The following is a 56284-nucleotide window of genomic DNA, read 5'->3' as shown; positions in this document are numbered from 1 at the left end:
GCCGGCAAACGCATCGTGGCCATCGGTGAACGAAAACTGCCCACTGCGTCCGCCGCCGATCTGTTCGATGCGGATCGGCGCAGCCTCTGCAAGCGAAGCGGGCTGGACCATCTGGGCCGCGGCACAGCCGCCAAGGACAAGAGCAAATAAGGCAGGCACATAGGGCTTCATCGCGATCGACTCCTGCAAATAGTCGCCGCGACCCAACGACGGCGGCGATCTGTGCGCGCTGCGCCAGTCGGGCTGAACCGATGATTTACGAACGATACGTTATCGAAACGAAGTCCGCCTATTAATCTGGAGCAGGAACCCATTGGTTGGCGCGGCGTTTAAGCCGCAACCAAAGGAATTGATTATGCGACATGTTTTGATGCTTTCAGGTGCGATCGCTATGGCCATTGCAGCCCCCGCGCTGGCGCAGGGCAAGGGCCATGGCGGTGACAAGGATCACGGCGAAAAAGGTCACGGCGCGAGCATGCGCGCCCAGGCCCACGGTCCCGCCGGCAAAGGAGCGCGCAAGTCGGTCGAGAAGGCCGTCAAGGTCGACGCCAAGGCCTATCGCAAGGACGCCAAGGATTACCGCAAGGCGGTTGAAAAGCGCGCCAAGGACTATCGCAAGCGCGAGGACGTCCGCTCGTCACGCGATGACGATGCGGGCCGCTATGCCGCGCGGCGGATGGACGCGCCGCACCGTGACGACGCCCGCCGCTTCATGGCCAGCCACATGATCATCGAGGGCTGCCCTCCGGGCCTAGCCAAGAAGCACAATGGCTGCATGGCGCCGGGCCAGGCGAAGAAGATGTACCAGCGCCAGGATCGCTATGCGCCGTTGTTCGCATCGATCCCGACCCGCTATCGCGACTATCGCGACGGCTATAGCTATAATGACGGCTATCTCTATCGCACTCAGGGCAACTCGATCGTCTCGTGGTTGCCGGTTCTCGGCGGGGCGCTCGGCGTCGGGCAGGTCTTCCCGAGCAATTACGCGGCGCAGTCGATGCCGACCTATTACAACGCCTATTACGGCCAGAACGAGAACTACGACTATCGCTACGCCGACCGTGCGATTTTCGCAGTCGATCCCAAGACGCAGGCGATCCAGTCGATCGCGGCTCTGCTGACGGGTGACGACTGGACCGTTGGCCAGCAGGCGCCGTCGGGTTATGGCGTCTACAATGTCCCGCTCGCCTATCGCGATCGCTATTACGATACGCCCGATGCCAGCTATCGCTATGCCGATGGCCAGGTCTATCGAATCGATCCGACGACGCAGCTCATCAAGGCCGCGATTTCGCTGCTGATCTGACGCTGCGCAGTCGCCGCATCGGCCGCCGAACATTAGCATAACAGGGATAATGACCATGACGAAGACACGTCGCGCCTTGGCGCTTCCGATCCTGGGACTGGCCGCCGTCGCGCTGTCGCTCGGCGGCTGCAAGAAGGTCCCGAACGAGCCGGGCAGCACGACCGCTGCCGCGGGCAGCGAGGCGAGTGCCGATACGCTGACCACGGTGCTGGCTGATGACAGCAGCCTGTCGGGTACCAAGGCGTTGTTCGCGTCGGCCGATCTTGCAGCGACGCTCGACGGGCGTGGGCCATACACCGTGTTCGCGCCGTCGAACGCCGCGCTCGATGGCGTCCCCGACGACGTCCTGGCAACGCTCAAGTCGGCCGAGGCCAAGCCACAGCTGACCAGCCTGCTGACCGGCCATATCGTTCCCGGCACGGTGACCACCGCCGACATCGCCAAGGCGATCGAGGCGGGCGGCGGCAGTGCCGAACTCAAGACGATGGCGGGCGACGTGCTGACCTTTGCCAAACAGGGCGACGCGATCACGGTCACCGCGCCCGGCGGCGCGAGCGCGACGATCGGCAGCGCATCGCACCAGGCATCGAACGGCGTCGTGCATGTCATCGACGGTGTTCTGATCCGTAGCTAATCCCGGTCGCGCCGGTCGTTCGGCGCGGCTTAGCCGTTTCTTCCGAGCGATCGCGCGCCGACTGGCGTGCGGTCGCTCGTTGGCGTAACCAGCGCCAAATTCGACAGGCCCTTCGCATGACCAAATCCTCGCACTCATCATCGACCGCCGCCACCAGGGCGCCTGATTTCCCGATGGGATTTCGCGAATTCCTCGCGCTGATGGCGTCGTTGATGGCGTTGAACGCGCTCGCCATCGACGCGATGCTGCCCGCCTTTCCCGCGATCGGCAACGCGCTCGGCGTCGCCGCGGCAAACGATCGCCAGTACATCCTGTCGGCCTATCTGTTCGGTTCGGCGATCGGCGCATTGTTCTACGGATCGCTCGCCGATCGCTTCGGTCGCAAGCCGGTGCTGCTGTCGGCGATTTGCGCTTATGCAATTTTCGCCGCGCTGGGCGGATTTTCGACGAGCTTTACCGCGCTGCTCGGCTTTCGCTTTGCGCAGGGCCTCGCCGCCGCAGCGATGGGCGTGGTTGCGCTCGCGGTGATCCGCGATCGTTTTTCGGGCGACCGCATGGCGCGGCTCGTCAGCCTCGTCTTCATCGTCTTCATGGCAGTGCCGATCATCGCCCCGACGGTCGGGCAGATGATCCTCTATGTCGCCAGCTGGCGGTATATTTTCATCCTGTTCGTCGTCCTGTCGGGCGTCGTCGGCCTGTGGGCCTGGCTGCGATTGCCCGAGACGCTCGACCCCGCCAACGTCATTCCGATCCGCGTCGATGACGTCGCGGCGACGTGGCGCGAGGTCGTGACCAACCGCGGCGCATTGGGCTATGTCCTCGCCAGCGGCGTCGTCATGGGCGGACTGTTCGGCTATCTCAATTCGGCGCAGCAGATCTTTGCCGACATCTTCGACGCCGCCGATATCTTTCCCTACGCCTTTGCTGCGGTCGCCGCGTCGATCGCGATTTCGAACTGGTTCAATTCGCGCATCGTCGAACGCTTCGGCGCGCGCCGCGTCAGCCACACCGCGCTGATCGCCTTCATCCTGTTGTCGGGCGCGCAGATCGCCGCCGCCTCGTTGGCGCACGAGACGCTGCCGATCTTCCTCGTCCTGATTGCCGCCAACATGTCGATGATCGGCTTTACCGGATCCAATTTCGGCTCGATCGCGATGCAGCCGTTCGGTCGCATGGCGGGTGCGGCGTCGAGCTTCCAGCAGTTCGCCCGCACGCTGCTCGCGGCGGGCATCGGCGCGGTCATTGGCCAGCTGTTCGACGGCAGCGTGGTGCCGATGGCAACCGGGTTCCTGATCACCGGCCTGGTCGCGCTGGTCCTCGTCGCCTGGTCCGAGCGCTGGGAGCTGTTCAAGCGCCGGATGCCGCCGGGCACCCCGGCGATGCCCGAATAGCGAGGACACAAAAAAGGGGACCCGCGCGGGTCCCCTTTTCCGTCTATGAAGGCGTTCGATCAGGCGTCGTGCGTGCCCGGGATCGGCGGTTCCAGATCGGCATAATCGTCCTCGTGCACCTCGACGATACCGCGGCCGAGAAGGCTGTTGCGGCGGCTGTAGAGGAAATAGACGAACAGCCCGAGGACGCCCCAGATCGGCAGGAACAGCATCGCGTTGGTCGGCAGGTTGACGAACAGGAAGATGCAGCCTGCGATCGTCAGCGGTCCGATCAGCCAGAGCGCTGGGACGCGGAAAGAGCGTTTGCGCGCGGGATCGGTCCGGCGCAGCATCATCACCGCCACCGCGACCATCAGGAAGGCATAGAGCGTCCCCGCGTTCGAGATGTCGGCAAGCTGCCCGACGGGGAAGAACGCCGCCCCTATAGCCACCAGCGAACCGGTAATCGCGGTCACCACGTGCGGCGTCTTGAAGCGCGGGTGGACCCGGCTGAGCAGCGGCGGCAGCAGGCCGTCGCGGCTCATGACGAAGAAGATGCGCGTCTGGCCGAACAGCAGGACAAGGATCACCGACGGCAGCGCCAGGAAGGCGGCGACGCCGAGCATGTTGCCGACGCCCGAGAAGCCGATCTCCCTGAGGACGTGGGCCAGTGCCTCGTCCGAGCAGACCAGCGCCTGGGAATATTGCGGCAGCGCGCACTGGCGGGCGAGTTCGACCGAGCCAGCCTCGACCGGCAGGCCGCCCGACATGATCGGCTGTCCGCCGATCGTGCCGATCGCGCCGGCGGCAACGAGGATGTAGAACACGGTGCAGAACAAAAGCGAACCGATCAGGCCGATCGGGACGTTGCGCTGCGGATCCTTGGTCTCTTCGGCCGCAGTCGAGACCGCGTCGAAGCCGACATAGGCGAAGAACATCGTCGCCGCCGCGCCGACCGCGCCGGTGCCGGTGCCCCAGACGCCGAACAGTCCGGCGGGGAGGAAGGGATTGAAGCGATCGGCGCTGAATTCGGGGCTGGTCAGCGTCAGCGCGATGAACGCGGTAAGCGCGGTGACCTTGATCGCGACGAGCACCGCGTTGACCTTGGCGCTCTCGCTGGTGCCGAGGATGAGCAGGCCGGTGACGAGCAGCGCGATCAGCGCGGCGGGCAGGTTGATCACCCCGCCCTCTTCGCCGCCGAGAATGAGCGGCCCGTGCGCCAGCGCCTGCGGCAGGTGTACGCCGAGGAACTCGTTGAGAATGGTGCCGGCAAAATAACCCGACCAGCCGACCGAAACCGCAGCGGCAGCGATCGCGTACTCCATGATCAACGCCCAGCCGACGGTCCAGGCGAGGAATTCGCCGACGGTCGCGTAGCTGTAGGTATAGGCGCTGCCCGCGACGGGGATCATCGCGGCGATCTCGGCATAGCAAAGCGCGGCGACGATGCAGACCGCGCCGGCAATCGCGAAGGCGAGCATCAGGCCAGGGCCGGCCTTCTGCGCGCCGACCGAGGTCAGCACGAAAATGCCCGTGCCGATGATACAGCCGATGCCGAACAGCATCAGCTGGATCGGTCCGAGCGTGCGCTTGAGCGATTTCTTTTCGGCGACGGCCAGGATGGCGTCGAGCGGTTTGACGCGGTCGAATATCATGTCTGGAAATCCCACAATAGGCGGACGGCTGGATCGCGTCCCATGCTGAAAACGAGTGGCAAGGCTTATGCGGTTTTACGCGCCGCGCAAGGGGGTTTTCTTCGCGCCTTGCCGAAAGCTCAGGCGAGCAGGGCGGGAAACAGCCCGAACACGAGAATCAGCCCGACTGCAATCGGGCACAGCCACGCGACGAGGAAGCGCCACAGCGTGAACATCCCGCCCGAAAGACCGGTTTCGGCCATGACGAGCTGGCGATCGGCGCGCCAGCCGACAAAGATCGATGTCAGCAACGCGGTCACCGGCAACAGGACCTGGCCGGTAAAGCCGTCGATCGTGTCCATCAGGTTGTTGTCGGCAAAGTTCGGGATGAAGGGCAGCAGGCGGAACTCGCTCCAGACATTGAGCGACAGCGCACAGCCGATGCCGATAACGAACATCAGCCCGCCGACACCCCATGCCGCGGTCGCGCGCGCCATGCCGAACTTGTTGATGCACCACGACACGACGCCTTCGAGCAGCGAGATCGAACTGGTCAACGCGGCAAAGAAGATCAGGATGAAGAACAGGAAGCCGACCAGCGCACCGCCCGGCATCGTATGAAAAGCGATCGGCAGCGACTGGAACACCAGCGTCGGCCCCGCAGCGGCATCGAGCCCGGCGGCGAACACGATCGGGAAGATCATCAGGCCGGCGATGATCGCGACGCCGGTATCGGCGGCGGCGATCATCACCGCGGTCGGCGCAAGCTTGGTCTCGCGTGAGACATAGGCGCCGTAGGTGATCAGCGCCGCCGAGGCGAGGCTCATCGAAAACAGCGCCTGGCCGAGCGCCTGGTTCATCGCCGACGCGGTCAGCTTGCTGAAGTCGGGGTTGAACATGAAGGCGACCGCCTCGGCGAAATTGCCGGTAAAGGCGCCGTAGATCGTGATCAGGATGAGCAGCACGAAAAACGCGGGCATGAGATAGGTCGCCGCCTTTTCGATGCCCGACTGCACACCGCGCGCAACGATCCAGATCGTCGCCACCATGAACATCGCGTGGAGCACCAGCAGCAGCGGCCAGTTGGCGAACAGGTCGGTCATGCGCGACGATATCTGGTCGGGATTTTCGGCAGCGAGCGCACCGGCGAAGGGCGCGCCGGAGAAAAATGCGGCGACGAAATCCCAGCCCATCACGCCGATATAATAGATCACCCAGCCAGCGACGACGCTGTAGAAGGTCATGATCAGGAATGCGGCGAGGATGCCGGTGCCGCCGAACAGGCCCCAGCCCCGGCTGACGCCGGAATCGGACGCGACCTTTTCCACGCTGTGCATCGCATCGCTGCGACCGTGACGGCCGATCAGGATTTCGGACAGGACCAGCGGCAGGCCGATCAGGATAACGCACCCGATATAGAAGACAACAAACGCGCCGCCGCCGTTTTCTCCGGCGAGCGTCGGAAAGCGCCAGACATTGCCGAGACCGACCGCCGCGCCGATCGCCGCGAGGATGAATGCGGTGCGCGACGTCCAGCCGTCAGCGCCTGCCTGCGTTGCTGTTGCCATATCGGGATCCCCTCTGCCGCGCGTGCCGTTACGGCTTCTGCGCTGTTCCAGTGGCCATCCCTAGCGGCTTGCCAGCATCGGGCCAAGGGACTTGCCCGCGAACAGGTGGACGTGGAGGTGCGGCACCTCTTGTCCGGCGTCGATCCCGCTGTTGGCGAGCAGGCGATAGCCCGGCGCGACAAGCCCGGCGTTGCGCGCGACGGTGCCGACGGCGCGGACGAAGCCGGCGATCTCCGCCTCGCTCGCGCGCGCCGAGAAATCGTCCCAGCCGACATAGGCGCCGCGCGGGATAACGAGGATATGCGTCGGCGCCTGTTTGGCGATGTCGTGAAAGGCGAGCGCGTAATCGTCCTCGTAAACCCGGTCGCACGGAATCTCGCCGCGCAGGATCTTGGCGAAGATATTGTCGGGATCGTATGGCTGGGTCGCGTCAACGGGCATTGTATTCCTTCCTCTGGCCTCTCGCTGGTGGGCGCAAGGCTAGGCCGCCACGGCGCGTCGCGCAACGCACCGGTGGCGCGTCCCCCCTTGACCCGTAGGACGCCCGCGTTCACCTAGCGGGCATGAGCGACGAGCAACCAGACAGCCTGATTCCCTATGACGAGATCGTCCAGGAAGCCCTGCGTGCCGTGGTCGGCCGCGTCCTCGGCCAGGTCGTCGCACACGGCCTGCCGGGCGAGCACCATTTCTACATCACCTTCAAGACGCATGCGCCGGGTGTCGACATTCCCGCCGCGCTGACCGCGCGCTTCCCCGACGAGATGACGATCGTCCTGCAGAACAAATACTGGGACCTCGTCGTCGAGGATGACGGCTTTTCGGTCGGCCTCAGCTTCAACCACGTCCCCTCGCACCTGCACATCCCCTATGCTGCGATCACCGCCTTCGTCGATCCCGCGGTCGATTTCGGGCTGCAGTTCCAGGTCGGCGACGGCGGCGCCGGGCCCGAACCGCACGAAGACGCCGAGAACGATCACCCGGCGGCGAGCGACCGCATCATCGAGAGCGACGACGGATCGAACGTCGTCACGGTAGATTTCGGGAAGAAATAATGAGCGATACACGGACTGAAAGCGATTCGATCGGCAAGATCGAAGTGCCTGCGAGCGCCTATTGGGGCGCGCAGACGCAGCGCAGCATAGAAAATTTCCCGTTCGGCGCGCGCGAGACGATGCCGATCGACATCGTCCATGGCCTCGCCCACGTCAAACGCGCCGCGGCGCTGACCTACAAGGCATCGGGCGCGCTCGACGCGAAGATCGCCGATGGCATCGTCGCCGCCGCCGACGCGATCCTGGCGGGCAAGCACGACGACCAGTTCCCGCTGGTCATCTGGCAGACCGGCTCGGGCACCCAGTCGAACATGAACGTCAACGAGGTGATCGCCGGCCTCGCCAACGAGGCGCTCAGCGGCACGCGCGGCGGCAAGGATCCCGTCCACCCCAATGATCACGTCAACAAGGGCCAGTCGTCGAACGACAGCTTCCCGACCGCGCTCCACGTCGCGACCGCGGTGGCGACAAAAGAGCGCCTGCTGCCCGCACTGATCGAGCTGACCGACGCACTCGCCGCCAAGGCAAAAGCGTGGGACGACATTGTCAAAATCGGCCGGACGCACCTGCAGGACGCGACGCCGCTGACACTGGGCCAGGAATTTTCGGGCTATGTCGCGCAGCTGATCGCGTGCCGCGCGCGGATCGAAGGCGCGGTGAGCGGCAACATCCACAAGCTCGCACAGGGCGGCACCGCGGTCGGCACCGGGCTCAACGCGCCCAAGGGCTTTGCCGAAGATATCGCGCGCGAAATTTCGGCCGCGACGGGAATCGCCTTCGAACCCGCGCGCAACATGTTCGAGGCGCTGGCATCGAACGACGGACTGGTGTTCTTTTCGGGCGCGCTCGAAACGCTCGCTGTCGCGCTCAACAAGATCGCCAACGACATCCGCCTGCTCGGATCGGGACCGCGTTCGGGGCTCGGCGAACTCAGCCTGCCGGCCAACGAGCCGGGCAGCTCGATCATGCCGGGCAAGGTCAACCCGACGCAGTGCGAAATGCTGACGATGGTCGCCGCGCAGGTCATCGGCAACGCCGCAGCGGTGACGATCGGCGGGATGCAGGGCCATCTGGAACTCAACGTGTTCAAACCGATGATCGGCGCCAACGTGCTGCGCTCGATCGACCTGCTTGCCGTCGGCATGGAAAGCTTCTCGCGCCGCTGCGTCGAAGGCCTCGAGGCCGATACCAAGCGGATCAAGGAACTGGTCGACCGCTCGCTGATGCTGGTCACCGCGCTGGCGCCCGAAATCGGCTATGACAATGCCGCCAAGATCGCCAAGACCGCGCACGAGACCGGCCAGACGCTGCGCGAGGCGGCGCTCGCTTCAGGCCTCGTCGACGGCGACACCTATGACCGTGTCGTCCGCCCCGAAACGATGATCGGCCGCTAGCGCCAATCGACCGCCGCAGCGGAACCGCGCGCGGCGCATCGCGTTGTTGTTTCGAAAGGATAACAACCATGATCGGCAAGCTCTTCGCCGCAGCCACTGGCGCGGCCATCAACAAGGAACAACACGGCAGTCCCGTCGCCGGGGCCGCGGTCGGCTTCGCCACGATGGCGGTCGCCCGGCGGCTCCTGCCGGCACGCTTTGCCGTGATCGGCGCGACGCTTGCCGCAGGCTATCTCAGCAAGAAGCTCGCCGAGCGGGCCGAACGGCGCGACCAGACGCAAAAGGCGATCAAGCGCGCGGGGCCCGCAGGCATCGCCGACAGCTTCGCGCTGCTCGAAGAGGGCACGCAAGGCAAGGCGACCAAACCGCGCAAGACCGCCTCAACGGCCAAGCGCAAACCCGCCGCCAAGACCGCTAAGGCCAAGCCCGCGCCGCGCAAGCGTGCGACAAAGCAGACGGCACAGGCGATCAAGGTCCCCGAGCCGACCGCCTAAGACGAACCCGGCGCGTCCGCCTGCCAATCGCGGATGGCGTCGACCGGCGCGACGAGCATGAGGACATTGAGCGTCAGATTGTCGCGGATCCGCCACAGGGTGAATGTTTCAAAAGCCAGCGCCAGCGCGACCACCCACGGCCAGCGCAGGCGGCTGGCGAGCCAGAAGCCGGCGATCATCATCGCGATGTCGCTGACCGAATTGAGCACGCTGTCGCCACTATAGCCGAACGCCATCGTCGCCTCGCGATAGCGGTCGATGACCATCGGCGTATTCTCGAGAATCTCCCAGCCCGCCTCGATCAACGTCGCGACGAGCAGGCGCTGGCCGAAGCGCCGCGTCCGCAGCAACCACCAGCCCAGCCCGTAGAAGATGAAGCCGTGGGTGACATGGCTGAAGCTGTACCAGTCGCTGAGATGCTGGCTGTTGCCCGCCGACTGGACGCTGCCGTGCCACAGTTCGATCGTCCCGCAGGTACAGATCGGGTTGCGCCCCATCGCCAGCAGGATCACCGCCGCCGCGATGATCGTCGCAACGATTCCAGCAGCATAGGCCCAGGCCGGGCCACCACTGCCGCGCCGATCGCTCATCTCCATCTCGCCTCCCCCTTGACGCTCGCCCCGGCTTTCGCCCACTAGCGCGCATGGCCGACACCGATAGCGCCCCGGCGGGCGAACCCAAATCGCAAAAATTGCCCGTCGAACGACGCGGCGTGCTTTACGTCCTGTCGTCGCCCTCGGGCGCTGGCAAATCGACGATCGCGCGCACGCTGCTCGAGCATGACGACCAGCTGTCGCTGTCGGTTTCGGTGACGACGCGGCCGATCCGGCCCGGCGAGGTCGACGGGCGCGACTATCATTTCGTCGATGTCGATCGCTTCAAGGAAATGGCCGATGCGGGCGAGTTCCTCGAATGGGCGCGCGTCTTCGGTCACCGCTACGGCACGCCCAAGCAACCGGTCGAGGACATGCTCTGCGCCGGCCAGGACGTCCTGTTCGACATCGACTGGCAGGGCGCGCAGCAGCTTCACCAGAAAGAGGGCGGCGACGTCGTGCGCGTCTTCATCCTGCCGCCGAGCATGGCCGAACTCGAACGCCGCCTGCACACCCGCGCGACCGACAGCGAAGAGGTCATCGCCGGGCGCATGGAACGCGCCGCGAGCGAGATCGCCCACTGGGACGGCTATGACTTCGTCCTGGTCAACGACGACGTCGCGACCTGCTATGACCAGGTCCACACGATCCTCAAGGCCGAACGCCTGCGCCGCAGCCGCCAGACCGGCCTGATCGGCTTCGTCTACAATCTGACGCGCTGAAGCGGCGGCGACGGCGGGAGGGAGACCGCCGCCACACGCTTCAGGCGGCCCACTTCAGATCGGGCGGCTCAGCCTTTCGCCTTGCCGTCGCGATAGGTTTTGAGCGCGCTGCCCCAGCCGATCAGCTCGTCGAACATCGTGTCGAGCGCGGGGGTATGGACATCGCGCGGCTTGAAATCGGAGAAATTCTCGAAATCGTCGAACAGCGACAGCGCGACCTGACCGCGCACGTCGGCGATCTTGATCTCGGCCGCGATGGTACGCAGATGCTCGACCGCCCGCGTTCCGCCCGCGCTGCCGAAGCTGACGAACGACGCCGCCTTGTCATTCCATTCGGCATAGATGAAATCGATCGCGTTCTTCAGCGCGCCGGTGGTCGAATGATTGTATTCGGGGGTGACGAAGACGAACGCGTCGAGCGATGCGATCTTCGCCGCCCAGCGCTTGGTGTGGTCCTTGCTGTAGCGGCCCTGCGACGGTGGGACGGGCTCGTCGAGCAATGGCAGGTCGAAATCGACGAGGTCGACCAGCTCGTAATTGGCGTCGCCGCGCTGGGCAGCGTGATCGCGCACCCACTCGGCGACCTTGATCGTGTTGCGTCCCGGCCGCGTGCTGCCGACGATGATTCCGATATTGAGCATGGATATGTCCCTTGATGGCTAACTGGTTTTTGTTGGTTTCTGTTGGTTACCAGGCCTATGTTGGAAACCGGAACATCCATGCAAGAGGGCACGATGACGAAACCGGGTAACCTGCACGAAACCGGCGGCTGCCAGCGCGTCAACACCGTCCTGTCGCGGATCGGCGACAAATGGTCGGTCCAGGTGATCATGCGCCTGTCGGCCGGATCGCTGCGCTTCAACGAACTGAAGCGCGAGATCGGCAACGTGTCGCAGAAGATGCTGAGTGCGACGTTGCGCGGGCTCGAACGCGACGGGCTGGTGACGCGCAGCGTGACGCCGTCGGTACCGCCGCGCGTCGATTATGCGCTGACCGACCTGGGGCACCAGCTGCTGGTACCCGTCGGCGCTCTGGGCGACTGGGCGTTCGCCAATATCGACGCGGTCGAAAGCGCGCGCGCGGCATTCGACGCCGCGCACTCCGATGCCGCGCGCGCCTAGCCGCGGAAGGCGTATTCGCCGATTCGCTTGCGCTGATCCTCGCCGATCGCGACCGCGCCGTCGGCATCGGTCAGGACGATCGTGCAGTCGGCGGTGGCGATGCAGGTGTCGCCCTGGAAAACGCCCGCGAGGATATCCCAGCTCGAGCGTCCGACGCGGCCAAAGCCGTGGCCGATCGTGACGGGTTCGGGATAGTGCCCCTCGGCGACATAGTTGATCTCGAGCCGCGCGATCAGCCAGCGCTGCCCCGGCTTGCGGTCGCGGCCATCGACGCCGACCTGATGGTTGAACGCGATCCGGCCTGTTTCAATAATCGCCGCCATCGCGCCGTTGTTGATGTGGCCGAGCGGATCGAGATCCTGAAAGCGCGTCTGCACCTCGATTGCGACGGGATAGTTCGCCGGGTCGAGGCGCGCGGGGGAAGGCTTGGGCATGAAATGCTTTCGTTCGGGCGGCAGCGCACGGCCCCGCCCCGACCCCTCCCCGTTACGGGGAGGGGCCAAGAGGTTAGCGGGGACCCATGCGCAGCGCGCCGTCGAGGCGGACGTCTTCACCGTTCCAGTAATCGTTCTCGATCATCGCCAGCGCGAGCTGCGCATATTCGTCGGGGCGGCCGAGGCGCTTGGGGAACGGCACGGCGGCGGCGAGCGCGTCCTGGGCGGGTTGCGGCAGGCCGCGCAGCAGCGGGGTTTCGAAAATGCCCGGCAGGATCGTGTTGACGCGAACGCCTTCGTTCATCAGGTCGCGCGCGATCGGCAGCGTCATGCCGACGACGCCCGCCTTCGATGCCGAATAGGCGGCCTGGCCGATCTGGCCATCCTCGGCCGCGACGCTGGCGGTGTTGATGATCACGCCGCGCTGTTCGCAGCCCTTGGCGCTGCCGGGGAGCGGATCGGCGGAGAGCAGGCCCTCGGCGAAATAGGAGATGCAGCGGAAGCTGCCGACGAGGTTGATCTGGACGACCCAGTCGAACGCCTGGCTGGGGAAGCGGCGGATCGTGCCGTCTTCCTTCGAGCGGCTGACGGTCTTCATCGCGTTGCCGACGCCGGCGCAGTTGACGAGGATGCGTTCCTGGCCGTGCGCTTCGCGCGCCTTGGCAAAGCCCGCCTCGACGCTCTCGTCGCTGGTCACGTTGACCTCGCAGAAGATGCCGCCGATTTCCTCGGCGACCTTGAGGCCCTTTTCTTCCTGCAGGTCGAAGATCGCGACCTTGGCGCCCTTGGCGGCCAATGCGCGCGCGGTCGCTTCGCCGAGGCCCGATGCGCCGCCGGTGACGACGGCGGGGGTGTTTGCGGTGATTTCCATGATATTTTCTCCAATTTTGCGCTCAGGCTGAGCCTGTCGAAGTCTTATCTCGCGCCCTCGCCCTTCGACAAGCTCAGGGTGAGCGCGGGTGGGTTGGTTAGAGCCGTTCGGCGCCTAGAGCCGTTCAACAATGGTGACGTTGGCGATGCCGCCGCCTTCGCACATCGTCTGCAGTCCGTATTTCTTGCCGTGGCGGCCGAGCGCGTGGACCAAAGTCGCCATCAGCTTGGTGCCAGATGCGCCGAGCGGGTGGCCGAGCGCGATCGCGCCGCCATGGACGTTGAGCCGCTCGGGATCGCCGCCGGTATGCTGGAGCCAGGCGAGCGGCACGGGGGCGAACGCCTCGTTGACCTCGAACAGGTCGATGTCGGAAATTGTCATCCCCGCGCGCTGCAGCGCCCGGTCGGTCGCGAACAGCGGCTCTTCGAGCATGACGACGGGGTCGCCCGCGGTGACGGTCAGGTTGTGGATGCGCGCGATCGGCGTCAGCCCGTGTTCCTTCAACGCCCGTTCGCTGACGATCAGGACCGCCGAACTGCCATCGCAGATCTGGCTGGCGTTGGCGGCGGTGACGGTGCCGCCTTCCTGCAGCAGCTTGACCGCGCCGATGCTCTCGAGCGTCGCGTCAAAGCGGATGCCCTCGTCGATCGTGTGCATTTTCGTGCCGTCGGGAGTTTCGATCTCGAGCGGGATGATTTCGGCATCGAACGCGCCCGCTTCGGTCGCGGCGGCGGCACGCTGGTGGCTTTGCAGCGCATAGGCGTCGAGCATCGCGCGGTCGAAGCCGTATTTCTTGCTGATCATCTCGGCGCCGACGAACTGCGACCACAGGATGCCGGGATATTTGCGTTCGAGACCGGGCGATTTGTAGATCCCCATGCCTTCCTTGGCATGGAGCGCGCCGGTCGATCCCATCGGCACGCGGCTCATCGATTCGACGCCGTTGGCGACGACGATATCCTGCGTGCCCGACATGATCGCCTGCGCGGCGAACTGGATCGCCTGTTGCGAACTGCCGCACTGGCGATCGATCGTCACCGCCGGCACGCTCTCGGGCAGGATCGAGGCGAGGACGATATTGCGCCCGACCTGGAAACTCTGTTCGCCGCCCTGGCTGACGCAGCCGGTGATGACGTCCTCGATCGCGGCGGGATCGATGCCGGTGCGCGCGACGAGGCCATCAAGCACGGCCGCGCCGAGATCGACGGGGTGCCAGCCGGCGAGCGCGCCGCCGCGCTTGCCCCCGGCCGAACGGACGGCATCGACGATATAGGCGGTGGTCATGGGTGGTTCCTTACAAATTGCGCTCAGGCTGAGCTTGTCGAAGCCTTTTCACATCCCACCCTTCGACAGGCTCAGGGTGAGCGCGATCCGGGTTAAAGCGAACGACCGATCAGTTCTTTCATGATCTCGTTGGTGCCGCCGAAGATACGCGTAACGCGCGCGGCGCGCCATGCGCGGGCAATCGGATACTCGTTCATATAGCCTGCACCGCCGTGGAGTTGCAGGCATTTGTCCATCATGTCCCACTGGAACTCGGTATGCCACAGCTTTGCCGCGGCGCCTTCCTCGGGGGTCAGTTCGCCGCGCAGATGGCGCGCAAGCGCCCAGTCGAGATGCGCCCAGCCGACCTGGAGGCGGGTCTTCAGATCGGCGAGCGTGAAGCGCGTGTTCTGGAAATCGAACACCGGCTTGCCGAACGCCTTCCTGTCCTTGACGAACTCGACGGTGCGATCGAACGCGCCCTGGGCCGAGGCCTGTGCGCTGACCGCGATCGAGAGGCGTTCCTGCGGCAGCTCGCTCATCAAATAGATGAAACCCTTGCCCTCTTCGCCAAGGCAGTTGGTCATCGGCACGCGGACATCATCGAAGAACAGCTCGGACGTGTCGGCGCTGTCCATGCCGATCTTGTCGAGGTTGCGCCCCTTGCGATAGCCGTCGCGCGACGATTCGACGAGGATGATCGAAACGCCCTTCCAGCCGGGCGAGACATCGGGGTCGGTCTTGGCGCAGACGAGCGTCAGGTCGGCATTCTGGCCGTTGGTGATATAGGTCTTCTGCCCGTTGACGACATAATGGTTGCCGTCCTTCTTGGCGCTGGTGCGGATCGATTGCAGGTCGGAGCCGACGCCCGGTTCGGTCATCGCGATCGCGGTGATGACTTCGCCCGAAACCATCTTGGGCAGCCATTCGCGCTTCTGCTCTTCGGAGCCGTAGGCGATCAGGTAATTGACGACGATGTCCGAATGAAGCGAGAAGCCGAGCGTCGCGCCCGCGCCGTAAGCGAGCTCTTCATCGACGATCGCATTATAGCCGAAATCGAGGCCGAGGCCGCCATATTCTTCCGGCACCGTCGGGCACAACATGCCCAGCTCGCCCGCCTTGAGCCACAGTTCGCGCGGGACGATTTTGTCCTTTTCCCACTGGTCGGCGTGCGGCTGGACCTCTTTTGCCAGGAACTGGCGGACGGTCGCGCGGAACGCCTCGTGGTCGTCGCCATAGGCGGTGCGGTGCAGGCTATCGAGCGTCATGTCGGCGGCTCCCCGGAGCGGTTCAGGCGGCATCGTGCCGGCCCATGAAAGGTTGCGCCATGAAACCTAACGTTTACGTTCGCGTCAAGGGGCAAAGCCGAAATGTATGTCCGATCGAACAGCTTCGAGGCTGGACCCGGACCGTGTTATCCGGTTAAGCCAGACCTCAAGAAGCACGGCCAGACCGGGCCGTCAAAAATATTCCAAGAAGCAGATCAGGACAGGAACGCCGATGAAATATGCATTTACCCTCCTAGCGGGAAGCTCGATGCTTGCCGGATGCGCCACCACCATGAATGACCGTGACGATCCGGCCGCCATGGCCCAGACGGCGCTGGAAGCCGCCACCCAAGCGATCGATACGCAAAACGCTGCCAATGCGATGTCGGCCAATCCCGTGCTTGCCGAATGGACCGGCCCCTATGACGGCGTGCCGCAGTGGGACGCCTATACGCCCGACCAGCTGCCGCAGGCGTTCGACGCCGGCATGGCCGAGGTGAAGGCCGAGTATGAGACGATCCTGTCGAACCCGGCGACGCCGACCTTCGACAATTTCGTCGTCCCGCTCGAGAAGGCGGGCGAGATCCTCGGCCGCGTCTATCCCGTTTATGGCGTCTATACGAGCAACCTGTCGAACCCCGACGTGCGCGCGATCCAGGCCGAGTGGAGCCCGAAGCTGTCGGCCTTTTTCAGCGAGCTCAACCTCGATCCCCGGCTCGTCGAGAAATACAAATATCTCTACGACAATCGCGCGACGATGGGTCTCGACGCCAAGCAGCAGCGATTGATCGAACGCGCCTATGACGGGCTGAAGCGCGACGGCGCGTTGCTCGATGCCGCCAAGAAGCCGCAACTGATCGCGCTCAGCACCGAGCTGGCCGGACTTTACAGCGATTTCTCGAACAAGGTCCTCGCCGACGAGGAGACCTATATCTTCCTCGACAGCGCCGACGATCTCGCCGGCCTGCCCGCCAGCTTCGTCGCCTCGCTCAAGAAGGCGGCCGAGGAACAGGGCAAGAGCGGCTGGGCGCTCAAGAACACGCGTTCGGTGATGCAGCCGTTCATGGAAAACTCGACCCGCCGCGACCTGCGCGAAAAGGTCTACAAGGCGTACAGCAATCGCGGCGACAATGGTGACGCCAACGACACCAATGCGACGATCGCGCAGATCCTGAAGCTGCGCCAGCAGCGCGCCGAGCTGCTCGGGTTCAGGACGCACGCCGATTATCGCATGGCCGACACGATGGCCAAGACGCCCGATCGCGCGATGGACCTGATGATGAAGGTGTGGCCCGCCGCGGTCGCGCGCGTGAAGGAGGAAGTCGCCGACATGCAGGCGCTCGCCGATGCCGACGCAAAGGCCGGCAAGGGCGCCAAGATCACGATCGCGCCGTGGGATTACCGCTTCTACGCCGAAAAGGTCCGCAAGCAGAAATACGATCTCGATGCCGCGGCGATCAAACCGTATTTCCAGCTCGACAAGATGATCGCGGCGATGTTCGATTCGGCCAACCGCCTCTATGGCCTGAGCTTCACCGAGAACACCGGGACGGTCCCCGTCTTCCATCCCGACGTGCGGACCTTCGAAGTGCGCCGCGACGGCAAGGTGATCGGCCTGCACTATCTCGACAACTATGCCCGCTCGGGCAAACGGTCGGGCGCCTGGGCGACGACCTATCGCTCACGCGACAGGCTGAGCGGCGACGACATCGTGCTGGGGTCGAACAACAACAACTTCGTGCAAGGCGGCGAAGGCGAACCGACGCTGATCAGCATCGACGACGCGTCGACGCTGTTCCACGAATTCGGCCATGCGATCGATTATTACCTGACCGACGCGGCCTATCCCAGCCTCGCCGGGACGCCGCGCGACTTCGTCGAGTATCCCAGCCAGGTCAACGAGAACTGGCTGATGACGCCCTATGTGCTGCAGAATTACGCGCTGCATTATCAGACCGGCGAACCGATCCCGCAGGCGCTGATCGACAAGATCGAGAAATCATCGACCTTCAACCAGGGCTTCGAAACGGTCGAATATCTGTCGAGCGCGCTGATCGACATGAAGCTGCACAACCGCACGACGCCCGTGACCGATGTCGATGCGTTCGAACGCGACACGCTGACCGAACTCGGCATGCCGAAGGAGATCATGATGCGGCACCGCCTGCCGCAGTTCAATCACCTGTTCTCGTCCGACGCCTATTCGGCGGGCTATTACAGCTATCTGTGGTCGGAAACGATGGATGCCGACACCTGGGCGGCGTTCGAGGAAGCGGGCGGGCCGTGGGACACGACGATATCGCGCCGCTTCCGCGACCTGTTGCTCGTCACCGGCAACGAGACCGATCGCGCCGAGGCCTATCGCGCCTTTCGCGGGCGCGATCCCGACGTGAAGGCGCTGCTCGAACGGCGCGGTTTCCCGACCGGCAAATAAGCAAAGGCGACGCTGCGCCGCGCACGAAAAAGGGCGGCTCTCTGCGGGGGAGCCGCCCTTTTGCTATGCGATGGGCAGGATCAGGCGACGGCGAATTCGACCACGTCGGCGCTGCCGTCATGGCCGCGGCTCGAAAACAGGCCGACGCCTTCGCAACCCTGCTGCTGCTGGATCGGCAGCGCCGTCAGGCAATAGGCGCATTCGGCGGTGACGCGACCGACGTGCCAGCTCGATCCGCCGCAACCGGGGCAGACGTTCTGTGTGCCGCTGCGAAACATCACGTGATATCCGCGCGTTTCGGGATGCGCGAAGCCCATGCCGATCGAACGGCTGGTCTGCGCTGAATAGTCTCGTGCCTGAACGTGCATTGCCGTTCTCCTGTCAAATGTCTCGCATGGTAAACGCGCAATGCCGTCGGGGTTTCCCTCGTCGCGTTCGGGGAACTGTATCGAAACGGGATGGGCAGCGGATAAAGCCAAACAATTCCGCGGCTTGGGCAGCAATGTCACACCCCCGTCTTTTCCGTTGACTTTATCGGCAACCAATATAATTATGATATCATCTTTTAAGGAGGCTATCATGACCCAAACCGGTTCCAGGGCGATTCTCAACCCGACGCGCGAACACCCCGCGGCGAGCGCCAGCGGCTATCCGATGCTGCTGCTCGCGCTGCTCACCGTCCCTGCAGGCTTTGTCGCGATTACGCAGGTCCCCGCGATCGGCGGCTGGGCGGTAGCCGGCCTGATCCTCGCGATCGTCGTGCTGCTGTTCGTCATCGCCGGATTCTACCTGATCGCGCCCAACCAGGCCTATGCGATCCAGCTGTTCGGATCGTACAAGGGCACCGACCGCAAGACCGGCCTGCGCTGGGTCCTGCCGTGGCTGATGCGCAAGAAAATCTCGGTCCGCGTCCACAACATCACGTCGGACCGATTGAAGGTCAACGACCTGCGCGGCAACCCGGTCGAGATCGCCGCCAACGTCGTCTGGCGCGTCACCGACAGCGCGCAGGCCCTGTTCGACGTCGACGACTACAAGGAATTCATCCACATCCAGATCGAAAGCGCGGTGCGCGCGATCGGCAGCCGCTATCCCTATGACGATATCGAGCACAAGGAGGTCACGCTGCGCGGCGACGCCGACGTGATCAGCGAGGAACTGCGCATCGAACTGCAGGAACGCGTCGAACAGGCGGGCATCACGATCGACGAATGCCGCCTGACGCATCTCGCCTACGCCCAGGAGATCGCCCAGGCGATGCTCCGGCGGCAACAGGCCGACGCGATCATCGCGGCGCGTGCGCGGATCGTCGCGGGCGCGGTCGGGATGGTCGAGATGGCGCTCGCCGAACTGTCGAGCAAGGACATCGTCAACCTCGACGACGAGCGCAAGGCGGCGATGGTGTCGAACCTGATGGTCGTATTGTGTTCCGAACGCGACACCCAGCCGGTCGTCAATACCGGCACGCTCTACCAGTAAGCGGCAAGGCTGGTCGGACAGATCGTGGCCCAGCGCCCCAAGAAAGCCTTTCCGCTACGCCTCGACCAGGCGCTGTTCGACGCGGTCGAACGGCTCGCCGCGGCCGAGCTGCGCAGCGTCAACGCCGAGATCGAGTTCCTCCTGCGCCGCGGGCTCGAGCGGCGCGGGATCAAGCTCGACCCGCCGGTCAAGCGCAAGCGCGGGCGACCGCCTGCCGCAACGTTCGATCACGGCGACGCGAATGATGAATAATCTCCTCCGCGCCAACCTCGCCAGTTGAAGGATCGCACGATGCTCCATCACTTTCTCGACGATCGCTCCTGGTTCAAGCCCAAGCGCTTTGGCCTGGGGGCCTATCCTGTCGCCTGGCAGGGATGGGTGCTGACGATCGCCTATCTCGGGGTCATCCTGGGCATGACGCGCCTCGGGCCGCATGGTGGCCCGTCCGATCCGCTGTGGTGGACGATGATCGCCGCCGCGACGCTGGCGTTCGTCGGAATCGCCTGGCGAAAAACCGAGGGCGGCTGGCATTGGCACTGGGGCAAGGATGACGATGTCAAAGGTTCCGGCACAGGCCCCGGCGATGGTCGCCGCCAGCCGCGCGACAAGCATCGCAAAAGGCGCGGATAACGCTGCCACGCACCTTGCCCGGCCGCGTCGCAATCGGTAAGGGCAGCGCATGCCAAGCCCCGACGCATCGCCCGCCGCCGCCCCGCCCCATGTCCGCATCGCGCCATCGATCCTGAGCGCCGATTTCGCGCGGCTCGGCGAAGAAGTCCGCGCGATCGACGAAGCCGGCTGCGACTGGATCCACATCGATGTGATGGACGGCCATTTCGTGCCGAACCTGACGATCGGCCCGGCGGTGGTCAAGGCGCTGCGCCCGCACACCAGCCTGCCGTTCGACGTCCATCTGATGATCAGCCCGGTCGACGGCTTCCTCGACGCCTTTGCCGAGGCCGGCGCCGACATCATCACCGTCCATCCCGAGGCGGGGCCGCACATCCATCGCAGCATCCAGCACATCAAGTCGCTCGGGAAACAGGCGGGGGTCTCGCTCAATCCGGCAACCCCGGCCAAGCTGCTCGATTACCTGATCGACGATATCGACCTCGTCCTCGTGATGAGCGTCAATCCCGGCTTCGGCGGTCAGAGCTTCATCGACAGCCAGCTGCGCAAGATCGAGGCGGTCCGCAAGATGATCGACCGGACCGGTCGCGACATCCGGCTCGAGGTAGACGGCGGCGTCGATGCGACCACCGCGCGCCAAGCGATCGCCGCGGGGGCCGACGTCCTCGTCGCCGGGACCGCGACCTTCAAGGGCGGGCGCGATTGCTACGCTGCCAATATCGCGGCGCTGAGGGGATTATGAGCGACGCTTCGGGCGGAGATCGTCGCGGCGATCCGCCGTCCGACGCGACCGAAGCCGATGCGATAGACGCCAACACTTCGAACGATGCCAATTCGATCGACGCCAATTCGATTGATGCCAACTCGATTGATGAGGGCCGCCGCCTGATCCGCCTGTCGGGCGATCGCGGACAGAGCCTCGCGACGCGCCTGGCGCACCAGTTCTACCGCCTGACCTGGCGCACGCCCTTGCATAAAATGCGCCTCAAGGGCCGCTATCCGCTCAAGCTGCTCGCGGTGCCGCACGATCCGCTGCCCGGCGATCCTTCGGCGGGCAAGGCGATCCGCGCGGGCCATTTCCTGTTTCGCGGGCTCAAGGCGCCATTGAAGGGCATCGATTTCGCCTCGCCCGGCGTCACGCCGCCCTTTGCCCACTATATTCACGGCTTCGCCTGGCTGCGCGATCTGGCCGCGGTTGCGCCGCGCGAAGAGGCCGCCCCGATCGCCGAGCGGCTGACGCGCAAATGGCTCGCGGCGCACGGCACCCACGTCACCGAACCCACCTGGACGAGCGACGTCGCCGCCTGGCGGATCCTGTTCTGGACCGCCTATGCGCCGCTGATCCTGTCATCGCGCGACATCGTTTATCGCTCGGCGGTGCTCAACCATATCGCGCGTGCTGCGCGCCATCTCGACCAGACCGCGCATCGCGGACGGCCCGGCGTGCCGCAGCTCGTCGCCTGGTGCGGCGTCGTTGCCGCCGCGCTGCTGATCCCCGGCGGCGAACCGCGCCGCATCTTCGGTGAAGACGGCCTCAAGAAATCGCTCGAAGCGGCATTCTATGGCGATGGCGGCGCGGTGTCGCGATCGCCGCATGCGCAGATCGAGGCGATCAGCGCGCTCACCATGCTCAGCCGGACCTACGACGCGCGGCGGATCGATCCGCCCGCCTTTATCGGCGAGATGCTCGCGCTCGCGGTTCCCGCGCTGACCGGCCTGGCCCATAATGATGGCGGGCTGGGCAGCTGGCAGGGCGGCGGCGCGACGCGCGCCGAGACGGTCCGCGCAGTGGTCGAGGCAAGCGGGGTGCGTGCGCGCCCGCTCAAACAGGCGCGCGACTGGGGCTATCAGCGACTGACCGCGAAAAAGACCGTGCTGCTGGTCGATGCCGCGCCGCCGCCGGTCGCGCGGCTGACCGACGCCGGCTGCGCCTCGACGCTGGCGTTCGAACTCAGCGACGGCGATCAGCGGATCGTCGTCAATTGCGGGGGTGCTGCGCTCGCCGGCGCGCTGATCCCGCAATCGCTCGCGCAGGGGCTGCGCACCACCGCGGCGCATTCGACGCTGGTCCTCGCCGACCGCAATTCGACCGCGATCCTCGGCGACGGAACGCTCGGCAAGGGTGTCGCCGAGGTCGAGATCGAGCGCCAGGAAATCGACAATGGCACGCGGCTCGAGATCGGCCATGACGGCTATGCCAAGCGGCTCGGCTTCCACCATCGCCGCCTGCTGATCCTGTCGGACACCGGGCGCGAGCTGCGCGGCGAAGACCTGCTGCTGCCGGTCGGCCGGCGCAAGCGCCCGGGCGAGACGCCGTTCGTCATCCGCTTCCATCTCGGCCGCGGGATATCGCCGACGATCACCGCCGACGGTCTCGGCGCGCTGCTGCGCCTGCCCGACGGGCCGCTGTGGCAGTTCCGCGCCTCGGCGGGCAAGCTGGCGATCGAGGACAGCCTGTGGGTCGACGGCAACGGTCGCCCGCATCCGACGCAACAGCTGTCGCTGAGCGACGCCACCGGCCCCGGCGGCACCAGCATCGGCTGGCTCTTCAAACATATGGGATAAATGGCACGACCATGGACACGATCACGATCAAACGCGCGCTGCTCTCGGTCAGCGACAAGACCGGCCTCGTCGAACTCGGACGGGCGCTTGCCCGCCACGGCGTCGAGCTCGTCTCGACCGGCGGCACCGCCAGGACGCTGCGCGAGGCGGGCCTTGTGGTCCGCGACGTTGCGGAGCTGACCGGCTTTCCCGAAATGATGGACGGGCGCGTCAAGACGCTCCACCCCATGGTCCATGGCGGGCTGCTCGCGGTGCGCGACAATCCCGAGCATCAGGCCGCAATGACCGAGCACGCGATCGGCGCGATCGACCTCGTGATCGTCAACCTCTATCCCTTTGCGCAGACCGTCGCCAAAGGTGCGGGACGCGACGAGATCATCGAGAATATCGACATCGGCGGCCCATCGATGGTGCGCTCGGCGGCAAAGAACCACGGCTTTGTCGGCATCGTCACCGATCCGGGCGACTATGCTGACGTCATGACGGAACTCGACACCAACGCCGGTGCGCTGACGCTGGCGACGCGCAAGACGCTCGCCGCCAAGGCGTTCGCCGCGACCGCCGCCTATGACAGCGCGATTGCCAGCTGGTTCGCCTTTGCCGACCAGGGCGAGCAGTTCCCCAAGCGGCTGACGGTCGCGATGACGCTTGGCGACGAGCTGCGCTATGGCGAGAACCCGCACCAGCAGGCGGCGCTCTATCTCCCCGAAGGCCCGGCCGCCCGCGGCATTGCGCAGGCGACGCAGATCCAGGGCAAGGCATTGAGCTATAACAACCTCAACGACGCCGACGCCGCGCTCGAGCTCGTCGCCGAGTTCCGCGACGCGGGGCCGAGCGTCGTCATCGTCAAGCACGCCAACCCGTGCGGTGTCGCCAGTGCCGACACGCTGATCGACGCCTATCGCGCCGCATTGGAATGCGACAGCGTCTCGGCCTTTGGCGGGATCGTCGCCCTCAATCGCCCGCTCGACGGCCCGACCGCAGAGGCGATCGCCGATATCTTCACCGAGGTCGTCGTCGCACCCGATGCCGACGATGACGCCAAGGCAGTCTTCGCCAAGAAGAAGAACCTTCGCCTGCTACTGACCGGCGAACTCGGCGATCCGCGCCGCGCGGGGCTGGCGATGAAATCGATCGCCGGCGGGATGCTGCTGCAAAGCCGCGACAACGGCTTCGTCGCCGACGCCGATTTCAGGATCGTCACCAGGCGCGCGCCGACACCGCAGGAGCTGGCCGATTGCCGCTTCGCCTGGACCGTCGCACGCCACGTCAAATCGAACGCGATCGTCTATGCCAAGGACGGAGCAACCGCCGGGATCGGCGCAGGCCAGATGAATCGCCGCGATTCGGCGCGCATTGCCGGACAAAAGGCGCGCGAAGCGGCTGAAACCTATGGCTGGGATGCAGCCAAGACCGTCGGTTCGGCGGTCGCCTCCGATGCCTTCTTCCCCTTCGCCGACGGCTTGCTCGCCGCGGTCGAGGCAGGCGCGACCGCGGTGATCCAGCCGGGCGGATCGATCCGCGACGACGAAGTCATCGCTGCCGCCGACGAAGCGGGCCTCGCGATGGTCTTCACCGGCATGCGGCATTTCCGGCACTGATACGAAACCGGCCCGCTCTCCAGTAGGAAAGCGGGCCGGCCGTCGTGACGAAATTCTAAGGGCTCAGCGCGCGCGCTGGACCGAGCCGGCATATTTGCCGACGCCCGATTTCTTCGGGCCACCGAAGCGGCGCGGCTGGCCGTCGCTGCGGCCTTCGCCCCCGCCCGAACGGTTGCGGTTGCCTTGCGGCTTGCCGCCGGGACGACCGCCGCGTGCGTGGCGATGGCCCTCGTCGCTCTGGCCGTGGCTCTTGGGTGCAGCCTTGGGCAGCTTGGCGACCATCTCGCGGAAGTTCTCGGGCAGCGGCAGCGGCGTCGTCTTGACGCGCGTCAGCCGCTCGATGTCCTTGAGATATGAGCGCTCGTCCGAAGCGACGAAGCTGATCGCGACGCCTTCGCGGCCGGCGCGCGCGGTGCGGCCGATGCGATGGACGTACTGTTCGGCCACGTTGGGCAGTTCGAAGTTATAGACGTGGCTGACGCCGGGGACGTCGATCCCGCGTGCGGCGATGTCGGTCGCGACGAGGACCTTGACCGATCCGTTGCGGAAGGCGTCGAGCGCGGCGGTGCGCTGACCCTGCGACTTGTTGCCGTGGATCGCGCGCGCTTCGATGCCGGCACCGGTGAGGAAGCGGACGATGCGGTCCGAACCGTGCTTGGTGCGGCTGAAGACGAGCGCGCGGTCGATGTCGTCGGTCTGCAGACGGTGCGTCAGCAGCGCCTGCTTTTCGCTCTGCTCGACGAACGTCGCATATTGCTCGACGCGCTCTGCGGTCGTCGCCTGCGGGGTCACCGAAACCTGGACCGGGTTGGTCAGGAAGCGGGCGCCGAGATCACGGATCGCCTTGGGCATCGTCGCCGAGAAGAACAACGTCTGGCGCTTCTTGGGGAGCAGCGTGTCGATGCGCTTCAACGCATGGATGAAGCCCAGATCCATCATCTGGTCGGCTTCGTCGAGAACGAAGAATTCGACATTGTCGAGCGTGACGGCGCGCTGGTCGATCAGGTCGAGCAGGCGGCCCGGCGTGGCGACGAGGATATCGACGCCGCCGGCGAGCTTCTTCTTCTGCGTGAAGATCGGCATGCCGCCGACGACGGTGAGCACGCTGAGATCGCAATATTTGCCGTAGGTGCGAAACGATTCGGCGATCTGCGCGGCGAGTTCGCGGGTCGGCGCGAGGACGAGCATGCGGCACGACTTCTGCTTACGGTATTTGGCGTCGGTCACCATGTGGTGGAGCGACGGCAGCGCGAACGCCGCGGTCTTGCCGGTGCCGGTCTGCGCGATGCCGCACAGGTCGCGGCCTTCGAGCAGGGGAGGAATCGCCTGCGCCTGGATCGGCGTCGGGGTGTCGTAACCGGTCGCTTCAAGCGCGCGGACGAGAGGCTGGGCAAGGCCCAGGTCAGAAAAATAGGTCATAATGTCTTTCGAATCTTCATCAAAGGCCTGTGCCGCGATCCCGCGGAAATGCGGGCGCGTGCGTTGGCGGGTTTCTTTACGAAACCGCCCCGCGTGAAGTGGGAAGCCTCTGGGTGCACTCTTGTTCGTCCCGGGCGGGTAAGGTCCTTGTGGACCGCCCTCACGCTGCCGGGACTGCGGCGGATTGTCTCCGCTCGCCGTGGCGCGAGAAGGCATATGGGGCAGCGGGGGTTAATTTGCAACTAAATTACGTAGGTGAGTGATTATCTTGCCGTGCAAGCTAGGCTTTGTCGTGCGCATTTTACCATGTATTAGCCGGCAGCGTTGACGGTGCTATCGGCACGAACGCGCGTGATCAGGGAAACATATGCAAGCCGACTACACCAGCGACGTGGCGATCATCGGGGCGGGTCCGGCGGGGCTTACCGCCGCCTATCTGCTGACCAAAAAGGGGTATTCGGTGACCGTCATCGAAAAGGACCCGGTCTATGTCGGCGGGATCAGCCGGACGGTCGAGCATGACGGCTTCCGCTTCGACATCGGCGGCCACCGATTTTTTTCGAAATCGAAACAGGTCGTCGACCTGTGGAACGAGATCCTGCCCGACGATTTCATCCAGCGCCCGCGGATGAGCCGGATCTATTACGAGGGCAAGTTCTACAGTTACCCGCTGCGCGCCTTCGAGGCGCTGTGGAACCTCGGCATCTGGCGGTCGACGCTGTGCATGGCAAGCTATGCCAAGGCGAAAGTCCTGCCCAACAGGAATGTCCGCAGTTTCGAGGACTGGACGATCAACCAGTTCGGCCGCAAACTCTATTCGATCTTCTTCAAGACCTATACCGAAAAGGTCTGGGGCATGCCCTGCGACGAGATGTCGGCCGACTGGGCGGCGCAGCGGATCAAGGGGCTGAGCCTGTGGAGCGCGGTAACCGACGGGCTCAAGCGCAGCCTCGGGCTCAACAAGAAACCCAATGACGGCATGGCCACCAAGACGCTGCTCGAAAGCTTCCGCTATCCGCGGCTCGGCCCCGGGATGATGTGGGACGCGGCGCGCGATCATGTCGTTGCGGGCGGCAACCGCGTGCTGATGGGCCATGCGCTCAAGCAGCTGGGCGAAGACGGCGATGGCAACTGGCAGGTGATCGCGACCAAGGCCGACGGCAGCGACGTTGCGATCGCGGCCAAGCACGTCATCAGCTCGGCGCCGATGCGCGAACTGTCGGCTCGGCTCGATCCGAAGCCCGCCACCGACGTCAACGCGCGCGAGCTCAGATATCGCGACTTTCTGACCGTCGCGCTGATGATCCGCTCGGACGACCTGTTCCCCGACAACTGGATCTATATCCACGATTCGAAGGTCAAGGTGGGCCGGGTGCAGAATTTCCGCAGCTGGTCGCCCGAAATGGTCCCCGATCCCAGCCTCGCCTGCGTCGGCCTCGAATATTTCTGTTTCGAGGGCGACGGCCTGTGGTCGAGGGCCGATGCCGACCTGATCGACCTCGCCAAGAGCGAGATGGCGATCCTTGGCCTGTGCGATCCCGCCGATGTCGTTGGCGGCGCGGTCGTCCGGCAGGAAAAGGCCTATCCGGTCTATGACGACGATTATGCCGCCAATGTCGATGCTCTGCGCCGCGAGCTCGAGGCGAGCCATCCGAACCTCCACCTCGTCGGGCGCAACGGCATGCACCGGTACAACAACCAGGACCACGCGATGATGACCGCGATGCTGACGGTCGAGAATATCGTCGCCGGCAGCCGCATCTATGACATCTGGCAGGTCAACGAGGACGCCGAATATCACGAGGCGGGCGAAGAGGGCGCCGACGACGACGCGGCGGGGATCAAGGCAGCGCTCGAATCGGTTCGCGACGTGCCCGGGCGGATCGCGCCCGACGATAGCGACCGCGCTGCGTGATCGGGGTCGGGCAATGAAACACGGACTGCTCGATTTCCATCGCTGGACCTATATGCGCTACCTCGGCGCGAGCGTCGTCGCGCTGGGCGCCGATACCGGGCTGTTCCTGTTGCTGCTGCGCTGGCTGACTGCGACCTCGGCTGCGGCACTCGGGTACATTTTCGGCATCCTGATCCACTGGCTGATCTCGAGCCGCGTCGTCTTCGCCGGCCAGACCGCAACCGTCGGCCGGTTGCGCCACAAACAGAAAATGCTGTTCCTCGCCTCGGCGCTCGCCGGTCTCGCGCTGACCGTCGGCATCGTCGGGGTCGGCGAGCTCGCCGGGTTCGACCCGCGGCTGGCCAAGGGAATCGCGATCCTGGTCAGCTTCCAGGCAACCTATCTGTTGCGCAAGCGGATCGTCTTTCGGCCATGAGCGGCGCGGCACGCGAGCCTTACAACCCGCTGGTGCGTATTCATCCGCGCTGGACCGCGCTGGCGTGCTGGATCATCGTTGCCGGACTGATGCTGTACGAATACCGGCTGGCGATCGCCGCGCTCAAGGTGTTCGACGGCGACGACGCGCTGCGCCTCGTCCAGGTCCGCGACCTGATGGCCGGGCAGAGCTGGTTCGACACGACGCAATACCGGATCAATCCTCCTGCCGGCGGGATGATGCACTGGTCGCGGCTGATCGATCTGCCGATCGCGCTCAGCATCCGCACCCTGATGCTGTTCGTCGAACAGCCGGTCGCCGAACGCTTCGTCATGGCGCTCTATCCGATGGCGCTGCTCGGCCTGCTCTTTTTCGCGGTGAAAATGTGGTTGTCGACATATGGCTCGCGCCCGCTGACGCATGTCGGGCTGATTGTCCTCGCGACATCATCGACGATGCTGTTCCAGTTCGCCCCGATGCGGATCGACCATCACAGCTGGCAGATCATTCTCGCGGTCGTCGTGATGGGCTTTGCGGTGCGCAAGCCGAGCGCGACGAGCGGCGCGATGGCCGGCCTGTTCATGGCCAACTACCTCAGCATCTCGATCGAGGGCGCGGCATTCATGCTCGTGTTCGGGGCGATCTTTGCCGTCGACTGGATCCTCGACCGGCGCAGCGGGCCGCGCTTCCTGGCCTATTGCGCGGCGCTTGCCGTCGCATCGGTCCTGCTTGTCTCGATCACCAAGGGTCCCTGGACGCTCGGCGCGAGCTATTGCGACGCGCTGTCGCTGCCCTACACCTCGGCACTGTGCGCGCTGGCCGCGGCAACCGCGATCGCGTGGCGCGTGTTCGGCGATGCGCGCCCGATCCATCGCATGGCGATCCTCGCGATCGGCGGCATCGCGGGGCTGATTGCCTTTGGCCTGTCCGACGCGTCGTGCTTCGCCGGCCCGTTCGAAGCGCTCGACCCGAAAGTCCGGCTGCTCTGGTATCAGAACGTCAAGGAAGGCCTGCCGATCTGGGACCAGTCGCAGCTGCGCCAGTTGCACCTGTTCGGTCCGGTGATTGTCGCGCTGGGCGGGACGATATGGGCGTGGGTTCGGGCCGAGGACGAAGCCTCAAGGCACCGCTGGCGGACGACGCTGTTCGCACTGATCGGCGGCACCGCGATCGCGGTCATGGTGTTCCGGACGATGTCGGTCGCGCATATCTATGCGATTCCCGGCATTGCCTGGCTGATCGTCATGCTGGGCCACAAGGCGCGCCAGCTGGGATCGCCGATCATTCGCGTCGCCGCGACGCTGGCGGTGCTCGCCATGGCCCCCTTGATCGTCAACTGGGTCGCGATGGTTTTCCTTTCGGCGGGCAAACCGGATACCGCCGTCACGGTCGCGGCAAAGCCCGACCCAACGCTGAAACGCGTTGTGTCGTGCCTCGATGGCGGCTCGCTTGACCAGCTGCGCGCGTTGCCGCCGGCGCTGCTGTTCGCGCCGCTCGATGTCAGCCCGTTCCTCCTCGCCTATTCGCCGCACAGCGTCGTCGCGACCGGCCATCATCGCAACCAGCGGGCGATGCGTGAGGTGATCGACGGCTATCTGTTACCGCAGAGCGAAGCGCGCAAGGTGATCGAAGCATCGGGCGCGCGGTATCTCGCGGCCTGCCAGAACGCGCCCGAATTCTACAATTTCCGGTACATGAGCCACGACGGCCTCGCCGCCGATCTCTATCGCGGCAAGGTGCCCGACTGGCTCGAGGCGATCCAGCCGCCGGGCGACAGCCGGATCAGCATCTATCGTGTGCGCCATCCCGGACGCCGCAACGCCGATTGAGCGCGATCAGGCGGACCGGAAGTCCATCGCCGCGCCGTTCATGCAATAGCGCTTGCCGGTCGGCCTGGGTCCGTCGTCAAAGACATGGCCGAGATGCCCGCCGCAGCGCGCGCAATGCACCTCGGTGCGCGAAAAGCCGAGCTTGCGATCGGTTGCGGTGCCGATGGCGCCCTTGAGCGGCGCATAGAAACTCGGCCAGCCGGTGCCGCTTTCGAACTTGGTCTTCGACGAATAGAGCGGATTGGCGCAGCCAGCGCAGGCGAAGGTCCCGGCGCGATGCTCGTCGTTGAGCGGACTTGAATAGGGGCGTTCGGTCGCCGCCTGGCGCAACACGCGATACGCCTCGGGGCTCAGCTTCTTGCGCCACGCCGCATCGCTCAGCGCATAGGGATAGGTCTTCGCCGCTGCCGGCTTGGCGCAGGCGGCAAACAGCATCGAGGCTGCGGCGCCGGTAATGACTGTCCTGCGGTCGAGTTTCATGGCGAATCCTTTGGTGGTGCGTTCATCAGCCCGAGCTACGAACGCATTTCGAAAACGGATGCAGGCCGGTCAGCGCGTCCGCTTGCGGAACAGCCGCCAGCCGGGGCCCGACTTGAGCACGCCAAAGCGGAACAGCTTGACCGCCAGCCACAGCACGAGTGCGACCCACAGGCCCTGCCAGACGATCGCGATCAGGTGCGGCCAGATGGCCGGATCGGTGGCGCCGCGCGCGGCCATTGCGAAGGGCGAGCTGAACGGGATGATCTGCGCCACCGTCGCGAGTGTCGTGCCCGGGTTGTTCGCCGCCGCCGAGCCGAGACCGAACATCGCGACCTGGAAGATCGTGATCGGCAGTGACAGCATCTGGATTTCGCGCATCGAAGAGGCGAGCGCACCGATGCCGAGAAACACCGAGCCGAGCAGCAGGAAGGCGAGCAGGAAATAGATCACGCCGAGGCCGAGGAACGCGGGAAAGCCGATCGCGGGGGCGAAATCGGCGAGGTTGAACGCGCCCGCACTGCCCGCTGCCGAGGTCGCAGCGAGGCTCGCCTGGTCGGCGAATATGGCTACAGCGGCGAGCGATCCGGCGATGCCGACGACCAGCCAGAAGCTGATGAACAGCACCGCGACGCCGAGCATCGCGACGACCTTGCCGGCAAAGATCGATTCGAGCGGCGCGGCGGCGGCGAGGATCTCGATCACCTTGTTGGCCTTTTCCTCGGCCAGCGTGCTGACCGTCTGGCCCGCGGTGAGCAGCGTCAGCATGAAGATGATGAAGGTCGCGCCGAACCCGAGCGCCTTGCGCGTCACGCCGACATTCGCCCCGCTGCCGAGGTCCTGGTACTCGGGCTGGACGAGCGGCCGCATAGAGCCATCAGCTTTCGCACGAACCGCCATCTCTGCCAGGCTCGCAAGATAGCGACCCGACAGCCCGCCCTCATTCTGTTCGATAATGACGGGCCTTTCGAGGGTCCCGAAAAGCGCCGAATAAACGTTCTTGTCGTCCTTCTTCGCCAATATCCGCGCCTGTTTTTCCGGGTTGGCGCCGGCCACAACGGTTTCGAGGCGGTAGATGCCCGATTTGCCGGGATAGTCGCGATGCATCTGAGCATCGGCGGCGTGGAGCAGCGCGGCATCGGCAGGCGAGACGACCGCGATGACGATATTGTCGCTGCCGTCGCCGTCGAGCGCGCTCGCGCCGAGGCCGCCGACCAACCCGAAGCCGAGCATGAACAGCGGCGCGAGGAGGAACAGGAGGAAGGTCGGCGTGGCGACGATCGACAGAAAGTCGCGCCGCGCGATGACGAAGGTCTGCCGCAGGCCCGAGCTCATTTGGCGTCTCCCATTGCGGCGTCATCGCGCACCGCGTCGCTGCCGACGATGTGGACGAAGGCATCGTGAAGTCCCGGCCGTTCGATCGACAGCGAGGCGACACCGTGGCCGCTGTCGACGAGCCGTGTCAGCCAGGCGGCAACCGCATGGTCCTCGATCGGGAAGCGGAAGCTATCCCCGCGCCGCGTCGCCTCGGCGGGCAGCAAGCCGTCGAGCCGGGCCGCGCCATCGCCCGGAGTATAGCGCACTTCGAGCGGCAACTGGCCGCGCGCTTCGTCGACCGTGCCTTCGAAGCGGCGCTTGGCCCCGGCGATGATCGCGAGGCGATCGCACAATCGCTCGGCGTGCGCCATGACATGGGTCGAAAAGACAATCGTCGCGCCGCGCGCGCGCTCTTCTCCGATCAACGCCTCGAGCCGCCCCTGGTTGACCGGGTCGAGACCCGAAAACGGCTCGTCGAGGACGATCAGCTCGGGTCGGTGGACGATCGATCCGATCAGTTGCACCATCTGCGCCATGCCCTTCGACATCTTGCGGATCTTTTCATCGACGACGCGGGACAGGCCGACCTGCTCCATCATCTCGGCACCGCGCTTGCGCCCCGCCGACCAGTCGAGCCCACGCAGCGCGCCCATGAAGGCGATGACCTCGCACGCCTTCATGCCGGGATAGAGGCCGCGCTCCTCGGGCAGATAGCCGACGCGATCCGAGACGCTGCGCGGGTTGGCCGAGCCGAGCAGCGAGCGCGTCCCCTCGTCGGGATCGATGATGCCGAGCAGCATGCGGATCGTCGTCGTCTTGCCGGCGCCATTGGGGCCGAGAATGCCGTAGACCGATCCTTGCGGTACCGAGATGTCGATGCCGTCAACGGCGCGAAAATCGCCGAAATATTTGACGAGGCCACTCGCCTCGATAACCGTTGACGCCAAAACCGTTCCCCGTTCGCGAGTTCGCCGTGGAGATAGCCAGCCCGCCGCGTCCGTGGCAAGGCGCGATTCGATTATGGCAGACAGACCGCCTCCCGGCCGCGATTCGCCGACCAGCCTCGAAGCCAGGATCGCTGCCGAGGCACGCGCGCTGGGCTTTGCCGCATGCGGCATTGCGCGGGCCGATGCCGCGCCGCGCAGTGCCGCGCGGCTCAACGAATGGCTCGCCCAGGGCATGCACGGCGACATGATCTGGATGGAAAGTCGCGCCGCGCAACGTGGCAGCCCAACGGGGCTGTGGCCAGAAGCGCGATCGGTCATCGCGCTCGGCATGAGCTATGCGCCCGACGGCGACCCGCTGGCGCTTGAGGCCCATCCCGTCCGCGGCCGGATTTCGGTCTATGCGCGCGGCAAGGATTATCATGACGTCGTCAAGAAGTCGTTGAAATCATTGGCGCGATGGATCGTCGCGGAGACCGGCGTAGATACTGACGTCAAGGTGTTCGTCGATACCGCGCCGGTGATGGAAAAGCCGCTCGCCGAAGCCGCCGGGCTCGGCTGGCAGGGCAAGCACAGCAATCTCGTCAGCCGCTCCGACGGCAGCTGGCTGTTCCTCGGCGCGATCTACACGACGCTCGAACTGGCGCCGGCGACCCCGGGGAGAGATCTCTGTGGCAGTTGCGACGCGTGCCAGCGCGCCTGCCCGACCGACGCCTTTCCTGCCCCCTATCGAGTCGATGCGCGGCGCTGCATCTCGTATCTGACGATCGAACACAAAGGCCCGATCCCGATCGAGTTCCGCAAGCCGATCGGCAACCGCATCTATGGCTGCGACGATTGCCTCGCGGTCTGTCCGTGGAACAAGTTCGCCGACAGTGCCGCGGCGAACATCGCCTTTGCTGCGCGCGCCGAGCTTGCCGCGCCGCGCCTCGCCGATCTGCTCGCACTCGACGATGCGGGGTTTCGCGAGGTCTTTGCCGGGTCACCGATCAAGCGGATCGGACGCCATCGCATGGTGCGCAACTGCGCGATCGCGGCGGGTAATTCGGGCGACGCCGCGCTGATCCCGGTGCTGACGTCATTGTGCCAGGATGACGATGCAGCCGTGGCAGAGGCGGCGCGCTGGGCGTTGCAGGAACTGGTCGCGTAGCCGAAGGCGGGTCGTCCCCAGGCGGCGTCTAGCGAACCTCGAGCGCGGCGGCACAGCGCGCACGATCGGTGTCCTCGCCAGTCGGCAGGCGCGCATCGACATAGGTGACGACGGGCTCGGCGCCGCGACGGGGCGGGTAGAGATAGGCATCGAAAACGCATGCCTCTCCGGTAAACTGCAGCTTGCGCGCGGCCCCCTCAACAATGTCGAGGCGCGGCTGACCGAGCGCCGCGATCAAGGCACTGCGTGTCGCGCCGATGATGTTTTCGAGCCCCGCCACATTGAGCCGCGGTGTCGGGCTTGCCGGGCGGACCGCGGGAGCCGCGACAGCCGCGCCGCGCGAGACGCACCCCGACAAGGCGAGCGTAGCGAGGGCGAGCACAGCGGTTGCGCGTTTCATGCCGCCGGTTCCGTAAGTCCTGGAGATTTGCGCCCGTGGATCATGTGGACCGCCATAGCCGCACCGAGCACGGGGGCCAACAGATTGGCGACGGGCACCATGAACAGCGCGGCGACCGGCAGGCCGAGGATCGCGCGGCGACCGCGCGACGGCAGGACAAGTGTCGGATGGCGCGCGGTGACCATCTCGGAAAGGTCGCGGCCGAGCAGCAGTGCGTTGACCCCGAGGGCTGCGATCAACCAGCCAACGCCCGTTGCGACGAGGACGGCATAGAGCGGCAGCGCGAGCATGTTGTAGCCGATGGTCCGGCCAGCCGAATGGAGCCCGATGCCGAGCCCCTTGGCGAACGGAACGGGCAGCGCCACTGCCGCCTGTTCGGGATAATGGCGACGCTCGACCGCCTCGACGACGTCGTCTGCAAGCGCGCCGAGGACCGCCATCGCCACCGCGCGGAACAGGAACCAGCCGAGCAGGATCGCGATCAGCACCGACAGCGCGGCAAGCAATCCACTGTCGAGCGCATAGCCTGTCGCGGCGAGTGTCCAGCCGAGCGCCAACCACAGTAGTCCGCCGATCGCGACGAAGATTGCGAGCGTCAGCACCGCGGCCTTGGCGAGCGTCTTGAGCAGGGCAGGATCACCCAATTGGGCAAACGAAAGAGCAAATGCGCGCAACGGGGACATGGCGCATGAGTGGCGTGCGCACCGCGCGCGGTCAACACGCTTGGTACGCGGCGACTTGCCAAGCGACCGTCGCCTTACTAGGCAGCGCGCCAATCCTGTCCCATCCCTCAACTTTGCAAGTGGTCCCCTTATGAGCCAGTCCGCCCCCCGTTACGACGTCGTCGCAATCGGCAACGCTATCGTCGACGTGATTGCGCGCGCCGACGAGGAGTTCATCATCGCACAAGGCATGACCAAGGGTTCGATGCAGCTGATCGACGCCGACCAGGCGACGAGCCTCTACGACGCGATGGGCCCCGGCATTGAAATAAGCGGCGGATCGGCCGCCAACACGCTTGCGGGCCTCGCAATGCTCGGCGCGAAATGCGGCTTTATCGGCCAGGTTGCCGACGACCAGCTCGGCCAGGTGTTCGCGCATGACGTCAAGGCGGGCGGGATCGATTTCACGACCGAAGCGCGCCAGGGCCATCCGCCGACTGCGCGATGCCTGATCCTCGTCACCCCCGATGCCCAGCGGACGATGAACACCTTCCTCGGCGCGTCGCAATACCTTCCCGCCGCCGCGCTCGACGAAGCGATGATCGCCGATGCCGCGATCCTCTATCTCGAAGGCTATCTGTGGGATCCCGCCGAACCGCGCGCAGCGATGCGCCGGGCAATCGATCTCGCCAAGCAGGCGGGCCGCAAAGTCGCCTTCACCTTGTCCGACGCATTCGTCATCGACCGCCACCGCGACGACTTCCTCGCGCTGATCGACGAAGGCGCGATCGACATCCTGTTCGCCAACGAGGTCGAGATCGGCTCGCTCCAGCAGACGCAGGATTTCGAGACGGCGGTTGCGACAACTGCGGCGAAGGTCCCGTATCTGGTCGTCACGCGCAGCGAAAAGGGCGCAATCGCGCTGGTCGACGGCGAGCGTCATGAAACCCGGGCCGAACCGATTGCCGAGATCGTCGACACGACCGGCGCTGGCGACCTGTTCGCCGCTGGCTTCCTCGCCGGCCTGGCAGCGGGCGACGGTATCGATCGCTGCCTCAAGATGGGCGCGCTATGCGCGCGCGAGATCATCAGCCATGTCGGTGCACGCCCGCAGGTCGACCTGAAGGCGCTCGTCGCGCAGGCTTGATCTCCCGGCGGCGGTCACGCCGCAACGGCTATTCGGATTTTTCGAGCCGTTCGAAGGTCATGCCCTCGTCGGCAGCACCCTTCGAGCGGAAGAGCGCGCGGTCTTCGGCGCCGAAGCCCTTGGTCCAGACGATATAGCCGTAGATTGCCAGGATGATCGGCACGCCGAAAGCAAGCTCGGCCCATTCGGGCAATTGGATTGCGCCATAGCCGAGCAGCATCGCTCCCGCGGTCGCCCAGGCGAGCGCCCAGCGCCAGCCGCTGACCGGTGCTTCGAGAATTTTCGCGAGCAGCCGTGCCTTCAGGATCGACGAAAGACCGAGCGAGACCATCAACGCACATGCCACCGCGCCCGCTTCGTAGGTCGGCGGCAGATGCAGCGTCCGCACGACGAGGACGAAGCCCACGCTGAGCACCGCCTGGAGACAGATCATCGCGACCGAGATCATCAGGTTGCGATGGCGCGCGACATAGACGAGCGCGCCCTCGGCAACCGCGGCAGTCGAGGCGACGACTTCGGCGGCGAGCAGGAAGGCAAGTGCGCCGGTGCCGCCGACGAAGGTCGCGCCGACCAGGCCCATGACCGCCTCGCCGGGAATGCCGAGCGCCAGCGCGATCCCTGCCTGCGCCGCGATGACCCAGAAGCTGACCTGGCTGATCTGGACCGCGATCGCCTTCATATTGCCAGCCTCAAGATTGCGCGTGATGACCGGGCCGAGGATCGGTTCGAAACTGGTCTTGAGCTTTTGCGGCAGGCTGGCGACCTGTTGTGCGACGTAATAGATGCCGACGATTGCGGGCGACGCGAACAGGCCGAGAATGGCGAGATCGATCCGCCGCGAGCCCCATTCGATCGCATCGGCGGCGGCGAGCGGTGCATTGCGCCGGGCGAGCTTGCGCAACTGGTCGGTGCGCGGTCGCCAGCCATGCGGCAGGCCATAGCTCCTGATCAGTGGGATCATCGCCGCAATCATCGCGGCGACCATCGAAACGACGTACGCCATGATCAGTCCGTCACGCGTCGAATAAAAGGCGAACCCGATCGCGGCAAAGCTGATCGTCCAGGGTTCGACGATCGATCGTGCGCGCACCGTCGCGGCGACGTCATACCGATAGGCGAGCGCGGCGAGCGCGATGTCGGTGCCCGCGACAGCGAAGATAACGAGCGGCAGCAAGCGATCGAGGCCGTTGATGTCGCTGTTGGGGAACATCGCTTCGGGAAATGCGATCAGGATGACCGCCGCGATCGACGAGACGATCAGGCTGACAAGCAACCCGTCCCACACGACATGGGTGTGATGGCGATCGGTCGAGCTCAATTGCTCGGCGAGGCCGCGCTTGAGCCCGAGGGTAGCGAGTTGCGCCGCGAATTCGACAATTAGGATCGCATAGGCGAAGCGTCCGAGCGCCGCGGCACCGTACCAGCGACCGGCGATGTAGAGGAATGGCAGGCGTGCGGCGAGGCGCAGGACGAAGCCGAAGAAATTGGTCCGGCCGCCCTTGGCCAGCGCGGCGACATCAGCGCCGTTCGCCTCTTCGGCGGTAAGTGCGGGCACGATGGGTGGAAGGGGCGGAACAGCCAAGCTCAGCGCTCGCTCTTGAGCGGACGCGCGAGCAGGTCGCGGACGACTTCACGGACATCGCGCGTGCCGGCGAGCAATTCACCGACCGCCGCAACGATCGGCATGTCGACGCGCATCTCTCGGGCCGCAGCGAGGACGACGGGGGCGCTGTGCGCGCCCTCGGCGACGGTGTTGCGGTCGGCGAGCAGTTCCTTCGCGCTGCGCCCCTCGCCGAGCCCCTTGCCGAGCGAGAAATTGCGCGACGACGTCGACGAGCAGGTCAGGACGAGATCGCCAAGCCCGGCGAGTCCGGCGAGCGTTTCGGCATGCGCTCCCTTGGCGAGGCCGAAGCGCGTCATTTCGGCAAAACCGCGGCTGATCAGCGCGGCGCGCGCATTCTGGCCAAGCCCGGCGCCGTCGACGACACCACAGGCGATCGCGAGGACGTTCTTGACTGCGCCGCCGATCTCGGCGCCGATGACGTCGCTCGACAGATAGGGGCGAAATGCGGGACGCGCGATGTCTTTGGCAAGGCGCCGGCCGAGCGGCTCGTCGGCCGAAGCGAGCGTTACCGCCGCTGGCAGTCCGGCAGCAACTTCGTGCGCGAAAGTCGGTCCCGACAGCACCGCGATCGGCGAATCGCGATGGACCTCGGCGGCAACGTCGCTCATCAGCAGGCGCGTCTTTGCTTCCATGCCCTTGCTGCACAGGATCAGTGGACGCCCGCGCGCATCGAGTCCGGCGAGGACGCTGCGCATGTGCTGCGCGGGGGTGACGACGAGGAGCGCATCGCAAGCGTCGAGATCGCCAAGGTCGCTCGTCGCCCGCAGTGTCGGAGACAGAGCAAGCCCCCTGAGAAACAGCGTGTTCTCGTGGTGCGTATTGACGCTTTCGACGACTTCGGTTTCGCGCGCCCAGAGCAGCACCGGCGCGCCTTCGGAGGCGAGCATCTGTGCCAGCGCCGTGCCCCAGGCGCCGCCGCCGATGACGCCGAACGACGTCATGCCTTCACCCCCGCACCGCGCACGCTGTCGGCGGCGGTATCGAGCGGCCAGCGCGGGCGCGCGGCGATGTCGAGCGGGTCGGTGAGGCCGGCGGCAAAGCGTTCGCCCCCCGCCCAGGCGATCATCGCGCCATTGTCGGTGCACAGCCACAAGGGCGGCGCGACGAAGGCGAGGCCGTGATCTGCGGAGAGCCGCTGGAGAGCGGTACGGATGATCGCGTTGGCTGCAACGCCCCCCGCCATGACGAGGGCACTCGGAGCAAAATCGAGGCCTTTCAATGCTTTGTCAGTGCGATCAACGAGGCAATCGACGACCGCCTGCTGGAAGCTCGCGGCGATATCGTTGGTTTGGTAGTCGCCCGATTGCGCGGCGCGCATCACCGCGCTCTTGAGTCCGGCAAAGCTGAAATGCGGCTCGGGCGAGCCGAGCAGCGGACGCGGTAACGGTACCGCAGTAGGATCGCCTTCGCGCGCCGCCGCCTCGACCGCGGGGCCGCCGGGAAAGCCGAGGCCGAGCAGCTTGGCGGTCTTGTCGAACGCCTCGCCCGCGGCATCGTCGATCGTCGTCGCAAGGCGCCGGTAGCGGCCGACGCCCTCGACCGCGAGCAATTGGCAATGGCCGCCCGAGACGAGCAGCAACAGATAGGGAAATTGCAGGTCAGGGTCGGTCAGGCGCGCGCTCAGCGCATGGCCTTCGAGATGGTTGACCGCGACCAGCGGCTTGCCCGCGCCATGCGCCAGCGCCTTGCCGGTGACGAGCCCGACCATGACGCCGCCGATCAGTCCCGGTCCGGCGGTCGCGGCGATCGCATCGACCTCAGCCAGCGCCAGCCCCGCATCGGCGAGCGCGGCCTCGACCAGCGGCGCGATCTTTTCGGCGTGCGCGCGCGCAGCGATTTCGGGCACGACGCCGCCATAGGGGCGGTGCGCGTCTTCTTGTGTGGCGAGTTTGTGCGAAAGGATCTCGCGTTCCGACGTGACCAGCGCAACTGCGGTTTCGTCGCAGCTCGATTCGATACCGAGGATGATCGTCATGGCGGTCGCGTTGTTCTCCCGTCCGCCGCCATAGGCAGTTTTGCGCCAAGGCAAAAGGGCGATGGTGACGCACCCCCCTTCCCCTTGGCGCGCGGCTTGGATAGGGGGCAGAGCGTGGCAGACCCGATCCCATCGCCTTCGTCCGAGCAACCGTTCCGCATCGGCACACGCGCCTCGCCGCTCGCGCTGGCACAGGCGACGCTGACGCGCGATGCGCTGATTGCCGTGCATGGCTGGGCGCAGGACGCGGTCGTGCTCGTCCCGATGATCGCAAGCGGCGATCGCATCCAGGACCGCGCGCTCGCCGAGATCGGCGGCAAGGAACTGTGGACGCGCGAACTCGACCGCGCGCTGGCCAACGGCGAGATCGACTGCGCGGTGCATTCGCTCAAGGATGTCGAGACGATCCGCCCGGCGGCATTCGTCATTGCCGCGATCCTCGAACGTGCCGATCCGCGCGACCGGCTGATCGGCGCCGCGAGCATCGCCGACCTGCCCCGCGGCGCGCGGATCGGCACCGCCAGCCCGCGCCGCGCGGCACAATTGCTCCATGCGCGCCCCGATCTCGATATCACCTTGCTGCGCGGCAATGTCGCAACCCGGCTCGCCAAACTCGACGCTGGCGAGGTCGACGCGACCTTGCTTGCGGCGGCGGGCCTCGACCGGCTCGGCATGAACGATATCGGCGTCGCGCTCGATATCGACACGATGCTGCCGGCGCCATCGCAGGGCGCGATCGGGATCGAAGTGCTCGCCGACAATGACGGCGCGCGCGCCGCCGTTACGGCGATCGACCATGACGTCACCCATCGCTGCGTCGCCGCCGAGCGCGCGCTGCTCGCCGAACTGGGCGGAGACTGCCGATCGCCCGTCGCCGCGCATGCACGGATGCGCGCGCGCGGCATTATCCTGACCGCACATCTGTACGCGACCGACGGATCGGCAATGGTCTCGGGCGAGTACATGCTCGACGACGACAATACGCCTGCCGGGCTGGCGCGCGACCTCCTCGCCGAGGCACCGGCGGCGATCCGCGCGCTGTTTGCCGGATGAGCGCGCCTCCTATTATCGTCGTGCGGCCCGAGCCGGGTGGCAGCGCGACCGTGGCGGCAGCGCGCGCGATGGGTCTCGAGGCGCACGCCTGTCCGCTGTTTGCCGTTGCGCCGATCGCCTGGTCGCCGCCGCGCGCCGAGCCATTCGATGCGCTCGTCCTGACCAGCGCCAACGCGGTGCGCCACGGCGGCGATGCGCTGACGCGCTATACGGCTCTCCCGGTCCATGTTGTCGGCGAAGCGACCGCCGAAGCGGCGCGCGGCGCAGGTTTCAGCGTCGCGGGAATACACGACGGCGCGCAATCCCTGTTCGATTCGCTTGGCCCCACGGGCACGCGCAATGTCCTGTGGCTGTGCGGCGAGGATCGCACCGCGATCGAACCGGGCGCGCTCGATATCACGGCGCTGCCCGTCTATGCGGCGCGGCCGATCGATCCGCCCGCCAGTTTCGCCGCGCTGGTTTCGTCGCCCGCGACCGTGCTGGTCCATAGCGTGCGCGCAGGCGAACGCCTCGCCGCCCTGGTCGAGCATCGCGCATCCGTCGCGATCGCTGCGATCAGCGACAAGGTGGCGCAGGCATGCGGCGACGGATGGGCGCGCATTGTCGTCGCCGCCGAGCCGAACCGAGAGGCGATGCTGGAACTGGCCGAGCGGATGTGCCAGACGACAGGCTGCAAGCATACCGCAGGACAATGACCCGATGACGCGCGATTACGAACCGATCCGAGGCAGCGATACACCGAGCCCGAACCGCGCCCGCACGCTGGCGATCATCATCGCGATCGCACTGATCTGCGGCATCGTCGCGGGCGGCTGGCTCGTCACGCGCTTCACCCGAGGCGAGGCCGATGGTGCCAAGATCACGGCGCAGAGCGGCGCGGCCAGCGAGCAGGCCGCCGCAGCACTCGGCCAGCGGATCGGTCCAGACGGCAAGGTCGCGGCGCAAACTCCGCCGAGCGGCGATCAGCCGGCGGCAATGGCGAGCGCACCCCTGACCCCCGAAGCGAACCGCGCGCTGGCAACGCGCGTCGCCGATCTCGAAGACCGGCTGTCGCGGATCAATGTCGCGGCACAGGCGGCATCGGGCAATGCCGCGCGCGCCGAAGGGCTGCTCGTCGCGTTCGCCGCGCGCCGGATCATCGATAAGGGCGTGCCGCTTGGCTATATCGAGGGGCAGCTCAGGCTGCGCTTCGGCGACCAGCAGCCGCGCGCGGTCGATACGATTATCGAAACGGGCAACAAGCCGGTGACGCTCGAGGACTTGCGTACGGGTCTGGCTGATATCTCGGGCGAGCTTGTCAGCGGCAGCGATGTCGGCGGCCTGTGGAGCAACTTTCGCCGCGAGCTCGGCGAGCTGTTCGTCGTCCGCAAGGAGGGCACCCCCTCGCCGGTCCCGACGCAGCGGCTCGAGCGCGCCAAGCGATCGCTCGACGCGGGCAATGTCGATGCGGCGATCACCGAGGTCGAGGCGATGCCCGGCCACGGAGCCGCCGACGAATGGCTGGTCGAAGCGCGCCGCTATGCCCGCGTGCGCGAAGCGCTCGACCTGATCGAGACCGCCGCGATCCTCGAGCCGCTGCGCAGCGGCGACACCAGCCCCGGCGCGGTCGCCCCCGTCACACCCTCCACCACCCGCTAGACATCAGGATATCATCATGGCGCGCGACGACGCATCTTCCATCCACCCGCTCGACTGGGCCGACCCGTTCCGCCTCGACGCGCAGCTGACCGACGAAGAGCGGATGGTTCGCGACACCGCGCGCGATTATGCGCAGGACAAGCTGCTGCCACGCGTCACCCGCGCCTATCTCGACGAGACTTTCGACCGCGAGATCATGACCGAGATGGGGGCCCTCGGCCTGCTCGGATCGACCATCCCCGAAGAGTTCGGCGGCGCCGGCCTGGGCTATGTCAGCTACGGCCTCGTCGCGCGCGAGGTCGAGCGCGTCGATTCGGGCTATCGCAGCGCGATGAGCGTGCAGAGCTCGCTCGTGATGCACCCGATCAATGCCTATGGGTCGGACGAGCAGCGGCGCAAATACCTGCCCAAACTCGCCACCGGCGAGTGGGTCGGCTGTTTCGGACTGACCGAACCCGATGCGGGTAGCGATCCCGCCGGCATGCGCACGCGCGCCAAGAAGGTCGATGGCGGTTATGTCATTTCGGGCAGCAAGATGTGGATCACCAATTCGCCGATCGCCGACGTCTTCGTCGTCTGGGCGAAATCGGACGCGCACGACGGCAAGATTCGCGGCTTCGTGCTCGAAAAGGGCATGAAGGGCCTGTCGGCTCCCAAGATCGAGGGCAAATTGAGCCTGCGCGCATCGATCACCGGCGAGATCGTGATGGACGAGGTCGAGGTCGGCGAAGACGCTTTGCTGCCCAATGTCGAGGGATTGAAGGGTCCGTTCGGCTGTCTCAACCGCGCACGCTATGGCATCGCCTGGGGCACGATGGGTGCCGCCGAAGCATGTTTCGAGGCCGCACGCGGCTACACGCTCGAACGCAAGCAGTTCGGCCGCCCGCTCGCCGCCAACCAGATCGTCCAGCTGAAGCTGGCCAACATGCTGACCGAGATTTCGCTCGGCCTGCAAGCCGCCTTGCGCGTCGGCCGGCTGATCGACGAGGGCCATCTGTCGCCCGACATGGTTTCGATCATCAAGCGCAACAATTGCGGCAAGGCGCTCGATATCGCCCGCGTCGCGCGCGACATGCACGGCGGCAACGGCATCGCCGCCGAATTCCACGTCATCCGCCATGCGATCAACCTCGAAACGGTCAACACCTATGAGGGCACGCACGACGTCCACGCGCTGATATTGGGGCGGGCGATCACGGGCATTTCGGCTTTTTAAGACGATGGCCGCGATTCCTGATCTGCAGCCGACGCTGATCGGCCAGACGATCGACCTCCGCCCGACCGTCGCGAGCGACTGGGACGGGTTGTTCGCCGTCGCGTCCGATCCCGCAATCTGGGCAGTGCATCCGGCGCACGACCGTTGGCAGGAGCCGGTGTTCCGCAAGTTCTTTGACGATGCGTTGGCGTCGCGCGGCGCGTTGACGGTGCGCGACAAGGCGAGCGGCACGATCATCGGGTCGAGCCGCTATAGCACCGAGCGCGCACCGACGGGCGAGATCGAGATCGGCTGGAGCTTCCTTGCCCGCGACTATTGGGGTGGCGCGACCAATAAAGAAATGAAACGCCTGATGCTCGATTATGCCTTTCGCTGGTTCGACCCGGTCATCTTCGTCGTCGGCGACACCAATATCCGGTCGCGCAAGGCGATGGAAAAGATCGGCGGCGTGCTGACCGACCGCGTTGACGAGCGCGTCATGGCCGGAGAGACGACGCGCCACGTGATTTATGAAATGCGCCGTCCGCTGGATTGGCCGACATGAAACCGCTCGCGGGGATCAAGGTCGTCGAACTGGCGCGGATCCTTGCCGGGCCATGGTGCGGGCAGTTGCTCGCCGATCTCGGCGCCGAGGTGATCAAGATCGAGCGCCCGGGCGCAGGCGACGACACGCGCCACTGGGGCCCGCCCTTCGTCGGGGAAGGCAGCGATCGCAGCGCCGCCTATTTCCACGCGACCAACCGCGGCAAGACGAGCCGGTCGATCGACATCGCCACGCCCGAGGGCCAGGCCGCGGTCCGCGCGCTCGTCGCCGGCGCCGATGTCGTGATCGAAAACTACAAGGTCGGCGGACTTGCCAAATACGGGCTCGACCACGCCGCGCTGAGCGCGATCAACCCGCGCCTCGTCACCTGCTCGATCACCGGCTTCGGCCAGACCGGGCCGTACAAGGATCGCGCCGGATACGATTTCATCATCCAGGCGATGGGCGGCATCATGTCGCTGACCGGCGAGCCCGACGGGCCACCGCAAAAGAGCGGCGTCGCCTATGCCGATATCTTCACCGGCGTCTATTCGGCGGTCGCGATCCTCGCCGCGCTGCACCAGCGCGACACCGCGGGGCACGAGCGATACGGGCACGGCGCGCATATCGACATGGCATTGCTCGACACGCAGGTCGGCGTGCTCGCCAACCAGGCGGCCAATTATTTCGCCAGCGGGCGCGCGCCATCGCGCATGGGCAATGGTCACGCCAATCTGGTCCCCTATCAGGCGTTCGCCTGCGCCGACGGCGACCTCGTCATCGCGGTCGGCAACGACGCGCAGTTCGCGCGGTTGTGCGGTGTCATCGGGCGCGGCGAGCTGGCCGACGATGTTCGATTTGCAACCAATGCCGGCCGGGTCGAGCATCGCGCCGACCTGATCCCCGAACTCGCGCACGCGATTGCGCGCCAGTCGAAAGCGGCGCTTTACGAAGCGCTCGAGGCGGCGGGCATTCCGGCAGGGCCGATCAACACCGTCGCCGAGGTCTTTGCCGACGCGCAGGTCATTGCGCGCGGGATGCGGATCGAGCCCGATGGTGCAGCGATCGCGGGGCTCGCCACGCCGATCGTGATCGACGGCGAACGGATGGTCAGCAAGGGAGGCGCGCCGGGAAAAGGCGACTAGCGCCAAACCGCCCTAGGCCGCGCGACGATCTTCCTTGTCGCCCGTGTCCTTCGGCCCGCGCGCGGCATCGAGCAGATGGCGTTCGAGCGTTTCGAGCCGCGTCTTCGAGACGATCTTCTGGCCGGTCAGGTCGGTCAGGTAAAAGGTGTCGACCGCGCGCTCGCCATAGGTCGAGATGTGCGCCGAATGGAGCGTGACCTTGGCCTCGAACAGCGCTTCGCCAAGACTGCCGAGCAGTGCGGGCCGGTCGCGGGCATTGACCTCGACCACGGTATAGCGGTTCGAGGCGCGGTTGTCGGCGGTCACCGAGGGGACGATGCGGAAGGCCTCGGCGCGAGTCAGCGCCAGCGGCTTGTCGGCGAGCTGACTGGCGAGCGGCGCTTCGCCGGCGAGCGATTGCCGGATCGCGCGTTTCATCCGGGCCAGCTTCTGCTTGCCGGTAAACGCCTTGCCGCGCTGGTCCTGGACAAGGAAATTGTCGATCGCGATGCCGCTGTCGAGCGTGTGGATGCGCGCGTCGATGATGTTGCCGCCGACGAGGTGGATGCCCATCGCGATGCGATAGAACAGGCCGGGATGATCGCCCGCCGCGACCATCACCAGCGTCGCGCCGCGATCCTTGTCGGTGACGGTATCGATCGACAGCGGCGCGTCGCCCATGGCAGCGAGGTGGCGTGCATTGTGCGCGAGGATCTCGATCGGTTCGGCGATCAGATATGGGGCAGGCGCGCCCGCGACGAAGGCGTCGAACTGCTCGGCGGGCCAGTCGAGCGCGGCGCGCAGGTCGGCGATCTTGTGCGCCAGCCGCGCCTCGCGCCCGTGCTGGATATGGCCGAGCCGGAGTACCTCTTCGGCGGCGTCGAACAGGCTGCGCAGCAACTGGCGTTTCCAGTCGTTCCACACGCCGGGACCGACCGCGCGGATGTCGACGACGGTCAGCATCAGCAGCAGGCGCAGGCGCTCGATCGATTTGACCTCGCCGACGAAGTCCTGGATCGTCTTGGGATCGGCGAGGTCGCGCTTGAAGGCGAAGCGCGACATCAACAGGTGATGGCGGACGAGCCATGCGACGAGTTCGGTCTCGCTGTCAGTGAGGCCGAAGCGCGGACACAGCTCGAGCGCGATCTCGCCGCCGAGTTCGCTGTGGTCGCCGCCGCGGCCCTTGGCGATGTCGTGCAGCAGTACCGCGACGTAGAGGACGCGGCGATGCGCGATGCGGCCGAACAATGCGTGGCTGAGTGGATGGTCGTCGCCGAGATCGCCCGCCTCGATCCGCGCGAGCAGCCCGATCGCGCGGATGGTGTGCTCGTCGACGGTGAAGTGATGGTACATGTCGAACTGCATCTGCGCGACGACCCGGCCGAAATCGGGCACGAAACGGCCGAACACGGTCGCCTCGTTCATCCAGCGCAGCACGCTGGCGGGATCGCGCGGACTGGTCAGCACGTCGAGGAACAGCGCGTTGGCGCGGGCGTCGTCGCGGACCGTGCGGTCGATCAGTTTCGCGTCGCGGCGCGCGGCGCGCATCGCCAGCGGATGGATTTCGAGGCCGTATGTGTCGGCCAGCGCGAAGATCTCGATGAGCCGCACCGGATCGGCGCGAAAGAACCCCTCGTCGGGCAGGGCGAGCCGCCCGCGATCGAGCGCGAAGCCGTTGAGCTTGCCCGGGCGCCGCCGGATCGTCGGGAGGAAACGCCGGCCCTTTTCGCCCTTCGCCTCGTCGAGATGCGCGAGGAAGACGCCGGTCAGGTCGCCGACCGTCTTGGCGTTGAGGAAATAGAATTGCATGAAGCGTTCGACCGGCGACTGGCCGGTGCGATCGGCATAATGCATCCGGGTGGCAACCTCGCGCTGGAGATCGAAGGTCAGCCGGTCCTCGGCCCGCCCGGTGATCGCGTGGAGGTGGCAGCGGACGGCCCAGAGCCAGTTCTCGGCGCGCTGGAACTGGGCGAGCTCGCGCCTGGTCAGCAGGCCCGCCTCGACAAGATCACCGACAGTGCGCACGCGATAGACATATTTGCCGATCCAGAAGAGCGTGTGAAGGTCGCGCAGGCCACCCTTGCCCTCTTTCACATTGGGTTCGACGACATAGCGCGAATCGCCCATCCGCTTGTGTCGCGCATCGCGCTCGGCGAGCTTGTCGGCGACGAACTGGCGCGGTGCGAGCGACAGCACGTCGGCAACAAAGCGTTCGGCCGCGGCATCGTAAACCTCGCGGTCGCCCCAGACGAAGCGCGCTTCGAGCAGCGCGGTGCGGATCGTGAGGTCGTCGCGCGCCAGCCGCACGGTCTCATCAATGCTGCGCGACGACTGGCCGACCTTGAGGCCGAGATCCCACAAGGCATAGAGGATCGTTTCGATCACCTGTTCGGCCCAGGGCGTGCGCTTGCCCGGGGTGACGAAGGCGATGTCGACGTCGCTATAGGGCGCCATTTCGCCGCGGCCATAGCCACCGACCGCGATGATCGCGAGCCGCTCGCCCGCCGACCGGTTGCCGCCGGGATAGAGGTGCGCGAGCGTGAAATCGTGGATCAGGCGGATCAGCTGGTCGGTGACGAAGGCGTGGCCCGCGGCGATTTCGAGCCCGCGCGAGGGATGTTCGGCGAGGCGGCGGGCAAGTTCGGCATTGGCGTCGGCGAGCGCTTTCTTGAGCAACGCGACGGCGGCGTTGCGCCGGTCGGATGCCGATTCGCTTCCCCCGCCGATTTCAGCGAGCGCGTCGCCCAGCACGCGCCGGTCGATCAGGGCGCGCTGGTCGGGCAGATGGGCGAAACGCGGCATGGCCGCAATCTAGGACGCGTCGGCCTCGCTGGCCAGTTGCTTCAAGCGGTAGACGAGTTCGAGCGCGTCGCGCGGGGTCAGCGCATCGGCATCGAGCGCGGCAAGTTCGCTGCGCAGCGCGTCGGGCTTTTCATCCTCGACCTCGGCGAGCGCGGCGGCAAACAGCGGCAGGTCGTCGAGCCCCGCGGCCAGCCCGCCGGTTTTTTCGCGCCCCGCCTCGAGCTTGGCGAGGACCGACTTGGCGCGGGCTACGACGTGCGGCGGGACGCCCGCGAGCTTGGCCACGGCGAGACCGTAGCTGCGATCGGCGGGGCCGTCGGCAAGCTCGTGGAGGAGGACGAGATCGCCTTTCCATTCGCGCGCGCGGACATGGTGCAGGCTGAGCGCGTCGCAGCGCTCGGCAAGCCGGGTCAGCTCGTGATAATGCGTCGCGAACAGGCAGCGGCAGGCGAGATCGTCGTGCACCGCCTCGACCACCGCCCAGGCGAGCGCGAGGCCATCATAGGTCGAGGTGCCTCGGCCGACCTCGTCGAGCACGACAAAGCTGTTGGGGGTCGCCTGCGTCAGGATCGCGGCGGTTTCGACCATTTCGACCATGAAGGTCGAGCGGCCGCGCGCGAGATTGTCCGATGCACCGACCCGGCTGAACAGGCGATCGACCAGGCCAAGCCGCGCGCGGGTCGCGGGGACGTAGCTGCCCGCCTGCGCGAGCAGGACGATCAGTGCGTTCTGGCGCAGGAAGGTCGATTTGCCGCCCATGTTCGGCCCAGAGACGAGCCAAAGCCTGTTTTCCCGAGACAGGCCACAATCATTCGCCACGAAACGCTCATTGCGTGTCGCCAGTGCGGCTTCGACGACGGGGTGGCGGCCGCCCTCGATTTCGAGACACGGGGTGTCGGCAAAACCGGGCCGCGTCCAGCCGCCCTCGACCGCGCGGACCGCATGGCCCGCGGCGACGTCGAGCCGGGCGAGCGCATCGGCGGCGGCGGTGATGCGGTCCTTGGCGGCGGCGACCTCGCCGAGCAGCTCCTCGAGATGCGCCTGTTCGGCAGCGAGCGCATGGCCGCCCGCCTGCGCGACCTTCATCGCCTCTTCGTGCAATGCGGGCGCGTTGAAGCGGACGACGCCGGCGAGCGTCTGGCGATGGGTGAAGCCCGAATCGGCGACCATCAAACGGTCGCCGTGCTTGGCGGGCACCTCCACATGGTATCCCAATACCGCATTGTGCTTGATCTTGAGGCTCGCGATGCCGGTGGTCTCGCGATAGCCGGCCTCGAGCGCGGCGATCGCGCGGCGCGCATCGCCCGAAGTCGCGCGCAACGCGTCGAGCGCGGCGTCGTACCCCTCGGCAATGAAGCCGCCGTTCTGGCTCTCGGTCGGCGGGCTGGGCACCAGCGCGCGCGTCAGCGTATCGACCAGCGCGCCATGGCCGTCGAACGCGGGCAGCAGCGCATCGAGCAGCGCGGGGCGGTCGGCAGCCAGCGCGAGCCGTTCACGCAGCAGCCGCGCGCCGCCGAGGCCATCGCGGATCGCGCCGAGATCGCGGGGCGACCCGCGCGATGCGGCGATGCGGCCGAGCGCGCGCGCGATGTCGGGGAGCGACCGCAGCGTATCGCGCAAGGCGATGCGCCGGCCTTCGTCGTCGTGAAGCCATTGCACCAGCGCCAGCCGATCGTCGATCGCGGCGCGGTCCATCAATGGTGCCGACAGATCGGCGGCGAGCAGCCGCGCGCCCGCACCGGTGACGCTGCGGTCGACACAGGCAAGCAGGCTGCCGGCGCGACTACCCGACTGGCTGCGCGCGATCTCGAGGCTTTCGCGCGTCGCCGCGTCGATCAGCATGTGCGCCGCGCGCCGCCGCTGGACCGGCGGGCGCAGGAGCGGCAAGGCGCCGCGCCCGGCATGGTCAAGATAGGCGATAAGACCGCCCATTGCGGCGCGTTCGGCGCGGCTGAAATCACCGAATCCATCGAGCGTCGCGACGCCGAACAGCGTCTTGAGCGCCGCCTCGCTCTTGCCGCTGTCAAAGCTCGCCGTCGGGCGCGCGCAGAGCAAAGCAGGATCGATCATGGCTTCGAACGGCGATCCTTCGGCGACGATCACTTCGGAGGGGCCAAGGCGGGCGAGTTCGGCGTCGATCTCGCTCGCAACGACCTCTCCCACCTCGAACGTCCCGGTCGAGATATCGGCGGCGGCGAGCGCGCAGCCGCCCGAAGCCTCTGCAATCGCGACGAGCCAGTTCGACGATCGCGCGTCGAGCAATGCGTCCTCGGTCAGCGTGCCCGCAGTAACCAGCCGGACGATGTCGCGCGCGACAAGCGTTTTCGATCCGCCGCGCGCCTTGGCTTCGGCGGGCGTTTCGACCTGTTCGGCGATCGCGACGCGGTGACCGCCTTTAATGAGGCGTGCGAGATAGCCCTCGGCGGCATGGACGGGGACACCGCACATCGGCACCGGCGCGCCGTCGTGCTCGCCGCGGCTGGTCAGGGCGATATCGAGCGTCTCGGCCGCCGCCACCGCGTCGTCGAAGAACAGTTCGAAAAAATCGCCCATGCGGTAGAAAAGCAGGCAGTCGGGCGCTTGGCGCTTGAGCGCGAAATACTGCACCATCATCGGCGTCGGTGCGCTGCTCGCGTCGCTGCGTTTCGCCGATGTTCGCGCTTTTGCCATAGCGGCCTGCGATAGCGACGCGACGCGCCCGCGCCAAGCCGCGATCCCTGCGCGTCGATCGGACGGGCGCACGCTTGTCTCGCCCCTGCCGCTACGGCTAAGGCGAACGCCAACCAAAAGGACTGACCATGGCCGACGATATCGAGTTTTCCGACCGCGAGGCGCTGTTGTTCCATTCGCAGGGGCGGCCGGGCAAGATCGAGATCATCGCGTCGAAGCCGATGGCGACGCAGCGCGACCTCAGCCTGGCCTATTCCCCCGGCGTCGCGGTCCCGGTCCAGGCGATCGCCGACGATCCATCGGCGGCATATGATTACACCGCCAAGGGCAATCTCGTCGCGGTGATATCGAACGGCACCGCGATCCTCGGCATGGGAAATCTCGGTGCGCTTGCCTCGAAGCCCGTGATGGAGGGCAAGGCGGTCCTGTTCAAGCGCTTCGCCGACGTCGATGCGATCGACATCGAGGTCGATACCGAGGACGTCGACAAGTTCATCGAATGCGTCGCCCTGCTCGGTCCCAGCTTCGGCGGGATCAACCTCGAGGATATTGCCGCACCGTCGTGCTTCATCATCGAGCAGGCGCTGCGCGAACGGATGAACATCCCGGTCTTCCATGACGACCAGCACGGCACCGCGATCATCACCGCGGCGGGACTGATCAATGCCTGCCACCTGACCGGTCGCGACCTCAAGGACGTCAAGCTCGTCGTCAACGGCGCGGGCGCGGCGGCGATCGCGTGCACCGAGCTGATCAAGGCGCTCGGCGTGTCGGGCGACAACGTCATCATGTGCGACCGCGAAGGCGTCATCTACAAGGGCCGCGAAGGCGGCATGGACCAGTGGAAATCGGCGCACGCCGCCGACACCGATGCGCGCACGCTCGAAGACGCGCTCGACGGCGCCGATGTCTTTTTGGGGCTTTCGGCCGCAGGGGCGCTCAAGCCCGAATGGGTCATAAAAATGGCCAAGGCACCAATCATTTTCGCGATGGCCAATCCCGATCCCGAGATTACGCCGCCCGACGCGCGCGCGGCGCGACCCGATGCGATCATCGCCACCGGTCGGTCGGATTTTCCCAACCAGGTCAATAACGTACTCGGCTTTCCCTTTATCTTTCGCGGCGCGCTCGATGTCCGTGCGACGACGATCAACGAGGAAATGAAGATCGCCGCGGCGCACGCCATCGCCCAGCTCGCACGCCAGCAGGTGCCCGAAGAGGTCGCTCGGGCGTACGGCGGGCGCGCGCACAGCTTCGGCCCCGAATACATCATCCCCGCGCCGTTCGATCCGCGGCTGATGGAGGTCGTCCCCGCCGCGGTTGCGCAGGCGGCGATGGATTCGGGCGTGGCGCAGCGCGATATCCTCGACATCCCGGGCTATCGCCAGGTCCTCAAGGGACGGCTCAACCCGACCACCTCGGTGCTCACGCTCGCCTATGACGCGGCGCGGGCCAATCCCAAGCGCGTCGTCTTTGCCGAAGCCGAGGAAGAGGTCGTGCTGCGCGCGGCGATCCAGTTCAAGCAGGGCGGCTATGGCATTCCCGTTCTGGTCGGCCGCGAAGGCGTGCGCGACCAGTTGAAGGCGATGGGCGTCACCGACCCCGAATCGTTCGAGCTGCACAACAGCGTCAATTCGCCGCTGGTGCCGCAGATGGTCGAGACGCTGTACGAGCGCCTGCAACGGCGCGGCTATCTGCGCCGCGATGTCGAGCGGATGGTCAATCGCGATCGCAACATCTTTGGCGCTATGCTGCTCAAGCTCGGCGCCGCCGATGCGATGCTGACCGGCGTCACGCGGACCTATGCGCAGACGATGCGCGAGCTACGCCGCGTGTTCGATAACGATCCCGACCGTACCGCGTTCGGCATCCATGTCCTCGTCGGGCGGTCGCATACCGTGTTCATGGCCGACACCACGGTCAACGAACGCCCCAGCCCCGCCCAGCTCGCCGATATCGCGGTCGAGACCGCCAAGGTCGCGCGCCGCATGGGCCATGAGCCGCGCGTCGCGTTCCTGAGCTATTCGACCTTCGGTAACCCGGCGGGCAACTGGCTCGAGAACATCCGTGCGGCGGTCGCGCTGCTCGATGCGCGCGGCGCGGCGGGCGACGGTGTCGATTTCGAATATGAAGGCGAAATGGCGCCCGACGTCGCGCTCAACCCGACGGTGATGAAAAGCTATCCGTTCAGCCGCCTGTCGGGCCCGGCGAACATCCTCGTCATGCCCGGGCTGCAGTCGGCCAATCTCAGTGCCAAGCTGCTGCGCGAACTCGGCGGCGACGCGGTCATCGGACCGATGCTGGTGGGTATGGAAAAGCCCGTCCAGGTTGCGACGATGGCATCGAGCGCGTCCGAACTGGTGACGCTGGCGGTGCTCGCCGCAGGCGGTATCGCGCGCTGACGCGCAGCTAGCGTCTAGTCGGCGTCGATTCGTGCGAGCATCGTCTCGACCTGCATCAGCAGCCGGTCGGCGGTGAACGGTTTGGCGATCATCGCGTCGTGCGCGGCGTAATCGGGGGTTTCCTTGCCGGCATAGCCGGTCATCAGCAGGATCGGCATGTCGGGGAAGCGCTTGCGCACCTCGGCACTGAGCTGGAACCCGTCGAGATTGGGCATCTTGACGTCGGACAGGACAAGGTCGGGCGGCGTGCCGCTCCCAAGCAGCTCGACCGCCTGCACGCCGTCGACCGCCTCGACAATGGCATAGCCCGCCTCGCCGAGAAGTTCGACGACATGGCTGCGCAAGCGCTCATTGTCCTCGACCAGCAGGATGTTGCCCTGCGCCCGGCCGGGTGACAGCAGCACGTCGCCGGCGCCGTTCGCCGGTGCGCGCTTGCCGGGCTGTTCCTCGCCGTCGACCGCAACGGGCAGCCAGAGCGAAATCTCGGTGCCCTTGCCGACGCTGGTGTCGACCGCGACGCGGCCGCCCGATTGCGCGACGAAGCCCATCACCTGGCTGAGTCCGAGACCGGTGCCCTTGCCATGGTCCTTGGTCGTGAAGAACGGTTCGAAGACGCGTTCGCGCGTTGCCGCGTCCATGCCGATGCCTTCGTCGCGGACCGCGATGCGGACATAGTCGCCGGGCTGGCAGTCCTGCGCGCTGTCGTCGTCGGCGAGGCTGTCGAGATCGACGTTCTCGACGGTGATCTCGATGGTCCCGCCGTCGGGCATCGCGTCGCGCGCATTGACGACGAGGTTGATCAGCGAATTTTCGAGCTGGGCGGGATCGATCGAGATTTTGCATACGTCGTCGCCCTGGCGATAGGCAACGCGGTGCGCCCCGCCGAGCGATCGGTCGAACAGGTCCTTGAGCTGGGTTACCAGCGCGACGGGATCGATCACGACCGGGTCGAGCGATTGGCGCCGGGCGAAGGCGAGCAGCCGCTGTGTGAGGTTGGCGGCACGCTCCGACGCTTCGCGGGCATGGTCGAGGACGCGCGCAAGATCGCCGGTCCGCCCAGCCTTCGCCCGGCGCATCGCGGTTTCGATATTGCCGAGGATGATCGTCAGCAGATTGTTGAAATCGTGCGCGATGCCGCCGGTCAGCTGGCCGAGCGATTCCATCTTCTGGATATGCGCGAGCTGTTCCTCGGCGCGGATCGCGCGCGTCTGGTCGCGGCCGATGCGAAAGACGAGATCGTTCTTGCGAACCAGCGTCCAGTCGATCGACACCTCGTCGCCATTCGCGGTCATCATGCGCCGCTGGACCTGGATGCCGTCCTCACCCTCGCCGGGCACCCTGAGCGGACTGGTCTCGCTCGCCGCGTATAATAACGTGATGGGGTGCGCCGCGTCGGCCGGTCCGAACATCCTCTGCCAGGCGGGATTGGACTCGACGACGACGCCTTCGACGTCGGTGACGACCATGACATCGATCGCCCGCGACCACAGCAGGTCGCGATAATTCTCGGCGACCGAGACGCTGTCGGTGTCGCGCGCGATCCGCCGGCGTAGCTCAAGCTGGACGGCGACCTGGCGAGCCAGTGCAGCGAGGACGTCGGTGCCATCGAAATCGGTCCGCGGCTGTGTGTCGATGACGCACACCGTGCCGAGTGCATGGCCGTCGCTGTCGATGATCGGTGCGCCGGCATAAAAACGGACGAACGGGTCGCCGGTGACGAGAGGATTGTCGGCGAACCGCGGATCGCGCGCGGTGTCGGGCACGATCATCACCGCGTCACCCCGAATCGCATGGTCGCAAAAGGCGATGTTGCGCGGCGTTTCGGACGGATCGACGCCGACCCTGGCCTTGAACCACTGGCGATCGCGATCGACCAGCGAGACGAACGCCGAAGGCGTGCCGCACAGCCGGGCCGCAAGCCGCGCGATATCGTCGAACGCCTGTTCGGGCGCGGTGTCGAGCACGGCGTAACTGTCGAGCGCGGCAAGCCGGGCGCGCTCTTCGCTGCCGCCGACGTCGCTAGCCCCGCTCATCTCCCGTGCCCCTCCTCGTCGATCAATTGGGCGGCGGTGCGCCCGTGCCGGGTACGCCCACTGTGCCGATGTTGCCGAACAGCTCTTCGAAGAAGCTGCGATCGCGGCCCTTTGTCGGGGTCTTGTCGCCATTGGGGTTGATATGCTGGGCCAGCTCGACGCCGGTGCGATCGACGCTGGCGACATTGCCCGCCTCGTCGAAGGTCACGCGCATGACGGTCTGTTCAATCGGCTTCGGCGTCGCGAACGCGAGCTGCTTGGTCGTGCGCGAGACATAATACCATTCGTTGGGCGTGAACTGCCCGACAAAGGTCGGACGCCCGAGCGTGCCGACGACCGAATCGCGATTGTCGACGCCCGGCGAGATCGACGAGGACAACAACGGATCGAGGATCTGGCCGCGATGCATGCGCGTCTGGGTGCAGCCCGAGAGCGCCGCGGCGGTTACCAGCGAAGCCAGGATGAGGACGGTAGGTCGGGCGAAATTGCCCATGCGTTATTCTCCGGTTCGGGCGAACGTCCGGGGGAACGGGCGCGCGCGTGTCATGTCGCAGCGCTAGACGCGCCAAGCTTGCCCTTCCATTAAGCCAAAGCCGCGCCGTCGCCAAGGGCAGGCGCGCGATTGGTCGAAATCGCGCGCGCGGTTCGCCGAGCGGTGGGGCTGGCGGCGCACCGCGCGCGTGGCTATAGGCCCGGGTCATGTTCGCACGCCTGTCCTCGCTGTTCGCCCCGCGGCCCGATCCGCGCGTCGCGATGCTTCCGCTCTACGACGCGATCGTCACCGCGGCGCGCGCACCGCACTGGTATCGTGCGGGCGGCGTTCCCGACACGATCGACGGACGCTTCGAAATGGTCGCCGCGCTGCTCTCGCTGACGATCGAGCGGCTCGACAGTTTTCCCGAGCGGAAAAGCGAGATGGCGCTGCTCACCGAGACCTTCGTCGAGGACATGGACGGGCAGCTGCGCCAGAGCGGCATCGGCGACGTCGTCGTCGGCAAGCATATCGGCCGGATGATGGGCGCGCTCGGCGGGCGATTTTCGGCCTATCGCGCAGCGTTCGACGCCGACGGTGACCTCGGCGCGACGATGATCCGCAACCTCTATCGCGGCGAGGCC

General features: G+C 66.1%; 52 protein-coding genes (2 of these 52 cut by a window edge). 28 read left to right on the top strand and 24 right to left on the bottom strand.

Features of this window, described 5'->3' with window-relative positions:
- Positions 1-171, bottom strand: partial view of a VV20781 family protein gene (locus tag FSZ31_RS01815; RefSeq protein ID WP_456236445.1) — the start only. Its footprint begins 522 nt before the window's first position; only the first 171 of its 693 coding nucleotides appear in the window; the start codon lies at positions 169-171; its stop codon lies off the left edge, out of view.
- Between the two features lie 220 nt (positions 172-391).
- On the opposite strand from FSZ31_RS01815, the gene FSZ31_RS01810 reads away from it, so the two are divergent.
- The 3 genes from FSZ31_RS01810 to FSZ31_RS01800 all read left to right on the top strand — a co-directional run bounded on the left by FSZ31_RS01810 (position 392) and on the right by FSZ31_RS01800 (position 3331).
- Positions 392-1306, top strand: a complete 915-nt coding sequence (locus FSZ31_RS01810; RefSeq protein ID WP_147121349.1) for a hypothetical protein — start codon at positions 392-394, stop codon at positions 1304-1306.
- 55 nt (positions 1307-1361) lie between these two features.
- Complete coding sequence (locus tag FSZ31_RS01805; protein WP_161595921.1) at positions 1362-1940, top strand: fasciclin domain-containing protein; 579 nt, start codon at positions 1362-1364, stop codon at positions 1938-1940.
- A 116-nt stretch (positions 1941-2056) separates the two neighbouring features.
- Positions 2057-3331: a multidrug effflux MFS transporter gene (locus tag FSZ31_RS01800; protein WP_147121347.1), complete on the top strand. Its 1275-nt coding sequence runs from the start codon at positions 2057-2059 to the stop codon at positions 3329-3331.
- 59 nt (positions 3332-3390) lie between these two features.
- Here FSZ31_RS01800 and FSZ31_RS01795 read toward each other — a convergent pair whose 3' ends face one another.
- The 3 genes from FSZ31_RS01795 to FSZ31_RS01785 form a co-directional block, all read right to left on the bottom strand.
- Positions 3391-4965: an amino acid permease gene (locus FSZ31_RS01795; RefSeq protein ID WP_147121346.1), complete on the bottom strand. Its 1575-nt coding sequence runs from the start codon at positions 4963-4965 to the stop codon at positions 3391-3393.
- Between the two features lie 119 nt (positions 4966-5084).
- Entirely contained in the window at positions 5085-6512 is a 1428-nt protein-coding gene (locus tag FSZ31_RS01790) for a sodium-dependent transporter (RefSeq protein ID WP_147121345.1), read from the bottom strand.
- 60 nt (positions 6513-6572) lie between these two features.
- Positions 6573-6953 carry a histidine triad nucleotide-binding protein gene (locus FSZ31_RS01785; protein WP_147121344.1) on the bottom strand — a complete coding sequence of 127 codons (381 nt, stop codon included), beginning with the start codon at positions 6951-6953 and terminating at the stop codon, positions 6573-6575.
- 122 nt (positions 6954-7075) lie between these two features.
- Between FSZ31_RS01785 and FSZ31_RS01780 the strand changes: the two genes are divergently transcribed.
- From FSZ31_RS01780 to FSZ31_RS01770, 3 genes are all read left to right on the top strand, one after another.
- Positions 7076-7564 carry an SspB family protein gene (locus FSZ31_RS01780; RefSeq protein ID WP_147121343.1) on the top strand — a complete coding sequence of 163 codons (489 nt, stop codon included), beginning with the start codon at positions 7076-7078 and terminating at the stop codon, positions 7562-7564.
- Entirely contained in the window at positions 7564-8958 is a 1395-nt protein-coding gene (gene fumC / locus FSZ31_RS01775; RefSeq protein WP_147121342.1) for a class II fumarate hydratase, read from the top strand. Before FSZ31_RS01780 ends, fumC begins: the two co-directional genes overlap by 1 nt.
- Before the next feature lie 68 nt (positions 8959-9026).
- A complete protein-coding gene (locus FSZ31_RS01770; protein WP_147121341.1) occupies positions 9027-9452 on the top strand; it encodes a hypothetical protein in 426 nt (141 codons plus the stop codon).
- Here FSZ31_RS01770 and FSZ31_RS01765 read toward each other — a convergent pair.
- Positions 9449-10042: a DUF2585 domain-containing protein gene (locus tag FSZ31_RS01765; protein ID WP_147121340.1), complete on the bottom strand. Its 594-nt coding sequence runs from the start codon at positions 10040-10042 to the stop codon at positions 9449-9451. The genes FSZ31_RS01770 and FSZ31_RS01765 overlap by 4 nt on opposite strands.
- Positions 10043-10095: 53 nt before the next feature.
- On the opposite strand from FSZ31_RS01765, the gene gmk reads away from it, so the two are divergent.
- Complete coding sequence (gene gmk, locus FSZ31_RS01760) at positions 10096-10767, top strand: guanylate kinase (protein WP_147121339.1); 672 nt, start codon at positions 10096-10098, stop codon at positions 10765-10767.
- 68 nt (positions 10768-10835) lie between these two features.
- Here gmk and FSZ31_RS01755 read toward each other — a convergent pair whose 3' ends face one another.
- Positions 10836-11408 carry an NADPH-dependent FMN reductase gene (locus FSZ31_RS01755; protein WP_147121338.1) on the bottom strand — a complete coding sequence of 191 codons (573 nt, stop codon included), beginning with the start codon at positions 11406-11408 and terminating at the stop codon, positions 10836-10838.
- Between the two features lie 93 nt (positions 11409-11501).
- Between FSZ31_RS01755 and FSZ31_RS01750 the strand changes: the two genes are divergently transcribed.
- Entirely contained in the window at positions 11502-11888 is a 387-nt protein-coding gene (locus tag FSZ31_RS01750; RefSeq protein WP_201739104.1) for a winged helix-turn-helix transcriptional regulator, read from the top strand.
- On the opposite strand, the gene FSZ31_RS01745 is transcribed toward FSZ31_RS01750, so the two are convergent.
- From FSZ31_RS01745 to FSZ31_RS01730, 4 genes are all read right to left on the bottom strand, one after another.
- On the bottom strand, positions 11885-12322 hold the full coding sequence (locus tag FSZ31_RS01745) for an acyl-CoA thioesterase (RefSeq protein ID WP_147121336.1): 438 nt from the start codon (positions 12320-12322) through the stop codon (positions 11885-11887). The genes FSZ31_RS01750 and FSZ31_RS01745 overlap by 4 nt on opposite strands.
- Positions 12323-12395: 73 nt before the next feature.
- Entirely contained in the window at positions 12396-13193 is a 798-nt protein-coding gene (locus tag FSZ31_RS01740) for an SDR family NAD(P)-dependent oxidoreductase (RefSeq protein WP_147121335.1), read from the bottom strand.
- Positions 13194-13307: 114 nt separating this feature from the next.
- Positions 13308-14477 (bottom strand): acetyl-CoA C-acetyltransferase, encoded by a 1170-nt coding sequence (locus FSZ31_RS01735; RefSeq protein WP_147121334.1) that lies wholly within the window; start codon positions 14475-14477, stop codon positions 13308-13310.
- Positions 14478-14569: 92 nt separating this feature from the next.
- A complete protein-coding gene (locus FSZ31_RS01730; protein ID WP_147121333.1) occupies positions 14570-15724 on the bottom strand; it encodes an acyl-CoA dehydrogenase family protein in 1155 nt (384 codons plus the stop codon).
- 292 nt (positions 15725-16016) lie between these two features.
- Between FSZ31_RS01730 and FSZ31_RS01725 the strand changes: the two genes are divergently transcribed.
- Positions 16017-18158: a M3 family metallopeptidase gene (locus FSZ31_RS01725; protein WP_236643615.1), complete on the top strand. Its 2142-nt coding sequence runs from the start codon at positions 16017-16019 to the stop codon at positions 18156-18158.
- Positions 18159-18238: 80 nt separating this feature from the next.
- On the opposite strand, the gene FSZ31_RS01720 is transcribed toward FSZ31_RS01725, so the two are convergent.
- A complete protein-coding gene (locus FSZ31_RS01720) occupies positions 18239-18526 on the bottom strand; it encodes a hypothetical protein (RefSeq protein ID WP_147121331.1) in 288 nt (95 codons plus the stop codon).
- Positions 18527-18737: 211 nt separating this feature from the next.
- Here FSZ31_RS01720 and FSZ31_RS01715 point away from each other — a divergent pair, with 211 nt between their 5' ends.
- From FSZ31_RS01715 to purH, 6 genes are read left to right on the top strand one after another with little or no spacing between them, the layout of a single operon-like run.
- The gene (locus FSZ31_RS01715) at positions 18738-19637 is read left to right on the top strand and encodes an SPFH domain-containing protein (RefSeq protein WP_147121330.1); all 900 of its coding nucleotides are present in this window, start codon (positions 18738-18740) and stop codon (positions 19635-19637) included.
- Positions 19638-19661: 24 nt separating this feature from the next.
- Positions 19662-19889 carry a toxin-antitoxin system HicB family antitoxin gene (locus tag FSZ31_RS01710; RefSeq protein ID WP_147121329.1) on the top strand — a complete coding sequence of 76 codons (228 nt, stop codon included), beginning with the start codon at positions 19662-19664 and terminating at the stop codon, positions 19887-19889.
- Between the two features lie 39 nt (positions 19890-19928).
- Positions 19929-20267, top strand: coding sequence for a hypothetical protein (locus FSZ31_RS01705; RefSeq protein ID WP_201739103.1), 339 nt, complete (start codon positions 19929-19931; stop codon positions 20265-20267).
- 49 nt (positions 20268-20316) lie between these two features.
- Entirely contained in the window at positions 20317-21009 is a 693-nt protein-coding gene (gene rpe / locus FSZ31_RS01700) for a ribulose-phosphate 3-epimerase (RefSeq protein WP_147121328.1), read from the top strand.
- Complete coding sequence (locus tag FSZ31_RS01695) at positions 21006-22832, top strand: heparinase II/III family protein (RefSeq protein ID WP_147121327.1); 1827 nt, start codon at positions 21006-21008, stop codon at positions 22830-22832. Before rpe ends, FSZ31_RS01695 begins: the two co-directional genes overlap by 4 nt.
- A gap of 11 nt (positions 22833-22843) precedes the next feature.
- The gene (gene purH / locus FSZ31_RS01690) at positions 22844-24433 is read left to right on the top strand and encodes a bifunctional phosphoribosylaminoimidazolecarboxamide formyltransferase/IMP cyclohydrolase (protein ID WP_147121326.1); all 1590 of its coding nucleotides are present in this window, start codon (positions 22844-22846) and stop codon (positions 24431-24433) included.
- Positions 24434-24496: 63 nt separating this feature from the next.
- On the opposite strand, the gene FSZ31_RS01685 is transcribed toward purH, so the two are convergent.
- Positions 24497-25852: a DEAD/DEAH box helicase gene (locus FSZ31_RS01685; protein WP_147121325.1), complete on the bottom strand. Its 1356-nt coding sequence runs from the start codon at positions 25850-25852 to the stop codon at positions 24497-24499.
- A 367-nt stretch (positions 25853-26219) separates the two neighbouring features.
- On the opposite strand from FSZ31_RS01685, the gene FSZ31_RS01680 reads away from it, so the two are divergent.
- The 3 genes from FSZ31_RS01680 to FSZ31_RS01670 are packed head-to-tail and all read left to right on the top strand — an operon-like array spanning position 26220 to position 30011.
- On the top strand, positions 26220-27767 hold the full coding sequence (locus FSZ31_RS01680; protein ID WP_147121324.1) for an NAD(P)/FAD-dependent oxidoreductase: 1548 nt from the start codon (positions 26220-26222) through the stop codon (positions 27765-27767).
- Between the two features lie 13 nt (positions 27768-27780).
- Complete coding sequence (locus tag FSZ31_RS01675) at positions 27781-28182, top strand: GtrA family protein (RefSeq protein WP_147121323.1); 402 nt, start codon at positions 27781-27783, stop codon at positions 28180-28182.
- Positions 28179-30011 carry a hypothetical protein gene (locus FSZ31_RS01670; RefSeq protein ID WP_147121322.1) on the top strand — a complete coding sequence of 611 codons (1833 nt, stop codon included), beginning with the start codon at positions 28179-28181 and terminating at the stop codon, positions 30009-30011. The genes FSZ31_RS01675 and FSZ31_RS01670 overlap by 4 nt, the downstream gene beginning before the upstream one ends.
- Before the next feature lie 6 nt (positions 30012-30017).
- Here the strand turns inward: FSZ31_RS01670 and msrB are convergent, their stop codons facing one another.
- The 3 genes from msrB to FSZ31_RS01655 all read right to left on the bottom strand — a co-directional run bounded on the left by msrB (position 30018) and on the right by FSZ31_RS01655 (position 32752).
- Positions 30018-30491, bottom strand: a complete 474-nt coding sequence (msrB, locus tag FSZ31_RS01665; RefSeq protein ID WP_147121321.1) for a peptide-methionine (R)-S-oxide reductase MsrB — start codon at positions 30489-30491, stop codon at positions 30018-30020.
- A gap of 69 nt (positions 30492-30560) precedes the next feature.
- On the bottom strand, positions 30561-31823 hold the full coding sequence (locus tag FSZ31_RS01660) for an ABC transporter permease (protein WP_147121320.1): 1263 nt from the start codon (positions 31821-31823) through the stop codon (positions 30561-30563).
- A complete protein-coding gene (locus FSZ31_RS01655; protein WP_236643614.1) occupies positions 31820-32752 on the bottom strand; it encodes an ABC transporter ATP-binding protein in 933 nt (310 codons plus the stop codon). Before FSZ31_RS01655 ends, FSZ31_RS01660 begins: the two co-directional genes overlap by 4 nt.
- 73 nt (positions 32753-32825) lie before the next feature.
- On the opposite strand from FSZ31_RS01655, the gene queG reads away from it, so the two are divergent.
- A complete protein-coding gene (gene queG, locus FSZ31_RS01650; RefSeq protein WP_147121318.1) occupies positions 32826-33899 on the top strand; it encodes a tRNA epoxyqueuosine(34) reductase QueG in 1074 nt (357 codons plus the stop codon).
- 28 nt (positions 33900-33927) lie between these two features.
- Here queG and FSZ31_RS01645 read toward each other — a convergent pair whose 3' ends face one another.
- Both FSZ31_RS01645 and FSZ31_RS01640 read right to left on the bottom strand, forming a co-directional pair.
- Entirely contained in the window at positions 33928-34299 is a 372-nt protein-coding gene (locus tag FSZ31_RS01645; RefSeq protein ID WP_147121317.1) for a hypothetical protein, read from the bottom strand.
- Positions 34296-34982 (bottom strand): EI24 domain-containing protein, encoded by a 687-nt coding sequence (locus FSZ31_RS01640; protein ID WP_147121316.1) that lies wholly within the window; start codon positions 34980-34982, stop codon positions 34296-34298. Before FSZ31_RS01640 ends, FSZ31_RS01645 begins: the two co-directional genes overlap by 4 nt.
- 130 nt (positions 34983-35112) lie before the next feature.
- Between FSZ31_RS01640 and FSZ31_RS01635 the strand changes: the two genes are divergently transcribed.
- Positions 35113-36108 carry an adenosine kinase gene (locus FSZ31_RS01635; RefSeq protein ID WP_147121315.1) on the top strand — a complete coding sequence of 332 codons (996 nt, stop codon included), beginning with the start codon at positions 35113-35115 and terminating at the stop codon, positions 36106-36108.
- Between the two features lie 28 nt (positions 36109-36136).
- On the opposite strand, the gene FSZ31_RS01630 is transcribed toward FSZ31_RS01635, so the two are convergent.
- The 3 genes from FSZ31_RS01630 to tsaD are packed head-to-tail and all read right to left on the bottom strand — an operon-like array spanning position 36137 to position 39707.
- A complete protein-coding gene (locus FSZ31_RS01630; RefSeq protein WP_201739102.1) occupies positions 36137-37663 on the bottom strand; it encodes a lipopolysaccharide biosynthesis protein in 1527 nt (508 codons plus the stop codon).
- 29 nt (positions 37664-37692) lie between these two features.
- Positions 37693-38673 (bottom strand): NAD(P)H-dependent glycerol-3-phosphate dehydrogenase, encoded by a 981-nt coding sequence (locus tag FSZ31_RS01625; protein ID WP_147121314.1) that lies wholly within the window; start codon positions 38671-38673, stop codon positions 37693-37695.
- Positions 38670-39707 (bottom strand): tRNA (adenosine(37)-N6)-threonylcarbamoyltransferase complex transferase subunit TsaD, encoded by a 1038-nt coding sequence (gene tsaD / locus FSZ31_RS01620; RefSeq protein ID WP_147121313.1) that lies wholly within the window; start codon positions 39705-39707, stop codon positions 38670-38672. The genes FSZ31_RS01625 and tsaD overlap by 4 nt, the downstream gene beginning before the upstream one ends.
- Positions 39708-39821: 114 nt before the next feature.
- Between tsaD and hemC the strand changes: the two genes are divergently transcribed.
- From hemC to FSZ31_RS01590, 6 genes are read left to right on the top strand one after another with little or no spacing between them, the layout of a single operon-like run.
- Positions 39822-40760, top strand: a complete 939-nt coding sequence (gene hemC, locus FSZ31_RS01615; protein WP_201739101.1) for a hydroxymethylbilane synthase — start codon at positions 39822-39824, stop codon at positions 40758-40760.
- On the top strand, positions 40757-41455 hold the full coding sequence (locus FSZ31_RS01610; protein ID WP_147121312.1) for a uroporphyrinogen-III synthase: 699 nt from the start codon (positions 40757-40759) through the stop codon (positions 41453-41455). Before hemC ends, FSZ31_RS01610 begins: the two co-directional genes overlap by 4 nt.
- Before the next feature lie 4 nt (positions 41456-41459).
- Positions 41460-42398 (top strand): hypothetical protein, encoded by a 939-nt coding sequence (locus FSZ31_RS01605; RefSeq protein ID WP_147121311.1) that lies wholly within the window; start codon positions 41460-41462, stop codon positions 42396-42398.
- A gap of 16 nt (positions 42399-42414) precedes the next feature.
- Positions 42415-43614, top strand: a complete 1200-nt coding sequence (locus FSZ31_RS01600; protein ID WP_147121310.1) for an acyl-CoA dehydrogenase — start codon at positions 42415-42417, stop codon at positions 43612-43614.
- 4 nt (positions 43615-43618) lie between these two features.
- Positions 43619-44158, top strand: a complete 540-nt coding sequence (locus FSZ31_RS01595; RefSeq protein WP_147121309.1) for a GNAT family N-acetyltransferase — start codon at positions 43619-43621, stop codon at positions 44156-44158.
- Positions 44155-45282, top strand: a complete 1128-nt coding sequence (locus FSZ31_RS01590) for a CaiB/BaiF CoA transferase family protein (protein WP_147121308.1) — start codon at positions 44155-44157, stop codon at positions 45280-45282. The genes FSZ31_RS01595 and FSZ31_RS01590 overlap by 4 nt, the downstream gene beginning before the upstream one ends.
- Positions 45283-45294: 12 nt before the next feature.
- Here the strand turns inward: FSZ31_RS01590 and FSZ31_RS01585 are convergent, their stop codons facing one another.
- On the bottom strand, positions 45295-48063 hold the full coding sequence (locus FSZ31_RS01585; RefSeq protein ID WP_147121307.1) for a [protein-PII] uridylyltransferase: 2769 nt from the start codon (positions 48061-48063) through the stop codon (positions 45295-45297).
- 9 nt (positions 48064-48072) lie between these two features.
- A complete protein-coding gene (gene mutS, locus FSZ31_RS01580) occupies positions 48073-50733 on the bottom strand; it encodes a DNA mismatch repair protein MutS (protein ID WP_236643612.1) in 2661 nt (886 codons plus the stop codon).
- Positions 50734-50861: 128 nt separating this feature from the next.
- Between mutS and FSZ31_RS01575 the strand changes: the two genes are divergently transcribed.
- A complete protein-coding gene (locus FSZ31_RS01575) occupies positions 50862-53135 on the top strand; it encodes an NADP-dependent malic enzyme (protein WP_201739100.1) in 2274 nt (757 codons plus the stop codon).
- Positions 53136-53149: 14 nt separating this feature from the next.
- Here FSZ31_RS01575 and FSZ31_RS01570 read toward each other — a convergent pair whose 3' ends face one another.
- Positions 53150-55168, bottom strand: a complete 2019-nt coding sequence (locus FSZ31_RS01570; protein WP_161595920.1) for an ATP-binding protein — start codon at positions 55166-55168, stop codon at positions 53150-53152.
- Positions 55169-55190: 22 nt separating this feature from the next.
- Complete coding sequence (locus tag FSZ31_RS01565) at positions 55191-55661, bottom strand: outer membrane protein assembly factor BamE (protein ID WP_147121304.1); 471 nt, start codon at positions 55659-55661, stop codon at positions 55191-55193.
- A 206-nt stretch (positions 55662-55867) separates the two neighbouring features.
- On the opposite strand from FSZ31_RS01565, the gene FSZ31_RS01560 reads away from it, so the two are divergent.
- Positions 55868-56284: the 5' portion of a ubiquinol-cytochrome C chaperone family protein gene (locus FSZ31_RS01560; protein ID WP_147121303.1), read on the top strand. Its footprint extends 120 nt past the window's final position; only the first 417 of its 537 coding nucleotides appear in the window; it begins with the start codon at positions 55868-55870; its stop codon lies off the right edge, out of view.

This window comes from Flavisphingopyxis soli, assembly GCF_007995095.1.
GTDB classification, from domain to species: Bacteria; Pseudomonadota; Alphaproteobacteria; order Sphingomonadales; family Sphingomonadaceae; genus Flavisphingopyxis; species Flavisphingopyxis soli.
The sequence above is the reverse complement of the archived record's forward strand: the minus strand, read 5'-3'. Positions and strand labels throughout refer to the sequence as shown.

Coding starts and splice junctions, on each gene's coding strand:
- msrB (WP_147121321.1), bottom strand. CDS start 30,491: ATGAAACTCGACCGCAGGACAGTCATTACCGGCGCCGCAGCCTCGATG.
- FSZ31_RS01805 (WP_161595921.1), top strand. CDS start 1,362: ATGACGAAGACACGTCGCGCCTTGGCGCTTCCGATCCTGGGACTGGCC.
- FSZ31_RS01720 (WP_147121331.1), bottom strand. CDS start 18,526: ATGCACGTTCAGGCACGAGACTATTCAGCGCAGACCAGCCGTTCGATC.
- FSZ31_RS01610 (WP_147121312.1), top strand. CDS start 40,757: ATGAGCGCGCCTCCTATTATCGTCGTGCGGCCCGAGCCGGGTGGCAGC.
- FSZ31_RS01685 (WP_147121325.1), bottom strand. CDS start 25,852: ATGACCTATTTTTCTGACCTGGGCCTTGCCCAGCCTCTCGTCCGCGCG.
- FSZ31_RS01600 (WP_147121310.1), top strand. CDS start 42,415: ATGGCGCGCGACGACGCATCTTCCATCCACCCGCTCGACTGGGCCGAC.
- FSZ31_RS01640 (WP_147121316.1), bottom strand. CDS start 34,982: ATGTCCCCGTTGCGCGCATTTGCTCTTTCGTTTGCCCAATTGGGTGAT.
- FSZ31_RS01780 (WP_147121343.1), top strand. CDS start 7,076: ATGAGCGACGAGCAACCAGACAGCCTGATTCCCTATGACGAGATCGTC.
- mutS (WP_236643612.1), bottom strand. CDS start 50,733: ATGGCAAAAGCGCGAACATCGGCGAAACGCAGCGACGCGAGCAGCGCA.
- FSZ31_RS01675 (WP_147121323.1), top strand. CDS start 27,781: ATGAAACACGGACTGCTCGATTTCCATCGCTGGACCTATATGCGCTAC.
- FSZ31_RS01725 (WP_236643615.1), top strand. CDS start 16,017: ATGAATGACCGTGACGATCCGGCCGCCATGGCCCAGACGGCGCTGGAA.
- FSZ31_RS01680 (WP_147121324.1), top strand. CDS start 26,220: ATGCAAGCCGACTACACCAGCGACGTGGCGATCATCGGGGCGGGTCCG.
- FSZ31_RS01585 (WP_147121307.1), bottom strand. CDS start 48,063: ATGCCGCGTTTCGCCCATCTGCCCGACCAGCGCGCCCTGATCGACCGG.
- FSZ31_RS01750 (WP_201739104.1), top strand. CDS start 11,502: ATGACGAAACCGGGTAACCTGCACGAAACCGGCGGCTGCCAGCGCGTC.
- FSZ31_RS01735 (WP_147121334.1), bottom strand. CDS start 14,477: ATGACCACCGCCTATATCGTCGATGCCGTCCGTTCGGCCGGGGGCAAG.
- FSZ31_RS01660 (WP_147121320.1), bottom strand. CDS start 31,823: ATGAGCTCGGGCCTGCGGCAGACCTTCGTCATCGCGCGGCGCGACTTT.
- FSZ31_RS01595 (WP_147121309.1), top strand. CDS start 43,619: ATGGCCGCGATTCCTGATCTGCAGCCGACGCTGATCGGCCAGACGATC.
- FSZ31_RS01570 (WP_161595920.1), bottom strand. CDS start 55,168: ATGAGCGGGGCTAGCGACGTCGGCGGCAGCGAAGAGCGCGCCCGGCTT.
- purH (WP_147121326.1), top strand. CDS start 22,844: ATGGACACGATCACGATCAAACGCGCGCTGCTCTCGGTCAGCGACAAG.
- gmk (WP_147121339.1), top strand. CDS start 10,096: ATGGCCGACACCGATAGCGCCCCGGCGGGCGAACCCAAATCGCAAAAA.
- FSZ31_RS01770 (WP_147121341.1), top strand. CDS start 9,027: ATGATCGGCAAGCTCTTCGCCGCAGCCACTGGCGCGGCCATCAACAAG.
- rpe (WP_147121328.1), top strand. CDS start 20,317: ATGCCAAGCCCCGACGCATCGCCCGCCGCCGCCCCGCCCCATGTCCGC.
- FSZ31_RS01715 (WP_147121330.1), top strand. CDS start 18,738: ATGACCCAAACCGGTTCCAGGGCGATTCTCAACCCGACGCGCGAACAC.
- FSZ31_RS01605 (WP_147121311.1), top strand. CDS start 41,460: ATGACGCGCGATTACGAACCGATCCGAGGCAGCGATACACCGAGCCCG.
- FSZ31_RS01645 (WP_147121317.1), bottom strand. CDS start 34,299: ATGAAACGCGCAACCGCTGTGCTCGCCCTCGCTACGCTCGCCTTGTCG.
- FSZ31_RS01705 (WP_201739103.1), top strand. CDS start 19,929: ATGCTCCATCACTTTCTCGACGATCGCTCCTGGTTCAAGCCCAAGCGC.
- queG (WP_147121318.1), top strand. CDS start 32,826: ATGGCAGACAGACCGCCTCCCGGCCGCGATTCGCCGACCAGCCTCGAA.
- FSZ31_RS01695 (WP_147121327.1), top strand. CDS start 21,006: ATGAGCGACGCTTCGGGCGGAGATCGTCGCGGCGATCCGCCGTCCGAC.
- FSZ31_RS01635 (WP_147121315.1), top strand. CDS start 35,113: ATGAGCCAGTCCGCCCCCCGTTACGACGTCGTCGCAATCGGCAACGCT.
- FSZ31_RS01590 (WP_147121308.1), top strand. CDS start 44,155: ATGAAACCGCTCGCGGGGATCAAGGTCGTCGAACTGGCGCGGATCCTT.
- fumC (WP_147121342.1), top strand. CDS start 7,564: ATGAGCGATACACGGACTGAAAGCGATTCGATCGGCAAGATCGAAGTG.
- FSZ31_RS01790 (WP_147121345.1), bottom strand. CDS start 6,512: ATGGCAACAGCAACGCAGGCAGGCGCTGACGGCTGGACGTCGCGCACC.
- FSZ31_RS01810 (WP_147121349.1), top strand. CDS start 392: ATGGCCATTGCAGCCCCCGCGCTGGCGCAGGGCAAGGGCCATGGCGGT.
- FSZ31_RS01765 (WP_147121340.1), bottom strand. CDS start 10,042: ATGAGCGATCGGCGCGGCAGTGGTGGCCCGGCCTGGGCCTATGCTGCT.
- FSZ31_RS01565 (WP_147121304.1), bottom strand. CDS start 55,661: ATGGGCAATTTCGCCCGACCTACCGTCCTCATCCTGGCTTCGCTGGTA.
- FSZ31_RS01800 (WP_147121347.1), top strand. CDS start 2,057: ATGACCAAATCCTCGCACTCATCATCGACCGCCGCCACCAGGGCGCCT.
- FSZ31_RS01745 (WP_147121336.1), bottom strand. CDS start 12,322: ATGCCCAAGCCTTCCCCCGCGCGCCTCGACCCGGCGAACTATCCCGTC.
- tsaD (WP_147121313.1), bottom strand. CDS start 39,707: ATGACGATCATCCTCGGTATCGAATCGAGCTGCGACGAAACCGCAGTT.
- FSZ31_RS01795 (WP_147121346.1), bottom strand. CDS start 4,965: ATGATATTCGACCGCGTCAAACCGCTCGACGCCATCCTGGCCGTCGCC.
- FSZ31_RS01670 (WP_147121322.1), top strand. CDS start 28,179: ATGAGCGGCGCGGCACGCGAGCCTTACAACCCGCTGGTGCGTATTCAT.
- FSZ31_RS01785 (WP_147121344.1), bottom strand. CDS start 6,953: ATGCCCGTTGACGCGACCCAGCCATACGATCCCGACAATATCTTCGCC.
- FSZ31_RS01575 (WP_201739100.1), top strand. CDS start 50,862: ATGGCCGACGATATCGAGTTTTCCGACCGCGAGGCGCTGTTGTTCCAT.
- FSZ31_RS01740 (WP_147121335.1), bottom strand. CDS start 13,193: ATGGAAATCACCGCAAACACCCCCGCCGTCGTCACCGGCGGCGCATCG.
- FSZ31_RS01755 (WP_147121338.1), bottom strand. CDS start 11,408: ATGCTCAATATCGGAATCATCGTCGGCAGCACGCGGCCGGGACGCAAC.
- FSZ31_RS01625 (WP_147121314.1), bottom strand. CDS start 38,673: ATGACGTCGTTCGGCGTCATCGGCGGCGGCGCCTGGGGCACGGCGCTG.
- FSZ31_RS01730 (WP_147121333.1), bottom strand. CDS start 15,724: ATGACGCTCGATAGCCTGCACCGCACCGCCTATGGCGACGACCACGAG.